Annotated in this window: 60 protein-coding genes (2 of these 60 running past the window's edge); 29 read left to right on the top strand and 31 right to left on the bottom strand. The window is 73.6% G+C overall.

All coding sequences use genetic code 11. From position 1 onward, the window contains the following. The 9 genes in view from WCD74_RS18950 to WCD74_RS18990 are tightly spaced (at most 30 nt apart) and all read right to left on the bottom strand, a layout consistent with a single transcriptional unit that may run on beyond the window. A protein-coding gene (locus tag WCD74_RS18950; RefSeq protein ID WP_337696431.1) for an MmgE/PrpD family protein crosses the window boundary here: on the bottom strand, positions 1-240 show its beginning. The gene continues 1032 nt to the left of window position 1, outside the view; 240 of the gene's 1272 nt are visible here — the first part of the coding sequence; the start codon lies at positions 238-240; its stop codon lies beyond the left edge, outside the window. Then, entirely contained in the window at positions 237-1241 is a 1005-nt protein-coding gene (locus tag WCD74_RS18955) for an LLM class flavin-dependent oxidoreductase (RefSeq protein ID WP_337696432.1), read from the bottom strand. Before WCD74_RS18955 ends, WCD74_RS18950 begins: the two co-directional genes overlap by 4 nt. Further along, on the bottom strand, positions 1238-2080 hold the full coding sequence (locus WCD74_RS18960; RefSeq protein WP_337696433.1) for an alpha/beta fold hydrolase: 843 nt from the start codon (positions 2078-2080) through the stop codon (positions 1238-1240). The genes WCD74_RS18955 and WCD74_RS18960 overlap by 4 nt, the downstream gene beginning before the upstream one ends. Continuing rightward, a complete protein-coding gene (locus tag WCD74_RS18965) occupies positions 2077-3060 on the bottom strand; it encodes a DODA-type extradiol aromatic ring-opening family dioxygenase (protein WP_337696434.1) in 984 nt (327 codons plus the stop codon). The genes WCD74_RS18960 and WCD74_RS18965 overlap by 4 nt, the downstream gene beginning before the upstream one ends. After that, complete coding sequence (locus WCD74_RS18970; protein WP_337696435.1) at positions 3057-4391, bottom strand: hypothetical protein; 1335 nt, start codon at positions 4389-4391, stop codon at positions 3057-3059. The genes WCD74_RS18965 and WCD74_RS18970 overlap by 4 nt, the downstream gene beginning before the upstream one ends. Further along, a complete protein-coding gene (locus WCD74_RS18975) occupies positions 4388-4531 on the bottom strand; it encodes a hypothetical protein (protein WP_337696436.1) in 144 nt (47 codons plus the stop codon). Before WCD74_RS18975 ends, WCD74_RS18970 begins: the two co-directional genes overlap by 4 nt. Positions 4532-4534: 3 nt before the next feature. After that, positions 4535-5326, bottom strand: coding sequence for an alpha/beta fold hydrolase (locus WCD74_RS18980; protein ID WP_337696437.1), 792 nt, complete (start codon positions 5324-5326; stop codon positions 4535-4537). Further along, a complete protein-coding gene (locus WCD74_RS18985; protein ID WP_337696438.1) occupies positions 5316-6539 on the bottom strand; it encodes a Rieske 2Fe-2S domain-containing protein in 1224 nt (407 codons plus the stop codon). The genes WCD74_RS18980 and WCD74_RS18985 overlap by 11 nt, the downstream gene beginning before the upstream one ends. A 30-nt stretch (positions 6540-6569) precedes the next feature. Further along, positions 6570-7514 (bottom strand): PDR/VanB family oxidoreductase, encoded by a 945-nt coding sequence (locus tag WCD74_RS18990; protein ID WP_337696439.1) that lies wholly within the window; start codon positions 7512-7514, stop codon positions 6570-6572. A gap of 269 nt (positions 7515-7783) precedes the next feature. Here WCD74_RS18990 and WCD74_RS18995 point away from each other — a divergent pair, with 269 nt between their 5' ends. Further along, positions 7784-9115 (top strand): MFS transporter, encoded by a 1332-nt coding sequence (locus WCD74_RS18995; protein ID WP_337696440.1) that lies wholly within the window; start codon positions 7784-7786, stop codon positions 9113-9115. A 120-nt stretch (positions 9116-9235) separates the two neighbouring features. On the opposite strand, the gene WCD74_RS19000 is transcribed toward WCD74_RS18995, so the two are convergent. The 6 genes from WCD74_RS19000 to WCD74_RS19025 all read right to left on the bottom strand — a co-directional run bounded on the left by WCD74_RS19000 (position 9236) and on the right by WCD74_RS19025 (position 13766). Continuing rightward, a complete protein-coding gene (locus WCD74_RS19000) occupies positions 9236-9874 on the bottom strand; it encodes a TetR/AcrR family transcriptional regulator (protein ID WP_337696441.1) in 639 nt (212 codons plus the stop codon). Positions 9875-10007: 133 nt separating this feature from the next. Further along, on the bottom strand, positions 10008-10988 hold the full coding sequence (locus tag WCD74_RS19005; protein ID WP_337696442.1) for a DODA-type extradiol aromatic ring-opening family dioxygenase: 981 nt from the start codon (positions 10986-10988) through the stop codon (positions 10008-10010). After that, the gene (locus tag WCD74_RS19010) at positions 10985-11875 is read right to left on the bottom strand and encodes an alpha/beta fold hydrolase (protein WP_337696443.1); all 891 of its coding nucleotides are present in this window, start codon (positions 11873-11875) and stop codon (positions 10985-10987) included. Before WCD74_RS19010 ends, WCD74_RS19005 begins: the two co-directional genes overlap by 4 nt. Further along, complete coding sequence (locus WCD74_RS19015; RefSeq protein ID WP_337696444.1) at positions 11872-12363, bottom strand: cupin domain-containing protein; 492 nt, start codon at positions 12361-12363, stop codon at positions 11872-11874. Before WCD74_RS19015 ends, WCD74_RS19010 begins: the two co-directional genes overlap by 4 nt. Position 12364: 1 nt before the next feature. After that, a complete protein-coding gene (locus WCD74_RS19020; RefSeq protein WP_337696445.1) occupies positions 12365-13141 on the bottom strand; it encodes an SDR family oxidoreductase in 777 nt (258 codons plus the stop codon). Between the two features lie 61 nt (positions 13142-13202). Next, complete coding sequence (locus WCD74_RS19025; protein ID WP_337696446.1) at positions 13203-13766, bottom strand: TetR/AcrR family transcriptional regulator; 564 nt, start codon at positions 13764-13766, stop codon at positions 13203-13205. Between the two features lie 90 nt (positions 13767-13856). Here WCD74_RS19025 and WCD74_RS19030 point away from each other — a divergent pair, with 90 nt between their 5' ends. After that, positions 13857-15302, top strand: coding sequence for an FAD-dependent oxidoreductase (locus tag WCD74_RS19030; protein ID WP_337696447.1), 1446 nt, complete (start codon positions 13857-13859; stop codon positions 15300-15302). A 2-nt stretch (positions 15303-15304) separates the two neighbouring features. Here WCD74_RS19030 and WCD74_RS19035 read toward each other — a convergent pair whose 3' ends face one another. Next, the gene (locus WCD74_RS19035; RefSeq protein ID WP_337696448.1) at positions 15305-15610 is read right to left on the bottom strand and encodes a putative quinol monooxygenase; all 306 of its coding nucleotides are present in this window, start codon (positions 15608-15610) and stop codon (positions 15305-15307) included. A gap of 90 nt (positions 15611-15700) precedes the next feature. Here WCD74_RS19035 and WCD74_RS19040 point away from each other — a divergent pair, with 90 nt between their 5' ends. The 22 genes from WCD74_RS19040 (at position 15701) to WCD74_RS19145 (ending at position 38647) form a co-directional block, all read left to right on the top strand. After that, on the top strand, positions 15701-16462 hold the full coding sequence (locus WCD74_RS19040) for an IclR family transcriptional regulator (protein WP_337696449.1): 762 nt from the start codon (positions 15701-15703) through the stop codon (positions 16460-16462). A 118-nt stretch (positions 16463-16580) separates the two neighbouring features. Continuing rightward, positions 16581-17045, top strand: coding sequence for a cupin domain-containing protein (locus WCD74_RS19045; RefSeq protein ID WP_337696450.1), 465 nt, complete (start codon positions 16581-16583; stop codon positions 17043-17045). 10 nt (positions 17046-17055) lie between these two features. Continuing rightward, a complete protein-coding gene (locus tag WCD74_RS19050) occupies positions 17056-18543 on the top strand; it encodes a flavin-containing monooxygenase (RefSeq protein WP_337696451.1) in 1488 nt (495 codons plus the stop codon). Between the two features lie 9 nt (positions 18544-18552). Beyond that, a complete protein-coding gene (locus WCD74_RS19055; RefSeq protein WP_337696452.1) occupies positions 18553-19296 on the top strand; it encodes an IclR family transcriptional regulator in 744 nt (247 codons plus the stop codon). Between the two features lie 63 nt (positions 19297-19359). Beyond that, positions 19360-20151, top strand: a complete 792-nt coding sequence (locus tag WCD74_RS19060; protein ID WP_337696453.1) for a 2-keto-4-pentenoate hydratase — start codon at positions 19360-19362, stop codon at positions 20149-20151. Continuing rightward, positions 20148-21092, top strand: a complete 945-nt coding sequence (locus WCD74_RS19065; protein WP_337696454.1) for an acetaldehyde dehydrogenase (acetylating) — start codon at positions 20148-20150, stop codon at positions 21090-21092. Before WCD74_RS19060 ends, WCD74_RS19065 begins: the two co-directional genes overlap by 4 nt. Beyond that, positions 21089-22090: a 4-hydroxy-2-oxovalerate aldolase gene (dmpG, locus tag WCD74_RS19070; RefSeq protein ID WP_337696455.1), complete on the top strand. Its 1002-nt coding sequence runs from the start codon at positions 21089-21091 to the stop codon at positions 22088-22090. The genes WCD74_RS19065 and dmpG overlap by 4 nt, the downstream gene beginning before the upstream one ends. A gap of 21 nt (positions 22091-22111) precedes the next feature. Next, on the top strand, positions 22112-23368 hold the full coding sequence (gene dinB, locus WCD74_RS19075; RefSeq protein ID WP_337696456.1) for a DNA polymerase IV: 1257 nt from the start codon (positions 22112-22114) through the stop codon (positions 23366-23368). A gap of 479 nt (positions 23369-23847) precedes the next feature. Beyond that, positions 23848-24753, top strand: a complete 906-nt coding sequence (locus tag WCD74_RS19080; protein WP_337696457.1) for an IclR family transcriptional regulator — start codon at positions 23848-23850, stop codon at positions 24751-24753. Positions 24754-24814: 61 nt separating this feature from the next. Further along, positions 24815-26467: a ferritin family protein gene (locus WCD74_RS19085; protein ID WP_286051296.1), complete on the top strand. Its 1653-nt coding sequence runs from the start codon at positions 24815-24817 to the stop codon at positions 26465-26467. Positions 26468-26629: 162 nt separating this feature from the next. Then, positions 26630-27676, top strand: a complete 1047-nt coding sequence (locus WCD74_RS19090) for an NADH:ubiquinone reductase (Na(+)-transporting) subunit F (RefSeq protein ID WP_337696458.1) — start codon at positions 26630-26632, stop codon at positions 27674-27676. A gap of 8 nt (positions 27677-27684) precedes the next feature. After that, positions 27685-28872: a ferritin family protein gene (locus tag WCD74_RS19095; protein ID WP_337696459.1), complete on the top strand. Its 1188-nt coding sequence runs from the start codon at positions 27685-27687 to the stop codon at positions 28870-28872. Positions 28873-28940: 68 nt separating this feature from the next. Continuing rightward, the gene (locus tag WCD74_RS19100; RefSeq protein WP_286052045.1) at positions 28941-29261 is read left to right on the top strand and encodes an MmoB/DmpM family protein; all 321 of its coding nucleotides are present in this window, start codon (positions 28941-28943) and stop codon (positions 29259-29261) included. A gap of 130 nt (positions 29262-29391) precedes the next feature. Then, on the top strand, positions 29392-31080 hold the full coding sequence (gene groL / locus WCD74_RS19105) for a chaperonin GroEL (protein ID WP_337696460.1): 1689 nt from the start codon (positions 29392-29394) through the stop codon (positions 31078-31080). Positions 31081-31118: 38 nt separating this feature from the next. After that, on the top strand, positions 31119-32147 hold the full coding sequence (locus tag WCD74_RS19110; protein WP_337696461.1) for an NAD(P)-dependent alcohol dehydrogenase: 1029 nt from the start codon (positions 31119-31121) through the stop codon (positions 32145-32147). Positions 32148-32191: 44 nt separating this feature from the next. Further along, positions 32192-33247, top strand: coding sequence for an amidohydrolase family protein (locus WCD74_RS19115; RefSeq protein WP_337696462.1), 1056 nt, complete (start codon positions 32192-32194; stop codon positions 33245-33247). Beyond that, positions 33244-33972: a metal-sulfur cluster assembly factor gene (locus tag WCD74_RS19120; protein ID WP_337696463.1), complete on the top strand. Its 729-nt coding sequence runs from the start codon at positions 33244-33246 to the stop codon at positions 33970-33972. Before WCD74_RS19115 ends, WCD74_RS19120 begins: the two co-directional genes overlap by 4 nt. 113 nt (positions 33973-34085) lie before the next feature. Continuing rightward, the gene (locus WCD74_RS19125; RefSeq protein ID WP_337696464.1) at positions 34086-34727 is read left to right on the top strand and encodes a hypothetical protein; all 642 of its coding nucleotides are present in this window, start codon (positions 34086-34088) and stop codon (positions 34725-34727) included. Further along, positions 34724-34972: a hypothetical protein gene (locus WCD74_RS19130; protein ID WP_337696465.1), complete on the top strand. Its 249-nt coding sequence runs from the start codon at positions 34724-34726 to the stop codon at positions 34970-34972. Before WCD74_RS19125 ends, WCD74_RS19130 begins: the two co-directional genes overlap by 4 nt. A 2-nt stretch (positions 34973-34974) precedes the next feature. Beyond that, positions 34975-35478, top strand: coding sequence for a bifunctional nuclease family protein (locus WCD74_RS19135; RefSeq protein WP_337696466.1), 504 nt, complete (start codon positions 34975-34977; stop codon positions 35476-35478). Next, the gene (locus tag WCD74_RS19140; RefSeq protein WP_337696467.1) at positions 35478-36689 is read left to right on the top strand and encodes an Nramp family divalent metal transporter; all 1212 of its coding nucleotides are present in this window, start codon (positions 35478-35480) and stop codon (positions 36687-36689) included. Before WCD74_RS19135 ends, WCD74_RS19140 begins: the two co-directional genes overlap by 1 nt. 152 nt (positions 36690-36841) lie before the next feature. Next, positions 36842-38647, top strand: coding sequence for a sigma-54-dependent Fis family transcriptional regulator (locus WCD74_RS19145; RefSeq protein ID WP_337696468.1), 1806 nt, complete (start codon positions 36842-36844; stop codon positions 38645-38647). On the opposite strand, the gene WCD74_RS19150 is transcribed toward WCD74_RS19145, so the two are convergent. After that, positions 38628-39638, bottom strand: coding sequence for an IclR family transcriptional regulator (locus WCD74_RS19150; protein ID WP_337696469.1), 1011 nt, complete (start codon positions 39636-39638; stop codon positions 38628-38630). The two genes, WCD74_RS19145 and WCD74_RS19150, sit on opposite strands and share 20 nt — an antisense overlap. A 165-nt stretch (positions 39639-39803) precedes the next feature. On the opposite strand from WCD74_RS19150, the gene WCD74_RS19155 reads away from it, so the two are divergent. From WCD74_RS19155 to WCD74_RS19165, 3 genes are all read left to right on the top strand, one after another. Next, entirely contained in the window at positions 39804-39983 is a 180-nt protein-coding gene (locus WCD74_RS19155; RefSeq protein ID WP_337696470.1) for a PspC domain-containing protein, read from the top strand. 112 nt (positions 39984-40095) lie between these two features. Next, positions 40096-40491, top strand: a complete 396-nt coding sequence (locus WCD74_RS19160) for a hypothetical protein (protein WP_337696471.1) — start codon at positions 40096-40098, stop codon at positions 40489-40491. Between the two features lie 59 nt (positions 40492-40550). Further along, on the top strand, positions 40551-41441 hold the full coding sequence (locus WCD74_RS19165; RefSeq protein ID WP_337696472.1) for a slipin family protein: 891 nt from the start codon (positions 40551-40553) through the stop codon (positions 41439-41441). Here the strand turns inward: WCD74_RS19165 and WCD74_RS19170 are convergent. The 3 genes from WCD74_RS19170 to WCD74_RS19180 all read right to left on the bottom strand — a co-directional run bounded on the left by WCD74_RS19170 (position 41429) and on the right by WCD74_RS19180 (position 43321). Then, positions 41429-41614 carry a DUF1707 SHOCT-like domain-containing protein gene (locus WCD74_RS19170; RefSeq protein WP_337696473.1) on the bottom strand — a complete coding sequence of 62 codons (186 nt, stop codon included), beginning with the start codon at positions 41612-41614 and terminating at the stop codon, positions 41429-41431. The two genes, WCD74_RS19165 and WCD74_RS19170, sit on opposite strands and share 13 nt — an antisense overlap. Positions 41615-41714: 100 nt before the next feature. Further along, on the bottom strand, positions 41715-42962 hold the full coding sequence (locus WCD74_RS19175; RefSeq protein ID WP_337696474.1) for an RNA polymerase sigma factor: 1248 nt from the start codon (positions 42960-42962) through the stop codon (positions 41715-41717). Next, on the bottom strand, positions 42959-43321 hold the full coding sequence (locus tag WCD74_RS19180) for a YciI family protein (protein WP_337696499.1): 363 nt from the start codon (positions 43319-43321) through the stop codon (positions 42959-42961). Before WCD74_RS19180 ends, WCD74_RS19175 begins: the two co-directional genes overlap by 4 nt. A gap of 86 nt (positions 43322-43407) precedes the next feature. Here WCD74_RS19180 and WCD74_RS19185 point away from each other — a divergent pair, with 86 nt between their 5' ends. Next, entirely contained in the window at positions 43408-43842 is a 435-nt protein-coding gene (locus WCD74_RS19185; protein WP_337696475.1) for a YybH family protein, read from the top strand. Here the strand turns inward: WCD74_RS19185 and glsA are convergent. The 3 genes from glsA to WCD74_RS19200 all read right to left on the bottom strand — a co-directional run bounded on the left by glsA (position 43830) and on the right by WCD74_RS19200 (position 49588). Further along, a complete protein-coding gene (gene glsA / locus WCD74_RS19190) occupies positions 43830-44819 on the bottom strand; it encodes a glutaminase A (protein WP_337696476.1) in 990 nt (329 codons plus the stop codon). The two genes, WCD74_RS19185 and glsA, sit on opposite strands and share 13 nt — an antisense overlap. Positions 44820-44845: 26 nt before the next feature. After that, positions 44846-48856: an ATP-dependent RNA helicase HrpA gene (hrpA, locus tag WCD74_RS19195; protein ID WP_337696477.1), complete on the bottom strand. Its 4011-nt coding sequence runs from the start codon at positions 48854-48856 to the stop codon at positions 44846-44848. A 231-nt stretch (positions 48857-49087) separates the two neighbouring features. Continuing rightward, the gene (locus WCD74_RS19200; RefSeq protein WP_337696478.1) at positions 49088-49588 is read right to left on the bottom strand and encodes a GNAT family N-acetyltransferase; all 501 of its coding nucleotides are present in this window, start codon (positions 49586-49588) and stop codon (positions 49088-49090) included. 73 nt (positions 49589-49661) lie between these two features. Here WCD74_RS19200 and WCD74_RS19205 point away from each other — a divergent pair, with 73 nt between their 5' ends. Beyond that, positions 49662-50081, top strand: a complete 420-nt coding sequence (locus WCD74_RS19205) for a hypothetical protein (protein ID WP_337696479.1) — start codon at positions 49662-49664, stop codon at positions 50079-50081. Here WCD74_RS19205 and WCD74_RS19210 read toward each other — a convergent pair. The 8 genes from WCD74_RS19210 to WCD74_RS19245 all read right to left on the bottom strand — a co-directional run. Next, complete coding sequence (locus WCD74_RS19210; RefSeq protein WP_337696480.1) at positions 50053-50532, bottom strand: CoA-binding protein; 480 nt, start codon at positions 50530-50532, stop codon at positions 50053-50055. The genes WCD74_RS19205 and WCD74_RS19210 overlap by 29 nt on opposite strands. Beyond that, positions 50532-51830 (bottom strand): O-acetylhomoserine aminocarboxypropyltransferase/cysteine synthase family protein, encoded by a 1299-nt coding sequence (locus WCD74_RS19215; protein ID WP_337696481.1) that lies wholly within the window; start codon positions 51828-51830, stop codon positions 50532-50534. Before WCD74_RS19215 ends, WCD74_RS19210 begins: the two co-directional genes overlap by 1 nt. Before the next feature lie 18 nt (positions 51831-51848). Further along, positions 51849-52112, bottom strand: a complete 264-nt coding sequence (locus WCD74_RS19220; protein WP_337696482.1) for a hypothetical protein — start codon at positions 52110-52112, stop codon at positions 51849-51851. Between the two features lie 102 nt (positions 52113-52214). Further along, positions 52215-52451, bottom strand: a complete 237-nt coding sequence (locus WCD74_RS19225; protein WP_337696483.1) for a hypothetical protein — start codon at positions 52449-52451, stop codon at positions 52215-52217. Between the two features lie 164 nt (positions 52452-52615). Continuing rightward, complete coding sequence (locus WCD74_RS19230; RefSeq protein WP_337696484.1) at positions 52616-53773, bottom strand: acyl-CoA dehydrogenase family protein; 1158 nt, start codon at positions 53771-53773, stop codon at positions 52616-52618. 73 nt (positions 53774-53846) lie between these two features. Then, entirely contained in the window at positions 53847-54209 is a 363-nt protein-coding gene (locus WCD74_RS19235; RefSeq protein WP_337696485.1) for a hypothetical protein, read from the bottom strand. A gap of 125 nt (positions 54210-54334) precedes the next feature. Beyond that, positions 54335-54994: a response regulator gene (locus WCD74_RS19240; RefSeq protein ID WP_337696486.1), complete on the bottom strand. Its 660-nt coding sequence runs from the start codon at positions 54992-54994 to the stop codon at positions 54335-54337. Between the two features lie 4 nt (positions 54995-54998). Then, positions 54999-55924, bottom strand: partial view of a sensor histidine kinase gene (locus WCD74_RS19245; RefSeq protein WP_337696487.1) — the 3' portion only. It continues 334 nt past the right edge of the window; only the last 926 of its 1260 coding nucleotides appear in the window; the start codon falls outside the window, past its right edge; it ends in the stop codon at positions 54999-55001.

Raw genomic sequence — 55924 nt, forward strand, 5'->3', positions numbered from 1 at the left:
CACGCCGCCCACCTCGACGGCGTCCTCGGGACGGCGCCGCCCGGGCACCCCGGGCAGCGCCACCCCGTCCGGGTCCTCGCCGACCAGCGGCAGCCAGGCCCGCGCCAGCGGGTGCGAGGCCCCCGACGCGAGGCAGCCGAGTACGTCGAGGACCTGGCGGCCCGCCTCCCGGCGCGTCGCGGCGTCCGCGTCGTCCGCCGCGGCGCGCGCCCGGGAGGCGAGCTCGTCCAGCGTGGTCACGACCGGAGCCGCCCCAGCAGGTCGTCGGACAGGTCGCCGAGCAGCCGGTGCGGGAGGTCGTAGGAGCCGACGTGCTGCAGGAACACACCGTCGACGCCGGCCGCGGCGAGCTCGGCCACCCGCACCTCGATCTCCTTCGCGCTCCCGACCAGGCAGAACTCCCGGGCGAAGCGGACCACCGACGCGTCGTCGACGTACGGGTCGCAGAACCGGACGGCCGCGTCCCAGTCCTCGGCGTGCACGAGGTCGGGGTAGACGCCCTCCACCGTGGCCGGTGCCGTGACCTCGATCCCGGCGGCCGCGAGGGCCGCACCGCCGCCGTTGCGGGCGATCTCCACGCACACCGGCTTGAGCTCGCGGGCGTCGCGCTCGACGTCGTCGGTGACCCGGCAGAACGCCGACACCGTGATCGGCACCGGGCTCCGCCCGGCTGCCTCCGCGCCCTCGGCGACCCGCGCGGTGGCGAAGGCCAGCGGCCCGGGGGCGACCCCGGAGAGCAGGATCGCACCGTCCGCGACCTCGCCGGCCAGGCGCAGGTTGCGGGGCCCGCTCGCGGCCAGGTGCAGCGGGACGTCGATCGGGTCACGCAGGCGCGACGTCACTGGACCGAACCCCACTTCGTCGCCCGAGAGCAACGCCCGCACCGTCGCCAGGCCCTCGCGCAGCGCCCGGCCCGTCGACGGGGCCATCCCGACCGGCCCGACGGAGCTGTTGCCGACCCCGACGCCGAGGGTGAAGCGGCCGTCGGCGACCTCGGCCACGGTCCGCGCCGCGGAGGCGACGATTGACGGGTGCCGCGTCGCGACGTTGGTGACCGCCGTACCGAGCCCGACCCGCTCCGTCGCCCCGGCCACGGCGGAGCAGACGGTGAACACGTCGCGCCAGAGCAGCTGGGAGTCCGGGAACCAGAGCTGGTCGAGCCCGGCCGCCTCGGCCTCGCGGGCGAAGGCGACGAGGTCGGGCACGGGCGCGCACGGCGGGATGCGCAGGCCGACCTTCACGAGAGGAAGGTCAGCGCGAGGTCGTTGAACCGGGCGGCGTGCTCGTGCTGGGGCCAGTGCCCGCACTCGCCGAGGGTCTCCAGCTTCGCGCCGGGGATCGACTCCTGCATGCGGTGGGCCTCGGGGACGTCGCCGAACGGGTTCTGCGCGCCCCAGACGATCAGGGTGGGCGCCTCGATCCGGGCCATCTGCTCCGGCGTGAGCAGGTCCTGCGTGCGGTTCTCCATCTCCTGCAGGCACAGCAGGTGGTCGATGCCCGCGACGAAGGCCGGGCGGTGGTAGATGCGGTGGCGGACGTCGACCAGCTCGTCGGTGACGTTCGCCGGGTCGAACATCAGCAGCTCGAGGCGGCTGCGGGTCAGCGCCCGGTCGTCGGTCTCGACGGCGCGCCGGGTGCTGGTGCGGATGCGCTCCATTACCTCGGGGTTCGCGACGGTTCCGCCCGGCGCGACCAGCACGAGACGGCCGACGCGCTCCGGGTGGTCCGCGGCGAGCCGGCCCGCGACCCAGCCGCCGAGCGACTCGCCCAGGATGTGCGCGCGCTCGATGCCACGGGAGTCCAGGTACGCCAGCACGTGCTCGACGTAGCGCGGGATGCGCAGGTCGCCGCCCGGGTTCTCGGTGTAGCCGTGGCCGAGCATGTCCAGCGCGTGGACGGAGAAGCGCTCCGCGAACGCGGGCACGTTGCGCACGAAGGCCTCGAGGTGGCCGCTCGTGCCGTGCAGCATGACGACGTGCTCGGGGCCGTGGCCGGCCCGCAGGACGCGGGTGGTCGCGCCGCCGACGGGCTCGTGGGTGATCGAGTAGGAGACCTCGGCGAGGTCGGTCCAGAGGGTCATCGTGCGGCCTCCAGGGTGGTGGTGGGGAGGGGGAGGTGGGCGGGGGTCATGACGGAGACGCCCATGCCGGTGAGCCACGGCCCGACGGCGGCGTAGGCGGCCGTCGTCGTGCGCGGGGGGCCGTCGGGGCCGTGCAGGGCGGCCTGGACGGCGATCCACGAGCGGATCTCGTGGGCGCCGTTGCCGGCCTCGGCCTCGAGTTCGGCGTCGGACATCCCGAGGACCTCCGAGAGGTCGCCCGCCTCGAGCGCGGCGAGGAAGCGGGCGTCGAAGTCCGCGTTGATGTCGGGCTCTGCGGCCCGGATGATCTGGCGGCGCCGGACCTCGTACTGCGCCCACGAGTCCCGGCCGTTCAGCCACGCCTCGACCAGGAAGCGGTCGTCGTCGGAGAGGGTCTCGAACCACTTCGGCCACGGCAGGCGGTGCGAGAGCCCGCCCGAGGCGATCAGTGCCACCCGGCGGTCGACGCCGTCGGCGCGCAGCACCCGGCCGATCGTCGCCCCGAGGGCCGCGCACCGGCGCAGTGGCGGCAGCGGCGGCGCGAACATGTTCACGACGACGGGAACGACCGGCACGTCCAGCGCGGGCACCAGGTGCTGCAGGGAGTGCGTGATGCCGTGGTCGACGGTCAGGCGCAGCGAGAACGCCGGGTCGAAGCCGTCGTCGACCATCCCGTCGACCAGGGTCCGGGCGAGGTCGGGGTCGACCGGCAGCGGCCCGCCGGGGGTCCCCGCCTCGCCGGCACCGAGGACCTCGCCGACGCCCACGGTGATTGCGGGCATCAGGTCGAGGAACATGCCGCGGAAGTGGTTGGACCCCACGACGACGACGGCGTCCGGTGCGGCCGCGGCGAGCGCGTCGCGGGCGACGCCGAGCCCGTCGCGGAAGCGGTGGGCCTCCGGCAGGTGGTCGACCTCGTCCCAGTGGGTGTTCATCAGCGTGCTGTGCGAGGCCCCCAGGCCGAGCACGATCTCGCTCACGACGGTGTCCTCTCTCGGGTGCACAGCGACACGGCGGTGTGCACGAGGTGCCGGGCCAGGCGCAGCGCCTCCCGGATGTCGACGACGTTCATCCCGGCCGGGAAGTCCAGCGGGATCGGTGCGTCGGGGCCGATGCGGTCCATCCCGATGCGGGCCGTGGGAAGGCCGCGGCCCCGCAGGATGTTCGCGTCGGTCGCGCCGCTGTTGGCGACGATCGGCGCGTGCTCCCGGCCCTCGAGGTCCTCCCACGCGGCGACCGCGGCGGCGACGACCGGGGCGTCCGGCGGGGTGTGGGTGCCGGGGATCGCGAGCGTCATCTCCCAGTCGACGTCCAGTTCGGGGTGCTCGGCGACGATGGTCGCGATCGCGGCCGCGAACTCGCGGCGCACGTCGGCCGGGGTGGAGCGCGGGCTGGTGCGCAGGTCGACGGTGATCCGGGCGAGCGCCGAGGTGGCCGACGCGAGCCGGGGCCAGCCGCCCTCGACGCTGGCGACGATGCCCTGCGGTGCGACCAGCCCGTCGGTGTGCGCCGCCGCGTACCGCGGGAACCACTCCTCCAGCGCGGTGATCACCGTGGCCGCGTGGGCGACGGCGTTGCGGTAGGGCATCCGGTGGCGGGAGCCGACGTAGGAGAAGGCCCCGCGGACCCGCACCTCGAACCAGCACAGGCCCACCTCCTCCCACGCGACCGCCCAGCCGGGCTTGGCGATCACGGCGTGGTCGGCCCAGACGCCCTGCTCGAGCAGGTAGGAGCAGCCGACGCCCTGGCCGGTGTTGCGGCGGGTGAGCCCGCGCGCGTCGCGGCCGTTGGTGGGCATGCCGCCGGCGCCGAGCCCGACGAGCAGGTCACCGCGCAGCGGGATGCCCGCCGCGGCGATCGCCTCGGCCGCTGCGACGACGGCGGCGCCGTGTCCCTTCGGGTTGCTCGCACCGAGCCCGAGGACGTGGTCGCCGTGGACCTGCGCCCGCGGCTGCATGTCCGCGCGCAGCTCGGGGCCGATCCAGGGCACGTCCTCGGCCGCGTCGCCGACCGTGAAGGTGTCGATCGGCGCGTAGAGCAGGAGGCTCTCGCCCGTGCCGTCGCCGGCGAGGCGGCCGTGGGCGTTGGCCTGCCGGTCGTCGAGGGGCTGGACGCGTCCGGCGAGGCCGGCGGCGTCGAGCTGCTCCGCGAGCCACGCGGCCAGCGGTCCTTCCTCGCCGGTGGGGCTGGGGATGTCGACCATCCCGACGACGAGTTCGCTCAGCCGGGTCGCGGACAGCTGCGAGCAGGCGTCGTCGACCCAGCGTCGTTGCTGCTCGGAGAGGGTGTCGGCCCGTGGTGGGGCGCTCATCGGACGGGCCGGACGGTGCGGACGGTGGTGCGGCGGCCGAGCTTCGCGAGGAGCCCGGTGCGGGCGGCGACGGCGGTGGCGGCAGCGATGGCAGTGGCACCGAGCAGGGTGGCCGCGGCGGTGGTGGTGGTGCGGGACATCGGTCAGCTCCCCAGATGGGCGTCGACGAGGGCGGCGACGGCGTCGGGCCGCTCGGACTGCGGGTGGTGGGCGGTGGCGGCGAGGACGGTGAGGTCGGCGCGGGGCAGGGCCGCGGCGAGCGCGTCGGCGTAGGCCGGGCCGGCGAACGGGTCGTGGCGTCCCCAGACGAGGTGCACCGGGGCGCTGACCGCACCGAGTCGGTCACCGAGGTCCTCCGGGACACCGACGGCCCCGTGCGCCGCGCGATCGGTGTGGAATCGGGCCGCGACGAGCGCGTCCGGCACCGCCCCGCCGTCGTGCCACTCGGCGGTCGCGATCAGCCGGCGCATCCGGGCGGGGTCGGGCCGGCCGTCGCCGGCGTAGTCCGCGCGCAGCCGCGCCCCGAGCCCGGCGTCGACGGGCAGGCCGGTGACCCCGCCGGGCGCCGGGGTCGGGACGCTGCCGAGCAGCACCATCCGCCCGATGCGCTCCGGGGTGTCCGCCGCGAGGTGCAGCGCCACCAGGCCGCCGTAGGACTGGGCGAGCACGTCCACCCGGTCGAGCCCGAGTCCGTCGAGCAGACCGCGCAGTGCCCCGGCCGCCGTCGCGAGCCGGGGCCCCTCGCCCGCCGTCGGGGAGGCGCCGTAGCCGGGCAGGTCGACGAGCAGCCAGTTCCGGTCCGGTCGGGCGGCGAGCACGGCCGCGAAGTCGCCCGCGGCGTGGCAGCCGGGCCCGCCGCCGTGCAGCACGACCGTGACGGGCCCCGTCCTCGTCCCGACCCGCTCGTGGGCGGGAGCAGCGGTCTCAGTGACCACGGCCGGCCACCGTCTGCACCACCACGTCGGCGTCCTCGATGTGCTTGCGCCAGGCGGTGAGGGACAGGTCCGGGCGGTAGAGGCGCTCCGGCGGCGAGTCCATGACGTCGACCATCCAGGCGTCCTGCGCGGTGAACTGGCCGTGGAAGAGCCAGCGGATCGCCGTCAGGTACTTGGCCTTGAACGCCGCGGCCTTCCAGCCGGACTCGAAGCGGACCATCAGCTGCACGTAGCGCACGTGGTCGGCGTCGACGGGGACGTACCACTCGTAGTGGATGAACTGCGGGTAGGCGACGCGCAGGATGCCCGGCAGCCGGATGCTGACGAAGCCGGGCAGGTCCAGCGCGGCGATCACCGGGTTCGCGTCGCCGTTCTTGCCGGGACGGTCCGGCAGCGGCATCCGCTTCCACCAGCGCTTGTTGCTGAAGCGCCCGACGCCCGGGAACTCGGCCTCCCAGTGCACCTCGTCCTGGACGCGGATGAGCCACCCGTCGCGCTCCACGATCCGGGTCTTGTTCCAGGTCGGCATGACCTTGAACAGCCGCCACAGCGCGGTGTTGTGCAGGTACTTGGCGTGCCCCTCGTCGAAGCCGTTCTCGGCCGCGAAGCGCCAGTTGCCGTCCCGGATCTCGTTGCGGCCGCCGAGCACGAGGGTGTTGCCGGTCAGCTCGTCGGGGATGTCGTCCTCCACCGGCGGCGGCGTGCCGTCCTCCCGCAGCTCGCCGATGTAGACGAACACCAGGCCGAGGCGCTCCTCGACGGGGTACGTCGCGACGGAGACCTTGCCGCAGATCGGGGAGTCGGGACCGTCGGTGATGACGGCGGCGAGGCGCCCGTTCTCCAGGTCGTAGGTCCAGCCGTGGTACGGGCAGGAGATGGTGCCGGAGAACTGGCGGCGGCCCAGCGAGAGCGGCACGCCGCGGTGGGGGCAACGGTCGTGCAGGCCCTTGATCGCGCCGGTCCGGTCGTCGCGCACCAGCACGACCTTCTCGCCGGCGATCGTCACCGGCACCGGCTTGCGGCCCACCTCGTGGGCCCAGACCGCGGGGTACCAGTGGTTGCGGAACCCCAGCTCGGCCCGGTCGTAGGTGCTCCAGGTCGACCAGTCGGAGCCGGCCTGGACCGGTGGGCCGGGCTCGGCCACGGGGGCGCGCCGAGGGCGGCGGGCGCGGCGGGGGACGGTCTCGTCGGGTGCAGTGGCCTCGGTGGTCACAGTGGTTCTCCTGCGTGGTGGTGGGAGCGTCTAGAGGTCGAGCACGAGCTCCGCGCCGCGGGCGCGGGACACGCAGGGCGCGAGGACGTCGGTGCGGTCGGGCTCGGTGAGGGCGTCGCGGTGCCACGGCTCGCCGGCGACGACGCGGACCAGGCAGCTGCCGCACACGCCGTCGCGGCAGGCGTTCGGCAGCGTCAGGCCGGCCTCGTCGAGCACCTCGAGCGCGGAGCGGTCCACCGGCACGGTGATCCGCGTGCCGGTGCTCGCGACGACGACGTCGAAGGGCGTCAGGTCCTCCTCGTCGTCGCGGGCGGCGGCGGCGAAGCGCTCGGAGCGCGGGGCGGGCAGCCCATGGGCGCGGCAGTGCGCCTCGACCGCCGCGATCAGCCCGGCCGGTCCGCACACCGACACCGCGGTCGCGGCGTCGAGACCGGCGAGCAGGGCGTCGAGGTCCGGGGCACCGTCGACGTCGTCGGCGTGCACCGTCAGCCGGCCCGACCCGCCGTCGAGCACGGCCAGGTCGTCCAGGAAGGCCATGCCGCGCCGGGAACGGCCCAGGTAGACCAGGCGCCAGTCCGCGCCGCGGGCGGCGAGGCCGGCGGCCATCGTCATCACCGGGGTGATCCCGATGCCGCCGGCGACGAGCAGGTGGCGCGGGGCCCCGGGCAACGCGAAGTGGTTGCGGGGCCCGCCGACCTCGACCTCGTCGCCGGGGCGCAGCCGCTCGTGGACGTGCGCGGAGCCGCCGCGGGACGCGGGCTCGCGCAGCACCGCCACGCGGTAGCGCCGGCGCTGGGCGGGGTCGCCGCACAGCGAGTACTGCCGGACGTGCCCGCCGACGGCGAGGTCGACGTGCGCCCCGGGCTCCCAGGGCGGCAGCACGCGGTCGGCGTGGTCGCGCAGCTCGACCGAGAGGACGCCGTCGGCCTCCCGACGAAGTCCCACGACCTCGAGGTCCATCACGTCGTCGTCCATCGGAGCCTCCTGCTCGTACTAAGTACGGTACGGAAGATGACACACCGCCGGGCCGTTGTCACGAGCCGTTCTGTTTCCGTTGCGTGACGACCGAGCGCGACCGCGAACTCGGTTCTTGACGGCCGTGCGTCGCACCATACAAAGTACGAACACCCGGTCGGACGGTGTCAGCGCCAGTGAGGTTGCACGCTCCGCGATCACGGCCGGATCATCCCGACGCGCTCGGCGCACCGTCCGGCGACGTCCCCGCCCCTCCCCCCGGAGTCCGCATGTCCGTCACCACCGGACCTCGCCGTAGCCCGGCGAAGGCCGTGATCGCCAGCTGGATCGGCACGACCATCGAGTACTACGACTTCGCGATCTACGGGCTGGCGTCCTCGCTGGTCTTCGCGAAGCTGTTCTTCCCGACCTTCGACCCGCTCGCCGGCACCCTCATCGCGCTGTCGACGTTCGGCGTCGGCTACGTCGCCCGCCCCCTGGGTGCGCTCGTCTTCGGGCACTTCGGCGACCGCGTCGGCCGGCGCACCGTCCTCGTCATCACCCTGTTGCTGATGGGCGGGTCGACGTTCCTGATCGGCCTCCTGCCGAGCTACGCCAGCATCGGCATCTGGGCGCCGATCCTGCTCGTGGCGCTGCGCGTGCTGCAGGGCGTCTCGGTCGGCGGGGAGTACAGCGGGGCCGTCCTGATGACGGTCGAGCACTCCGAGCAGTCCCGACGGGGCGTCCGGGGCGCCCTGGTCAACACCGGGACCTCGACCGGCATGATCCTCTCCAACCTCGTGTTCCTGGCCGTGCTGACCCTGCCGGAGCCGGCGCTGCTCTCGTGGGGCTGGCGCATCCCGTTCCTGGCGAGCGGCGTCCTGGTCGTCGTCGGCCTCGTCGTGCGCTGGACGCTCGAGGAGAGCCCGGACTTCGTCGAGGCGAAGCAGGCCGGTGCCGTCCGCCGGCTCCCGCTGGTCGAGGTGCTGCGCGGCAGCGGTCGGGCCGTCGTCCTGGTCGCCCTGGCCACCATCTCGGCCGGCATGGTCTTCACGCTGACGACCGTCTTCTCCATCTCCTACGGCCGGACCGCCCTCGGCCTGCCGAGCTCGACGATGCTCTCGGTGCTGCTGCCGGCCGCCGTCGTGCTGCTCATCGCGATCCCGGTCGCGGGGCGCCTGGCCGACCGGCTCGGGGCCCGCGCGGTGTTCCTCACCGGTGCGGTCGGCCTGATCGTCACTCCGTTCATCTGGTTCGCACTGCTCGACACCCGCAACTACGGGCTGATGCTGCTCGGCTTCGTGATCGTGTTCCTCGCCTACTCGGCGAACTACGCCGTCTTCCCGGTGTACTTCTCCGGCGTCTTCCCGCCCGCCCTGCGCTTCAGCGGCATGGGCATCGGCTTCACGATCGGCACGATCCTCGGCAACGGCTTCGCTCCCGCGATCGCCGCGTCGCTGCAGGGGTCCACGGGTTCGTGGTGGGCCATCGCGGTCTACATGGCCGTCGGCGCCGTCGTCTCCCTGCTGGCCGGGTTGGCGCTGCGGTTCCCCGCCGACCACACCGACGCCCCGGTGACCCCGGCGGCCGCCGGGCCGGCGGTCCCCGCGGCGGGCAGCTGACGGGTTGAGCGAAGGGCCCCCTCGGTCGATCTACTCGACCGAGGGGGCCCTTCGCTCGTGCGGTGCCGGATGGGCGATGGGCGCCCACGGCCCGTCTATCCGACCGATGGAGCCCTTCGCTCAACCACGGCGGGACGGCACCCGCGTGACGACGCCCGCGATCCACGCGTCCAGACCGTCCGCGAACTGCTCGTCGGTGGGCAGTGCCGGGAGTTCCGCCGCGAGGTCCACGGTGTGCGGGAAGCGGTCGCGGTCGAGCCCGGCGTAGAAGTGCGACCGGCGGCGCCGGGCCTCGGCGGCGTCCCCGGCGTCCCCGGCCCGGCCCCAGGTCCGCGGCGTCTCGTAGGCGGAGAAGCCCAGCGCGTAGGTGATGAGGAACCCGTAGCACCGTACGGCGAGCGGCCCCGTGATCCCGGCCGCGGCGAGCCGGTGCAGGACCCCCTCCATCGCACCGACCAGCGCGGCCGGGCTGTCGGTCACCCGGGTCGCGAGCAGGCGCACGACGCTGGGGTGCTCGCGCATCATGGCCAGGAACGCGAGGCCGAGCGTGCGCAGGGCGGCCGCCGGCTCGGTGTCCACCTCGTCGGGGAAAGCCATCGAGCCGAGGATCCGGTCGCCCATCGCGTCGAGGATCTCGTCCTTGTTGCGGAAGTAGCCGTAGAGGGTCATCACGCCGACGTCGAGGTCGGCGGCCAGCCGCCGGACCGTCAGGCGGTCGAGGTCGGCCTCGGAGTCCGCGATGGCCAGGGCCGCGTCCACGATCCGGTCCGCGGTCAGTCCCGAGGGGTCGTTGCCTCGGCGCCGGCGTGGCGGCACGGATCCTCCAGGACTCGGGCGGGGCGTTCGACCGGACAGCGTACGGTGCGCCGCCCCGACCCGAGGCCGACCTCCGTCACCCGGCTCCGCCCGCGGCCACCGCGTCCCGGTCGCGCGCCGGCTCGTCCGCGACCGGGAAGCTGGTCGCGATCCCCATCCCGGTGATCCACTCCGGCACCGGCTCGTAGCTCGACCAGACCGTCGGCCGCCCGACGGCCGCGTGCGCGAGGAGCCACGTCCGGATCTCCTGGCCGCCGCTGCCGGCCGCCGCCTCGATGCCCTCGTGCCCGAGCGCGGCGACCGCCTCCGGGTCGTCCGACGCCAGGCGCTCCAGGAACCACCGGTCCCACCCGGCGTTGACCGGCGAGTCCGGGTTGCCGGCCATCGCGCGGACCCGCGGCTCGCGGGCGGCGGCGAAGGCGACCGGGTCCTGACGCCCGTGGATCAGCGAGGCCCGGCGTTCGCCGACGACGGCGGGGTCCCGCGGGTCGTTCGAGGGCAGCCAGTGCGACAGCCCGCCCGAGGCGACGACGAGGACCCGCCCGGTCGGGGCCGTCCGCAGCGCCGCACCCAGGGCCCTCCCGACGACGAGGCAGCGCTGCGGGGTGGGCAGCGGCGGCGCGGCCGTGTTCAGCACGAGCGGCACGAGCGGCACACCGGTCCCGCCGAGCAGCATCTCGTAGCCCTGCACGATGCCGTGGTCGACGGTCAGCGAGTACGAGATCGCGACGTCGACGCCGTCCGCGGTCAGCCCGTCGCGCACGGCCCACGCGAGCTCGGTCGCCACCGGGAGGGGGCCGGCGCGGCTGCCGAAGTCGCCGAACCCGACGACCTCCTCCACGCCCAGCACGAACGGCGGCATGACGTCGTAGAAGTTGCCGTGGAAGTGGTCGGGGCCGACGACCACGACGGCGTCCGGGGCCAGGTCCGCCACCGCCGCCCGGACGCGCTCGGCGTCGGCCAGGAAGCCCGCCCCGGGAGCGCCGGGAGCCGGCGGGTCGAGCAGCGTCGCGAAGGGGGAGTGCGACATCCCGACGACGCCGACGATCTCGCTCACGACGCCCCGCCCAGCAGGAACCGCTCGTGCTCGGCGACGAACTCCGCGGGCCGCTCCCACTGCGGCCAGTGGCCGGCGCCGTGGATCACGTGCAGCTCCGAACCCGGCAGCCACGACCGCAGCATCTCGGCCTCGTCGAGCCCACCGGTCGGGTCGTGGTCGGTCCAGAGCAGCAGCGTCGGCGCGGTGATCCGGCCGACCCACGACGGGTCCCAGCTGAACCGGGCCCGCGTCACGGGGTCCTGCAGCACGAGCGTGTTCCCGATGGCGGCGACGAAGCCCTCCCGCGAGTACACCGAGCGCCGCAGGTTCACCAGCTCGTCGGTGACCATCGAGGTGTCGTGGAACAGCCACGCGACCCGCCGGCGGACGTTCTCGTCGCTGGGATCGGTCACCGCCGTCGTCGTGGACGCCCGCAGCCGGGCCATCACCTCGGGCTTGTTCGCGATGTTGCCCGGGGTGTTCAGGACGAGGCGTCCGACCCGCTCCGGGTGGTGCGCGGCGGTCCACGCGGCGACCCATCCGCCGAGGGACTCCCCGGAGAGGTGTGCCCGGGCGATCCCGAGGACGTCCAGCAGGCCGACGAGGTGGTCGGAGAGGACGTCCACGGTGTACGGCACGTCCGGCAGGTCGGACCAGCCGTGGCCGACCATGTCGTAGAGCGTGACCCGGAAGTGGGCGGCGAGCCCGGCCACGTCGCGCGCGTAGGCCTCGAGGTGCCCGCCGGTGCCGTGGATCAGCACCAGGTCCGGCCCGGAGCCGGCGCGCAGCACGCGGGTGCGCACGCCGCCGACGTCCACGTGGCGCAGCTCGTGGTCGACGTCGGCGAGCTCGCCCCAGATGCTGACGTGGTCCGGGATCGGCGGGGCGGCGGTGGGTGCGGTCATGGGCGATCTCCTCCGAATCTCGACCGGGCGGTGTCCATGTCGACGACGCCCGCGCTCTGGCGGCGGCCGACGCCGAGCAGGCCGAGCAGCCGCGAGTTCTCGATCGTCAGGAACTCGACGGGCCGGTCCGGGGCGTCGTTGTGGTGGCGGTGCCAGGTCCACGGCGGGGTGTAGACGAACGAGCCGGTGGTCCAGGTGACCGTCTCGTCCTCGATCTCCGAGTGGCCGTCGCCGGAGAGGACGTAGTGGACCGTCTCGTGGTGGTGGCGCTGCATGTCCGAGCTGCCGCCCGGCGGGAACACCTGCTTGAACAGCTCGAACGTCAGCGTCGGCAGGTCGCCGGCGACCCGCAGCGTCGTCGGGTTGTGCACCTGGTCGGCCGGCAGCGGCTGCAGGTCGGCGTCGTGCACCACGAGCGGTCGTCCGGGGCCGGGCGGGACCTCGTCGCGCAGGCCGCCCAGGAACGCCGCCATGTCGAAGGTGCTCACGTCAGATCGTCTCCGTCCGTCCGCCGTCCACGGTCAGGACGGTCCCGGTCACGTAACTCGCGGCGTCCGACGCCAGGAACCCCACGGCCGCCGCGACCTCCTCCGGCGTGCCCGGCCGGCCCGCGGGGACCAGGGCGCTGTCGGCCCGGTCGAGCTCCGCGCGGTCGGTCCCGGTCGCGTGGGCACGGCGGTCGAGGATCTCGGCACGGCGGGCGGTGGCGGTGGCGCCGGGGGCGACGCAGTTGACCGTGACGCCGTCCGCGGCGACCTCGGCGGCCAGCAGCTTCGCGGCGGCCGTCATCGCGGCGCGCAGCACCACCGAGACCGCGAGGTCGGGCTGGGGCTGGCGCACCGCGGTCGAGGTCAGGACGACGAGGCGCCCGTGGCCGCGCGCCCGCATCCCGGGCAGCACGGCCCGCGCGAGGGCCAGCGGGCCGCGCAGCAGCAGGTCGGCGCCGGCGGCCCACCCGGCGTCGTCGACGTCCAGGACGCGCCCGGGCGGCGGTCCGCCGGCGTTCAGGACGACGACGTCGAGCGGCCCGTGCGCCGCCTCGGCGGCCGCCGCGAGCTCGGGAACGGCCACCGGGTCCGCGAGGTCGGCGACCAGGGTGGCCACGGCCCGCCCGGTCGGTGCCGCGATCTCGTCCGCGGCCTCGCGCAGGGTCGCCGCGGTGCGCCCGACCAGCACGAGGTCCCGGCCGTCGGCCGCCAGCCGTCGGGCGACGGCGCGCCCGATGCCACTGCCCGCGCCCCCGACGAGGGCAGGTCCACCGTCCATGCCCCGGAGCGTCGCCCCGGATGCGACGAACCCCGAGACGCGGTCCCACTGAGTAGGACGATCAGACCGGGGCGGGCCCCGTCAGATAGCCGACGAGCGTCGGTCCGAGCCAGCCCCGCAGCCGGTCGCGGTCCATCGCGGCGATCGCGGGCACGACGAGGACGTGGCGGGCGAAGGCCAGCCCGACCACCTGCGAACCGACCAGGGCGGCCCGCTCCTCCGGGTGGTCCGGGGCGACCGCCGCGAGGGCCGGGCCGGCCTGGTCGAGCAGGGCCTCGGTGAGGGCCCCGGCGGCCTCCGGGCTGGTGGCGGCGGTGCGCAGGAGCGCGAGGAGGTGGTCACCGGAGTCGAACAGCGCCACGAAGCGGTCGACCAGCGCGTCCGCCATCGCCTCCGGGTCCAGTCCGCGCAGGTCGGGCAGGTCGATCTCCAGGCGCGCGGCCTCCGAGAAGAGCGCGGCCTTGCCGCCGAAGTAGCGCACCACCAGCGCCGGGTCGACGCCGACCACGTCCCCCACCGCCCGCAGCGTCACGCGGTCGTACCCGTCGCGGGCGAACAGGGTGCGGGCGGCGGTGAGCAGGTCCGCGCGGGTGCGGGCGGCGTCCCGGCCACGGGGTGGAGGCACCGCCGGAGCCTAAGTCACCGACCGTTGACCGGTCGTCGGAGGCCGGTCTACCGTCCAAGTCACCGAGCATTGACTTCGCGGGAGGCGGACATGGACGAGTTCGACGTCGTCGTGGTGGGGGCCGGTCCGACCGGGTCGACGGTCGCGGGGGACCTGGCCCGCCGGGGCCGCCGGGTCGCCGTCGTCGAGCGTTGGCCGTCCCGGCACCCGGGCAGCCGCGCCTTCGCGGTCATGCCCAGGACCCTCGAACTGTTGGACCACCGTCGGGTCGGCGGGCGCGGGATCACGGAGACGCTGCTCGGGATCGGAACGCCGGTCCCCCGGGTCCGCCTCTGGCACGGCGCCGCGATCCGCCTCGACCGGCTCGACACCGCGCACGCGCACGGCCTCGTCGTCGCGCAGACCCACGTCGACCGCCTGCTCGAGGACCGGGCGTGCGAGGCCGGCGCGACGGTGCTGCGCGGGCACGAGGTGGTGGGTCTGGCACAGGACGACCAGAAGGTCGAGCTGCGGACCGCTCCCCACGACGGCGGGCCGGTGCGCTCGTTGCGTGCCCGGTACGTGGTGGCCGCCGACGGCTCCCGCTCGACGGTGCGCGACCTGCTCGGCGTGGCGTTCCCGGGCCGGTCGGTGCTCTCGTCGGTGGTGCTCGCGGACGTCCGGCTCGCGGCACCGCCCGCGGGCGAGGGCCTGACCCTCGGCGGCACCCGCGAGGAGTTCGGGTTCCTCGCGCCCTACGGCGACGACCGGTACCGCTCGATGACCTGGTCACGGTCGCGGCAGCTCCCCGACGACGCCCCGGTGGACGACGACGAGATCGGCCCGGTCCTGACCCGCGCGCTCGGTCGCGACGTCGGCGTGACCGGGATCGACTGGCGCTCCCGGTTCCACTGCGACGAGCGCCAGGTGGCCCGCTACCGGCACGGCCGGGTGCTGCTCGCGGGGGACGCGGCGCACGTGCACTCGCCGATGGGCGGGCAGGGCATGAACACCGGCATCGGGGACGCGGTCAACCTCGGGTGGAAGCTGGACGCGGTCCTCGGCGGGGCGGACGACGCGGTGCTCGACACCTACCACGACGAGCGGCACCCGATCGGCCGCCGCGTGCTGCTCCAGAGCGGGCTGATGATGCGGGCGATCACGCTCCACCCCCGCCCGGCCCGCGCCGTCCGCGACGTGGTGAGCACGCGGCTGCTCGCCTCCCGCGCCGGCAACGCCGCGATCGCGGGCAGCTTCGCCGGGACCGGCCTGCGCTACCGGTCCGGTCCCGGCGAGCACCACCTCGTCGGCACCCGGGCGAGCCGCGTGGCCCTCGAGCAGGGCACCGTCGGCGACCGCGACGACCTCGGCTTCCTGCTGGTCCGCGCCGAGGGGACCCGTCCGGCGCCGGGCGTGCCCGCCCAGGCGGAGCGGCGCGGCCCCGGCCCGTCGTTGCTGGTCCGGCCGGACGGCCACGTCGCCTGGGCCGGTCACGACGACGGGTGGCGCGCGGCCCTCGCGCGCTGGAGCGGCGCGCGTGCGGTGGCCGCGCGTTGAGCTCACCCGGTGGCGGCCCGCTCGACCAGCGTCGCCGTCGTGATGACCGGCGGGGCGGCGAAGACCGACCCGACCAGGGAGTTCACGTGGTCGCGCCCGGAGTCGCCCTCGATGTGCGCCTCCAGGGCGGCCCGGTCGGCGAAGGTGTCGAAGATGCCGTAGGTCGTGTCGTCGATGCGCACCACGAAGAAGCTCGTGGTGCCGGGCTCGGCCTCCAGCACCCGGCGCGACCGGGCGAAGACCTCCTCGGCCTCGGCCTGCCGCCCCGGCAGCACGTCGATGGTGGCCCAGACCGCCAGCTCGCTCATCGGTCCCTCCGATCCGTCGGGCCCCCGCACTACGCTGGCGGGGGAGCTCCCGGGTCGGAGCGTGCCCGCCGCGTCCAGAGCGAGGTGAGGATGAGTCCCACCGAGCGGGATGCCGGGCCGGCCGCCGCCCTCGACCGGGCCGCGGCGATCCTCGACGCGTTCGACGCCGAGCACCGCGAGCTCACCCTCGCCGCGCTCGTCGTCCGCTGCGGGCTCCCGCGCTCCACCACGCACCGCACGGCCGACCGGATGCTGCGCCTGGGCTGGCTGGACAAGCCGGGCGACCGCTACCGCATCGGGGAGCGCCTGTTCGAGATCTCCGGCCTGGCGCCGGTGCGCCACGAGCTGCGCGAGGCCGTCCTGCCGTTCCTGCAGGACCTCTACGCCGCGACGAAGGTCGCGGTGCAGCTGGGCGTCCTGCGCGGGCCGGAGATCCTCGTCGTCGAGAAGATCACCGGGCACCGGCCGCTGCCGATGCTCTCCCAGGTCGGCGGGACCATCCCCACGTACTGCTCCGGGCTCGGGCGCGCGATCCTCGCGCACTCGCCGCCGGAGGTCGTGGACGAGGTCGTCGCCGCGGGCATGCCCGCCCGCACGCCACGCACGCTGACGAGCCCGACGGCGCTGCGCCGCGAGCTCGCGACGATCCCTCCGCGCGGGTGGGCGGCCGACCGCGAGGAGGGCAACGTCGGCATCTCCTGCGTCGCCGCCCCGGTCTTCGGGCCGCTGGGCGAGGTCGTCGCGGCGATCTCGGTGACCGGCCCGACCGGGGCCGTGCGGGCGGAGCGGGCCGGGCCCGCCGTTCAGATGGCCGCCGCGGCCGCCTCGCGGGCCTACTCGGCCCGGCGGTAGGGCTCGCGTCCCACTCACCGGGACGCCCCGTTGGAGGGTGGGCGGTGCGCCACGCACTGTGACCCGCAGCACGCCGACGCGGCTCCGCGCCGGCTCCGCACGGACGAAGGAGCACGTCATGTCACTGGGCGGCGGCTACATGCTGTCCTCGCGCGAGGGGCGTCAGATCCCGGCGATCGGCATCGGCATCACGGCGAAGGCGACCGGGGAGTCCACCCGTGAGGCGTACTCGCTGTTCGAGTACGCCGTCCCGGGCGGCGTGAACGGTCCGCCGCCGCACGTGCACACCCGCGAGGACGAGTCGTTCATCTGCCTCGCCGGGCAGCTCGAGGTCATGCTCGGCGGCGAGACGTTCGTGCTCTCGCACGGCGACTACCTGCTGCTCCCGCGGGACGTGGTGCACACCTTCCGCAACCCGTTCGACGACGAGGCCCGCGTCATCTCCGTCGTCTCCCCGGCCGGGCTCGAGGCGTACTACCAGGCGCTCGCGGACCTCCCGCCCGGGCCGAAGGACATCTCGGTGATGGAGTCGGTGATGAGCCGCTTCGGCATCGAGCTGCGCCTCCCGGCGACGCAGGGCTGAGGGCCGCGCCGTGCGGATCGCCGTCGTCGGCGCCGGGGTCGCCGGGCTGTGCACCGCCAAGGTGCTCGCCGCGGCCGGCCACGACGTCGTCGTGATCGACCGGACGCCCGACGTGGGCGGGGTCTGGAGCGCCACCCGCCGCTACCCGGGCCTGTGTACGCAGAGCGCGAAGGACACCTACGCGTTCTCCGACCACCCGATGCCCGCCGAGTTCCCGGAGTGGCCGGACGGCGAGCAGGTGCAGGCCTATCTCGCCTCCTACGCCGAGCGCTTCGGTGTCGACCGGCTGCTGCGACTCGGGACGGAGGTCGTCCGCGCCGAGCAGCTCGACGCGGGCTGGCGCATCACGACGCGCCCGGTCGACGGCGGGCCGGAGCTCACCGAGACGGTCGACCACCTCGTCGTCGCGAACGGGGTCTTCTCCGAACCCGCGCTGCCGGCCTTCGCCGGCCTGGAGGACTTCACGACGGCGGGTGGGCGCGTGGCGAGCTCGAGCGGCTTCGCGGACGCCGGGTCGCTCGACGGCGCGCACGTCGTGGTCGTCGGCTACGGCAAGTCCGCGTGCGACGTCGCCGTGGCGGTCGCCGACTCCGCCGCGAGCACGGACGTGATCGCCCGGCAGCTGCTGTGGAAGGTGCCGCGCCACATCGGCGGCGTGCTCAACTTCAAGCACCTGCTGCTGACGCGGATGGGCGAGGCGCTGTTCCGCTACATCCGGCTGCAGGGCTTCGAGAAGGTCATCCACGGTCCCGGTCGCCACGTGCGGGCCCGGATGATGGCCTCGGTCGGCGCGATCGCCGCCCGGCAGGACCGGCTGCGCGAGCTCGACCTGCTCCCGCGCGGCCGCTTCGAGGACATCGTGCGCGGCGCCATCGGCCTGACGACGGAGGGCTTCTTCGAGCGCGTCCGCTCCGGGGCGATCCGCGTGCGTCGCGACCGCGTCGTCGTCCGGCTGCTGGAGAAGGAGGGGGCGCCGCACGTCGAGCTCGACGACGGCACCGTCCTGCGCGCGGACCTGCTGCTGTGCGCGACCGGGTTCCGGCAGGGCGTCGGCTTCCTCGACCCCGATCTGCACGCGCGGCTGCTCGACGAGCGGGGCAACTACCGGCTCTACCGCCAGATCCTCCCGGTCGACGTGGAGGACCTGTCGTTCGCGGGCTACAACTCGTCGTTCTTCAGCCCGCTCAACGCCGAGATGGCGGCGGTCTGGATCGCGGCACGGCTGGCGGGCCGGCTCGCGCTGCCGGAGAAGGAGGCGATGCGGGCGCACGTCGACGCGCAGGTGGCGTTCATGGACGACGCGACCGACGGCCACCACTGCCGCGGCACGAAGATCATCCCGTTCTCGCTGCACAACGTCGACGAGGTGCTCGGCGACCTGGACCTGCAGATCCCCGCCCGGGTCCGTGCGGCGCAGTGGCTGAACCCGGTCGACCCCGCGGCCTACCGCGACGTCACCCCGCGGCTGCTCGCCCGGCTCGGGACGTCGCCGGTCTAGCCTGGGGCGATGGTGCCCGCGACGGTGCTGGGCAAGGCGCTGGCCGTGCTGCAGGCCTTCACCGTCGAGGACACCGAGCTCGGGTTCGCGGAGCTGGGCCGGCGCACCGGTCTCGCGAAGGCCACGCTGCACCGCACGCTGGCCGAGCTGGTGGAGCACCGGCTCCTGGAGCGGCCGGACGGCCGGTACCGCCTCTCCGGGCTCGTGTTCGAGCTCGGGATGCGGGCCGCCGTCGAGCGGAGCCTGCTCGAGGTGGCGGCGCCCTACCTCGAGGACCTCTACGAGCGCACCCACGAGACCGTGCACCTCGGGGTCCGCGAGGGCACCGAGGTGGTCTACGTGGCGAAGACGGGCGGTCACCGCCAGGTCGACGCCCCGAGCCGGGTGGGCGGACGGATGCCGCTGCACGCGACCGCGATCGGCAAGGTCCTGCTCGCCCACGCCGGCGAGGAGGTGCGCGAGCAGGTCCTGGGCTCCCCGCTGCCACGGCGGACGCCGCGCACCATCGCCAACACCGACGTCCTGCGCCGCCAGCTCGACCGCGCGCTCGCCGACGGCGTGGCGCTCGAGCACGAGGAGTCCGCGGTGGGGGTCACCTGCGTCGCGGCGATCGTGGCCGGGCCCGGCGGTGCGCACGCGGCCGTCAGCGTGACGGGGCCGGTGCACCGGTTCGAGCCGCGCCGGCACGTCGAGGCCGTCCGCGCCGCGGGGGCGGGGATCGCGGCGATGCTGGCCCGCCGCCGGTCCTCCTGAGAGTTCCGTCCGGCGGAACTCGGCGCTCGGTCCCCGCGGGGGTGGTCCCCGAGGGTGTCTCCCATGAGCCCCCCGACCCCCTCCGCGGTCGCCGACGCGGCCGACCGGCTGCTGCGCGCCGCCCGGACCGGCGAGGCGTGCGCCCCGGTCCGCGACCTGATCGGCGCGGCCGACCTCGACGCCGCCTACGCCGTCGCCCGGCGCGTGGTCGCCGGGCTCGGCGGCCGCCCCGTCGGCCGCAAGATCGGCCTCACCTCGCCCGCCGTCCAGGCCCAGCTCGGGGTGGACCAGCCCGACCTGGGGGTGCTGCTCGAGGGCATGGCGGTGCCGCACGGCGGCACCCTGCCGCTCGACCGGCTCCTCGCGCCGCGGGTGGAGGCGGAGATCGCCTTCGTGCTCGGCGCGGACCTCGACGACGGCCCCCTGGGTCCCGACGACGTCCGGGGCGCGGTCGCGCACCAGGTCGCGGCCCTCGAGATCGTCGACAGCCGCATCGCCGGCTGGGACATCACCGTCGCCGACACGGTCGCCGACAACGGCTCGAGCGCGGCCTACGTGCTCGGGCCGTGGACCGTCACCCTGGCCGAGGTCGAACCGGTCGACGTCACGATGACGCTGACCCGCAACGGCGAGGAGGTCTCCTCGGGGACCGGCGCCGCCTGCCTCGGCGACCCGCTCGCCGCCCTGTCCTGGCTCGCGCGCACCGCCCGCGCGTTCGGCGACCCCCTGCGCGCCGGGCAGGTCGTGCTCTCCGGCGCCCTCGGCCCGATGGTCGCCGCGACGCCGGGCGACGTCTTCACCGCCCACCTCGACGGCCTCGGCGAGGCCACCGTCACCCTCGGAGGACGCCCGTGACCACCCGCGTCGCCGTGATCGGCTCCGGCAACATCGGCACCGACCTGATGATCAAGATTCTGCGCCTGTCGTCGTCGCTCGAGATGGGCGCGATGGTCGGCATCGACCCTGGCTCCGACGGGCTGGCCCGCGCCGCCCGCCTCGGGGTCCCGACCACCGCCGAGGGCGTCGAGGGGCTCGTCGCGCTGCCCGGCTTCGAGGAGGTCCGGGTCGTCCTCGACGCCACCTCGGCCGGCGCGCATCGGCACAACGCCGCGGTGCTCGCGCCGCACGACGTCCGGATGATCGACCTGACGCCCGCGGCGATCGGGCCCATGGTCGTGCCGGCGGTGAACCTCGCCGACCACCTCGACGCCCCCGACGTCAACATGGTGACCTGCGGTGGCCAGGCGACCGTGCCGATCGTCGCCGCGATCTCGGCGGTCGCGCCGGTGCCCTACGCCGAGATCGTCGCGTCGATCGCCTCCCGCTCGGCCGGTCCGGGCACGCGGGCGAACATCGACGAGTTCACCGAGACCACGGCCCGCGCGATCGAGACGGTCGGCGGCGCCGGCCGCGGCAAGGCGATCATCGTGCTCAACCCGGCCGAGCCGCCCGTGATCATGCGCGACACCGTGCTGGCGCTGGTCGACGCACCGTCGCCGGAGGCGCACGAGGCGATCCGCGCGTCCGTCGCGAGGATGGTCGACGCGGTCGCCGCGTACGTTCCGGGCTACCGGCTGGTGCAGCGGGTGCAGATCGACCCGCTGCCCGCCGACCTGCCGGTGCACACCCTCACCGCTGCGCCCGCCACCCACCGGGTGTCGGTGTTCCTGCAGGTCGAGGGCGCCGCGCACTACCTCCCGGCCTACGCCGGGAACCTCGACATCATGACCAGCGCCGCCCTGCGGGTGGCCGAGGCGCTCGCGGCCGGGCAGGTCCGACGGGAGGTCGTCGCATGAGGCTGTTCGTCCAGGACGTCACGCTGCGGGACGGCATGCACGCCATCCGGCACCGTCTCGCGCCGGAGCGGGTGGCCGCGATCGCCGCGGCGCTGGAGGCGGCCGGGGTCGACGCCGTCGAGGTCGCGCACGGCGACGGGCTGGCGGGTGGCTCGCTGACCTACGGGCCGGGCAGCCACGCCGACGGCGAGTGGATCACCGCCGCGGCCGGGGTGCTCGACCGCGCCCGGCTCACGACGCTGCTCCTGCCCGGCATCGGCACGGTGTCCGACCTGCGGCGGGCGCACGCGCTCGGGGTCCGGTCGGTGCGCGTGGCGACGCACTGCACCGAGGCCGACGTCGCGGCCCAGCACGTTGCGGCCGCCCGGGACCTGGGCATGGACGTGTCCGGCTTCCTGATGATGAGCCACATGGCGCCCGCTGCCGAGCTGGCCCGGCAGGCGGCGCTCATGGAGTCCTACGGCGCGCACTGCGTCTACGTCACCGACTCCGGCGGGCGGCTGCTGCCCGAGGGCGTGCGGGAGCGGGTGCGGGCCTATCGCGACGTCCTCGACGCCGGCACCGAGATCGGCATCCACGCACACGAGAACCTGTCGTTGTCGGTGGCGAACTCGGTCGCCGCGGTGCAGGAGGGCGCGGTCCGCGTCGACGCCTCGCTCGCGGGCCAGGGCGCCGGCGCGGGCAACACCCCGCTCGAGGCCTTCGTGGCGGTCGCCGACCTGTACGGCTGGGAGCACGGCTGCGACCTGTTCGCCCTGCAGGACGCGGCGGAGGACCTGGTCCGGCCGTTGCAGGACCGCCCGGTGCGGGTGGACCGGGAGACGCTGACCCTCGGGTACGCCGGGGTTTACGGGTCGTTCCTGCGCCACGCGGAGAGCGCTGCGGCGACGCACGGCGTCGACGTGCGCGAGCTGCTCGTCGCCGCGGGGGACCGCCGGCTCGTGGGCGGCCAGGAGGACATGATCGTCGACATCGCGCTGGAACTGGCGGGGCGCTGAGCCGGTCGGCCGTGGGAACATGTGTTCGTGCAGGGGGGTCGTGAGGGGGGCGCGACGATCCTGCACGCCGATCTCGACGCGTTCTACGCCTCGGTCGAGCAGCGGGACGACCCCGCGCTGCGGGGGCGCCCGGTGCTCGTCGGCGGCGGCGTGGTGCTCGCGTGCAGCTACGAGGCGAAGCGCGCGGGCGTCCGCACGGCCATGAACGGGCGGCAGGCGCGGACGCTGTGCCCCGACGCGGTCGTCGTCCCGGCGCGGATGGAGGCCTACTCGGCGGCCTCCAAGGACGTGTTCGCGATCTTCCGCGACACGACGCCGCTGGTGGAGGGCATCTCCATCGACGAGGCGTTCCTCGAGGTCGGGGGGCTCGCGAGGCTCGTGGGCACGCCCCGGGACATCGCGGCGCGCCTGCGGGGCCGCGTGCTGGCCGAGGTCGGGCTGCCGATCACGGTCGGCGTCGCCCGGACGAAGTTCCTCGCGAAGGTGGCGAGCGGGGTCGCGAAGCCGGACGGGCTGCTCGTGGTCGACCCTGACCGCGAGCGGGAGTTCCTGCACCCGCTCCGCGTGGAGCGGCTGTGGGGCGTCGGCGCGGTGACGGCCGCGAAGCTGCACGGGATGGGGATCCACACCGTCGCGGACGTCGCGGACCTCGGCGAGCCGGCGCTGGTGTCGCTGCTCGGGCCGGCCGCCGGCCACCAACTGCACGCGCTCGCGACCTTCTCCGACCCGCGGCGGGTCACCCCCGGCGTGCGTCGCCGGTCGATCGGCTCGCAGCGCGCGCTCGGCAACCGCCGGCGCAGCCCCGAGGAGCTCGACACGATCCTCGCCGGGATCGTCGACCGGCTGGCCCGGCGGCTGCGCGACGGCGGGCGGACGTGCCGGACGGTCGTGCTGCGGCTGCGCTTCGGCGACTTCACGCGCGTCACCCGCTCCCACACGCTGCGGACCGCCACCGACCGCACCGCCCCGATCGACGCCGCCGCCCGCGAGCTGCTCACCGAGGCGATGTCGATGATCCTCGACCGCGGGATCACGCTGATCGGCCTGTCGCTGGCCAACCTCGACCGGGACGGCCGCGAGCAGCTCGAACTCCCCCTCGACTCCCGCGACGAGCCGACGACCGCGCTGGCCGGCGCCGAGGTCGAGCGGAGCCCGGCCGCCCTGGACCAGGCCCTGGACGCGATCCACTCCCGCTTCGGCTCCGCCGCCGTCGGCCGGGCGACCCAGCTCGGCCGCGACCCGGGCATCTCGGTCCCGGTCCTGCCCGAGCACGAGTAGCCCCGCGGCGAGTGCGACACCTGGCAGGTCCCGTGGCCGCGGAACCTGCGCCACGTCGCACTCGCGGGGGAGGGGCGGTGCCGACGCTCGCCGAGCGCGACACCCGGCAGGTCCCGTGGCCGCCGGACCTGCGTCACGTCGCACTCGGTGGCGCCGTGGGAACCCGCTCCGGAACAGCCCGAAACCTGTCTCATGGTGTCTCCGTCTGAGACAGCGAACCGGTCGCCTACCCGCTGAACTGTCGTCCATACCGTCCTGACCAGCGGCGAACGGTCGTTCGGTGGAGTTCAGCGGCGATGTGCAGCATCTGCACATCGAAACGGTGATGTTGACCACAAGCCTCCGGAGCGCGTTCAGTGACCCACGTCTCGCCGACGAGCACGGCTCTCGCGAGGCCGGGGCCACACCACCACTCAGGCCCCCTCGCACGGGTCCGTTCGGACCTGGGCGTGCACGCGACCGGCGGGAGGAGGCGAAGCATGGCGGACCGTTCGCAGGCCGGGGGCCGGTCGCTCAAGACCGCCGCCGAGGCCCTCGCCGCGCTCCGCCTGCTCGCCGACGCCCCCGACGGTCTGACCGCCGACGGGCTCGGGACCGCCATCGGCAAGAGCTCCGCCACCGCGCGCTACCTGCTCAACACCCTCTGCCAGGAGGGCTACGCCCGCCGCGACGGCCGCACCGGGGTCTACCGCCTGGGCGACGCCCCGCCGTGGGGCGGCGCCTGGGGTGTCGCGCCCGACGAGGAGCCGGAGGAGGACCCGGCAGGGGTCGAGGACGCCCTGCGCCCGCTGCGCCGCGAGGACGACCCGGTCTCGCGCTACGAGCTCCCCGAGAGCCTCGCCGACGCGGTGACCGAGCTGTACTGGCGCACCCGGCAGCGCTCCTACCTCGCCCGGTGGGACGGCGACGCGACGGTCATCGTCGACGCCCGCGGCCACCAGGGCCTCGCGCGGATCCCCGACCTGCGCGAGCGCATCCCGGTCGCCCAGGCCCACGCCCTCGCCGTCACGAAGGCCCTGGTCGCGACCTCCTCGGAGATCGAGGAGCTGCTGCTCGCCCAGCCGTCGCGCACGGCGTTCACCGCCACGACCATCACCACCACCCCCGGGCTGGAGCAGGAGCTCGCCCGAGTGCGGCGCGACGGGATCGCCGTCGACCGCGAGGAGTTCGCGGAGGGGTTCTGCTGCGTCGGGGCGCCCATCGTCGCCCCCGACGGCCGGGTGGCCGCGAGCATCGCGGTCTCCAGCCCGGCGCGGCGCTTCGCGGAGGACTCCGCCGCCCTGACCAGCGCGGTCCGGGAGGTCGCCGCCACCGCCATGCGCGAGTGGCGGGCCCGGGTCGCGTCGACCCGCGATCCGACCGCCGAGGAGGTGAGGCCCGCCTAGTCACCGGCACGACCAGCACGACCACCAGAACACACAGCAGACACTTTCCGAGGAGGAAAGCATGAGCCGTCAGAGCTTGGCGAAGGCTCACCAGAAAATCCAGGAACTCTCCTGGGAGCCGCAGTACCACGAGCCGTACATGAAATACGGCACGGACTACACCTTCCGCAAGGCCGCGAAGAAGGACCCGCTGAAGCAGGTCCTCCGGTCCTACTTCCCCATGCAGGAGGAGAAGGACAACCGCGTCTACGGCGCGTCCGACGGCGCGATCCGCGGCAACATGTTCCGCCAGGTGCAGGAGCGCTGGCTGGAGTGGCAGAAGCTCTTCCTGTCGATCATCCCGTTGCCGGAGATCTCGGCGGCGCGCTCGATGCCGATGCTGTTCCAGGCGGTCCCGAACCCGGAGCTGCACAACGGCCAGGCGATCCAGATGATCGACGAGGTCAGGCACTCGACGATCCAGCAGAACCTCAAGCGCCTGTACATGAACAACTACATCGACCCGGCGGGGTTCAACAACACCCTCCGGAACTTCCACTCGGACTACTGCGGCACCATCGGCCGGCAGTTCGCCGAGGGGTTCATCACCGGTGACGCGATCACCGCGGCCAGCATCTACCTGACGATCGTCGCCGAGACGGCCTTCACGAACACCCTGTTCGTGGCCATGCCCGGTGAGGCGGCCGCCAACGGTGACTACCTGCTGCCGACGGTGTTCCACTCGGTCCAGTCCGACGAGTCGCGCCACATCTCGAACGGCTACGCCACGCTGCTCATGGCGCTGTCGGACGAGGACAACCGCCAGCTGCTCGAGCGCGACCTGCGCTACGCGTGGTGGAACAACCACCGCGTCGTGGACGCCGCGATCGGGACGTTCATCGAGTACGGCACGAAGGACCGCCGCAAGGACCGCGAGTCCTACGCGGAGATGTGGCGTCGGTGGATCTACGACGACTACTACCGCGCCTACCTCCTGCCGCTCGAGAAGTACGGCCTGGTGATCCCCCACGACCTCATCGAGGAGTCGTGGAACCAGATCTGGAACAAGGGCTACGTCCACGAGGTCGCGCAGTTCTTCGCCACCGGTTGGCTCGCCAACTACTGGCGCATCGACGGCATGACCGACGAGGACTTCGAGTGGTTCGAGTATAAGTACCCGGGCTGGTACGACCGGTACGGCAAGTGGTGGGAGAACTACAACCGGCTCTCGCGGCCGAACGGCCACCACGCGATCGTCGCCGAGGACGTCGACTACGTGTACCCGCACCGCTGCTGGACCTGCATGGTCCCGTGCCTGGTGCGTGAGGACATGGTCGTCGACAAGGTGGACGGCCAGTGGCGCACCTACTGCCACGAGGCCTGCCGCTGGACCGACGCCGTGGCGTTCCGGCCCACCTACGAGGGTCGCGACACGCCCAACATGGGCAAGCTCGTCGGCCACCGCGAGTGGGAGACGCTGTACCACGGCTGGAACTGGGCTGACGTCATCCAGGACATGGGCTTCGTGCGCGACGACGGCAAGACGCTCACGGCGCAGCCGCACCTGGACCTCGACCCGAAGAAGATGTGGACCCTCGACCACATGCGGCGCATGCCGCACGTGGCCAGCCCGAACGTCATCCTCAACGAGATGAGCGACTCGGAGCGCGAGGCGTTCGTGGCAGACTACAACGCCCAGGGCCCGGCCGGCCGGCCGGCCGGCGCGACGTCCTGATCTCCTAGGACGAGTCAGACCCGCGGGGGGCCGGCGATCCCGGCCCCCCGCGGTGCCCGCCGCCGGTCGAATTCATTCCCGGCGGCATTCTCCCGCTTTCCAGCAATTCCGGTCACGGCCGTGCTGTGTCCTGAATCCCCTCCTACGAGGAGTTCTGAGTCGATGGGTGACAAGCACCTCGTCCGTTTCGAACCGGTGGGCATCGAGATCGAGGTCGACGAGGACCAGACGATCCTGCGCGCCGCGTTCGAGCAGGGTGTCCAACTCATGCACGGGTGCAAGGAAGGCCAGTGTGCCGCCTGCAAGTCCTTCGTCCTCGAGGGCGACATGGACGAGATCGAGCTCGACCGCTACTCGACCTTCGCCCTGCCCGACATGGAGCGCGAGGAGGGGCAGACGCTCCTCTGCCGCGCCCACGCCTACACCGACCTCACGATCGAGCTCCTGAACTACGACGAGGAGGTCCTGCGCTCCGGCCTGCCCGTGCGCAAGGGCACCGTCGAGGTCATCTCGAACGAGGCCGTCACGCACGACATGCGCCACCTCGTGGTGCAGCAGGTGGCCGGCGAGGACATCAAGTTCTTCCCCGGCCAGTACATGGACTTCATCCTGCCCGAGTCCGGGGAGAGCCGGTCGTTCTCGATGGCGAACACCCCGAACCGGGAGGGGCGGTTCGAGTTCGTCATCAAGATTTACCCGGACGGGCTGTTCTCGCAGTTCCTGAAGAACGACGTGCAGGCCGGCGACAAGCTGGAGGTCGAGGCGCCCTTCGGCACCTGCACCCTCCGGGAGAACCGCACCTCGGAGATCGTCTTCATCGGCGGCGGGGCCGGCATGGCGCCGCTGCTCGGCCTGCTGCGGGCGCTCCAGGAGAAGGAGACCGGCCGGAAGGCGACGCTCTACTACGGCGCGCGCACCAAGGACGACCTGTGCTTCGAGGACGAGTTGCGCGAGCTCGAGACGACGCTGCCGGGCTTCCGCTACATCCCCGTGCTCTCCGACCACGAGGGCGACGGGTGGGACGGCCTGACCGGTCTGGTCACCGAGGCCGTCCGGGGCCAGGAACCCGATCTGAAGGGAAGGGATGCCTATGTGTGCGGGCCGCCGCCGATGGTGGACGCGGCCATCGCACTGCTAGCCCAACGCGGGGTCGACGAACGCAACATCTTCTTTGACAAGTTCACCACGACCGGAGAGCCGGAGGAGTAGGGCGACACATGACCACCACCGAGAACACCGCGAGAAGCGTACCTAAGCCGACATTCACCGATGCGGAAGCCGGGGCGAAAGAGTTCCCCGACTCCGGCCCGTCGGCGCGGCGCTACAACTACTTCAAGCCGGCGAAGCGCAAGCAGACCCACTACGAGGACGTCACCGTCGAGGTCCAGCCCGACCCGCGGCACTACCTGACCCAGGGGTGGATCTACGGCTTCGCCGACGGCTCGCGGGGTTACCCGCTGAACTGGACCAAGCTCAAGGCGTGGGGCGTCGACGACCCCGAGCCCGAGCGCGGCCCGGGTTCCGGCGGGAAGCCGGTCCAGGACTGGCCCGCCCACGGCTGGCACGAGTTCCGCGATCCCAATGAGGAATGGGAACTCACGATGTTCCGCTACAACGCGAACGTCGAGCGCCAGATCGGTCAGAACGTCGAGAACGCCCGCAACAACAAGGCCTTCGCGCAGTGGACCCAGAACTGGGTGCGCTTCGTCGAGCGCCACGTCGGCGCGTGGATGCACATCGAGCACATCTTCGGGCTCTACATCTTCGCGGCCTGCAACCGCTCCGGCCCGACGAACATGCACAACACCGCCATGGCGGTGAACAGCGAGCACAAGATCCGGTTCGCCCAGGACCTCGCGCTCTACAACCTCACCCTGACCGAGGAGATCGACGGCTTCGACGGCGCCGCGCACCTCGACGCGTGGAACAACGACGCCGAGTGGCAGGGCGTCCGCAAGGTCGCCGAGGCGCTCACGGCCGTCGACGACGACTGGGGCGAGATGATCTTCGGCACGAACATCGTGTTCGAGCCCCTGCTCGGCGAGCTGTTCCGGTCGAACCTCGTGCAGCAGTCCGCGCCCGGGAACGGCGACTACGTCACCCCGACCGTCATGGGTGCCGGCGAGTACGACTTCGCCCAGCGCGACCTCCGCTGGACGCAGGCCTGCATGGGCCTGCTGACCCAGGACCGGGAGTTCGCCGACCACAACAAGCAGATCATGCAGGGCTGGCTCTCGCACTGGGTGCCGCAGTGCCTCGAGGCCGCCCGCCAGCTGCAGCCGCTGTGGTCGCAGCCCGACGCCAAGCCGCCCCGCTTCGAGGACTCCCTCGACCGCGCCAAGAACCGTTTCGCCGGGATTCTCACCGACCTCGGCCTCGACGCACCGAAGGAGCTCTCCCAGTGACCCAGTCCACCACGCGACCCAGTTTCGGCGGCGAAAGCCCTTTCAAGGTCGACAGCACCGAGTCCGGTATGGCCGGCGTGACCCTGATGAACAACCAGATCGGCGTGGTCGTCGCCGAGGTGATGGACCGTCAGGAGAACGTGACGGTCACGCACCTGCCCGCGATGATCCGCGTGGACTGCAAGGGCCGGATGGACTTCGTCTACGACGAGATCTCCGAGGCGCTCGGCGAGGAGGAGGGTTTCTACGACGCCGCCGAGTTCGAGGAGAACATGTCCACGCACTACGGGAAGATGGTGCACATGGACGACCGGACGGTCATGTTCGGAAACATGGAGGAGGCGGCCGAGTTCATCGGCGACATGCTCCCGCCCGTGGTGAACAAGTAGTCCTCACCGCGCACCAGATCGTCGGACCGCCGCCCGCGGACTTTGTCGCGGGAGTTCCGTGGGCGGCGGTTCCGGCACTCGTCACGACCATCCCGCGCGCCCGACCCCACCTCGGAGGAGAAGAGAGGCCATGGCCAAGGAACTGCGATTCGGAGCCGACGCCCGTCAGGCCCTGCAGGCGGGAGTCGACCAGCTCGCCGAAGCCGTCAAGTCGACGCTGGGTCCCAAAGGTCGCAACGTCATCCTCGAGAAGATCACCGGTACTCCCGAGGTGACCAACGACGGCGTCACGATCGCCCGGGAGATCTTCCTCCGCGACCAGTTCGAGAACATGGGTGCGCAGGTCCTCAAGGAAGCCGCGGTCAAGACCAACGACGTCGTCGGCGACGGCACCACGACCGCGACCGTCATCGCCCAGGCGATCGTCCGCGAGGGCCTCAAGGCCATCGGCCAGGGCGGCAACCCCGTGCTCGTCAAGCGCGGCATCGACCTCGCGGTCGGCAAGATCGTGGCCCACCTCGCCTCCGTCGCCCACCCGGTGGACGACGTCGAGTCGCTGTCGCGGGTCGCCTCGATCTCCGCCAACGACGACGAGTCGATCGGCCGCGTCGTGGCCCAGACCCTGCACACGGTCGGCGACGACGGCGTCATCACCGTCGACGACGGCCCCGTGCACGGTCTCGCCGTCGACTTCGTCGAGGACTTCGAGTTCGAGAACGGCTACGTCTCGCCCTACCTCGTCACCGACCCGGGCTCCATGCTCGCGGTCCTCGACGACCCGTACCTGCTGTTCAGTGCCGAGAAGATCTCCGACGTCCGGTCGATCATGCCGGTGCTCGAGCGCATCATGCGCGACCCCCGCCCGCTGGTGATCGTGGCCGAGAAGGTCGAGGGCTCCGCCCTGCAGATGCTCGTGCACAACCACGTCAACGGGCACCTCAAGGTCACCTGCATCCAGGCGCCCGGCTTCGGGGAGAAGCGCATCCACCTGCTCGAGGACATGGCCTCGCTGTGCGGGGGCAAGGTGCACTCGAAGGCCTCGGCGTTCGCGCTGGAGCAGATGGGGCCCGAGCACCTCGGCCGCGCCACCCAGGTCCGTGCGACGAGCGACCAGACCGCGATCATCGGCGGCCTCGGCGACCAGGCCGCCCGCGAGATCCGGGTGCAGCAGCTGACCGCCGAGCGCGACCGCAGCACCATCGGCACCGACGAGGACTTCTTCAACGAGCGCATCGCCCGCCTCTCCGGCAAGGCCGCGATCCTCCAGGTGGGCGCGCCGACCAACGCGGAGCTCAAGGAGATCCGCCACCGCGTCGACGACTCGCTGCAGGCGACGCGGGCCGCGATGGCCGAGGGGATCGTGGCCGGCGGTGGCGCCGCGCTGCTGCACTCCGAGGGTGCCCTCGGCGACCTGGGTGAGCTCAAGGGCGACTACCGCACCGGGGCCGAGATCGTCCGCGCCTCGCTCTCCGAGCCGGCCTACCTGATCGCCGCCAACGCCGGCTACGACGGCCACGACGTGGTGAAGCAGGCCCGCGACATGGCCGTCGACGAAGGCTTCGACGCCCTCGAGGGGCGCTTCGGGAACATGGTCGAGATGGGCATCATCGACCCGCTGCGGGTCGTGCGCTCCGCCCTCCAGAACGGCGCCTCGGTCGCCGGCCTCATCCTCACCACCAACTCGCTGGTGGCCGAGGAGCAGACGCCCTGGAACAAGGCGCTCATGACCGAGTACGGCCCCCTCGACGAAGGCATCCCGCAGCCCTCGCCGGACTCCAGCACGCCCCAGTCGTTGGGCCTCGGCCCGTCGATGGGCTGACCGAACAGTCCCCGAAGCGTCGTCGAAGGAGCAGATCCGTGAAGGCCGTCCGCGTCCACCAGTACCAGCAGGACCCGTCACTCGACGACATCGCCGAGCCCAAGCTGCAGGGCCCGCTCGACGTCATCGTCAAGATCGGTGGGGCCGGGGTGTGCCGTACCGACCTGCACATCGTCAACGGGGACTGGAAGGACATCCAGAACCCCGACCTGCCCTACGTGATCGGGCACGAGAACGCCGGCTGGGTCCACGAGATCGGGGACGCGGTCACCAACGTCAAGGTCGGCGACACGGTGATCCTGCACCCGCAGCCCTCGTGCGGGCTGTGCCTGGCGTGCCGGGCCGGGCGGGACATGCAGTGCACCGGCGACGCGTTCTTCCCGGGGTTGTCGAACAACGACGGCGGGATGGCCGAGTACCTGCGCACCACCGCGCGGGCGTGCGTGAAGCTCAACCCGGACACCAACCCGGCCGACGTGGCCGCGCTCGCCGACGCCGGCATCACCGCCTACCACGCGGTGCGCAAGTCGGTGCCCTACCTGTACCCGGGGACGACGGCGGTGGTGCAGGGCGTCGGCGGGCTGGGCCACATCGCGGTGCAGGCCCTGGCCGCGCTGACCGCGACGAAGATCATCGCGGTGGACCGGAACCCGGCCGCGCTGGAGCTGGCGAAGAAGATCGGCGCCGAGGAGACCGTGGTCGCCGACGGCAACCACGTGCAGGCGGTGCAGGACCTCACCGGCGGCGGCGCCACGGTCGTCTTCGACTTCGTCGCCGAGCAGGGCGCCGAGATCGACGCCTGGGCCATGACCGGCCCGGCCGGCTACTGCTTCGTCCTGGGCTACGGCGGCGAGTTCCGGGCGCCCACGCTCGATTTCGTGGCCGGCGAGAAGAACGTCATCGGCAACATCGTCGGGACCTACAACGACCTCGCGGAACTGATGGTCCTGGCCCAGGCCGGGAAGGTCACGCTCCACACCGTCCAGTACCGCCTCGACCAGGCCCTGGACGCCCTGCACGACCTCGACGCGGGCAAGGTCCGCGGCCGAGCCATTCTCGTGCCCTGAAGACAGCCGCAAGAAAACCACCACGAACTGCGGAGGGACCACACATGTACGAGAAGGACGGGGAGAAGTACTTCGTCGTCGACTCCCACATGCACTACTGGGACGCGTCGCCGGAGAACTGGGTCCAGGGCGCGGAGCAGTACGCCAAGGGCTGGATCGAGTGCTTCCACGCCTACCAGGGCCTCGGCCCCGCCGACACGCACCAGCCGATCGAGGAGTTCCAGAAGGTCTCCGAGGAACAGCTGATGCGCGAGGAGTTCGAGGAGGGCCACGTCGACGTCGCGATCTTCCAGTCGACCTACCTGCGCGAGTGGTACAAGAACGGCTTCAACACCACCGAGCGCAACGGCTCGCTGTTCGAGAAGCACCCGGACAAGTTCATCGTCAACACCCGCTTCGACCCGCGCGACGGCGACGCCGGCATGCGCGAGTTCGAGGAGAACCAGAAGCGCTTCGGCTCGATCGGCGCGAAGCTCTACACCGCGGAGTGGAACGGCGACTCCCGCGGCTACAAGCTCTCCGACCCGGAGTGCTACCGGTTCCTCGAGCGCGCCCAGGAACTCGGCATCAAGAACATCCACGTCCACAAGGGCCCGACGATCTGGCCGCTGGACAAGGACGCCTTCGACGTCTCCGACGTCGACCACGCGGCCACGGACTTCCAGGGCCTGAACTTCATCGTCGAGCACGTCGGCCTGCCGCGCATCGAGGACTTCTGCTTCATGGCGACGCAGGAGCCCAACGTCTACGCGGGCCTCTCGGTGGTCGTCGGCGGCCTGATGCACGCCCGCCCGCGGTTCTTCGCCAAGGTGATGGGCGAGCTGCTGTTCTGGGTCGGCGAGGACAAGATGACCTTCGGCTCGGACTACAACATCTGGACGCCGAAGTGGCAGGTCGAGGGCCTCGTCGACTGGAGCATGCCCGAGGGCGAGGAGTTCGCCGACTACCCGCGTCTCGGCACCGAGGGCAAGAAGAAGATCCTCGGCCTCAACGCCGCCAAGCTCTACGGCATCGAGGTGCCGGCGGAGTGCCAGGTCTCCGGCACCCCGGCCGCGCAGGACGACGCGGAGCTGGTCGAGCGCGAGGTGGCCCAGGCATGAGCATCTCCTTCCTCACCCGTCCGACGGCCGAGGAGGTCGTCGGGCGGGTGTGGGAGGCGCTGCGCACGGTGCGCGACCCCGAGCTCGACACCGACATCGTCTCGCTGGACTTCGTCGGGTCGGTCGAGATCGACAGCGATGACGACCGGGGCCGGGTCGCCCGTGTCTCCCTGCGCCTGCCCACCTACTTCTGCGCGCCCAACTTCGCGTTCCTCATGGTCGCGGACGCCTGGGACGCCGTGTCCGGCGTCGACGGCCTCACCGACGTCGAGGTGACGCTCGTCGACCACTTCGCCTCGGACGCGATCAACGCCGGGGTCGCCGCCCGCGCCGGGTTCGTGCACTCGATGGCCGGGACCGACGTCGGGGAGGCCGTGGCGGAGCTCCACGAGCTGCGCCGCACCTTCACCGAACGCGCCCTCATGGCCGGCACCGACCTCGTCGTCCGGCCGCTCGTGCGCGAGGGCGCGACGCCCGAGCAGGTCGCCGCCATGACCCTCGGCGACGCCCCGGCGACCGACGACCTGCGCCGCCTGCGGGCCCGCCGTCGGGAACTGGGGATCCCGGCCGGCGACGCCGACCCGCTGGTGGTCGACCCGAGCGGGCGCACCGTCGGGGTCGAGGCCCTGCCGCTGCACCTGCGCAAGGCCCGCTCCTACCAGGTCGGCGTGGACGCGAACACCAGCATCTGCCGCGGCCAGCTCGCGGTCCGCTACGGCCTGTAGGTCGCCCGCGCCGCCAGCCCCGGCGGAACGAACGACCCGTTCGTGCAGGAAGAGGCCACGAACGGGTCGTTCGTCCCGTGGGCCCACCATCACCACCCGGGAGGGAACGCGCCATGACCGACGTGGCACCACCACGCACCGTGCGACGAATCGGGTCCCCCGCCGCCGCCGCCCTCGCCGACCTGGCCGCCATCTTCGACGACCTGCAGACCGTCCTGCTCTGCTGCGAGCGGCTGATCCCAGCGGTGCGGCCCGGTGTCGGGAAACAGTTCGACGAGGTCGTGGTCGAGTCGCTGTGGACCACCGCCCTCATCTCGTACTCGCGCTGCTTCGCGGGCGGCGAGCGGGGCATGGGGCTGACCGAGGACGACGTCGAGGGCCTCGAGCTCAAGGGCGAGAAGCTCGCCTGGCACCGGATGCTGCGGCGGATCAAGAAGCACTACGCGGACCCGGCCGCCAACCCGCGGGAGACGTTCACCGTCGGGATCGCCGTCACCGACGGGGTGCCGGCCGGGGTCGCGATCACCTCGGCGCACCAGGACCCGGTGGACGAGCAGACCGTCCGGCAGACCGGCGCGCTGGCGTTCGCGCTGTCCAAGCTGGTCGACTCCCGGATCGCCGAGCACCAGGCCACCGTGCTGGAGGGGGCCCAGGCCCTCACCGCGAAGGAGCTCGAGACCCTCGACGAGATCGAGGTGACCGGCGACGGTGCCCCGCCGCCGCGGCCGGAGGACGACGCGGAGGGGACGTCGTGAGCGGGGAGGAGAAGTTCAACCCCTGGACGGTGGTGAACCTCGTCTTCGACCACCTCTCCGGGCAGGGCCTGCACCCGGTGCTCGGGGAGGCGGGGGATCCGTCCGCGGCGGCGGCGGAGCTGCTGCGCGCGCTCGGGATCACCCCGGGTGACCCGTCGTGGGCGCGGGGCCAGGACGCGGAGCAGATCCAGGACCAGCTCGCGGAGATCCGGGCCCTGTTCGACCCTGTCCAGGGGGAGCGCTAGCCGTGGAGGAGCTCCACCTGGTCACCCTGGTGGTCCACCGGGTGACGCGGGAACCGCTCGCCGTGCTGGCCGACGCCGACGAGGACCGGTGCCTCGTCGTCGCGGTCCGCCGGCCACAGGCCGAGGTGATGGCCACCGGCCCGCACCCGACCCGGGACGACGACGCCCGGCTGACCCAGGACCTCGTCGCCGACGTGGCGGCGGCCCTGGGCCGGTTCCTCACCGGCGCGGAGATCACCGACCTCGTCGACGAGCGCTTCCGCGCCGTGCTGCGGCTCGACGACGGCACCACGGTGCCGGTGCGGCCCAGCGACGCGCTCGCGGTCGCGGTCCGGGATGCGCTGCCGATCTCCGTCGCCGATCATGTGATGGCCGAGGCCGGGCAGTCCTGGCGGGAGCTGCAGGGCGAACAGCCGCACCCGCAGAGCGTGGAGGTCGACGAGATGCGGGCGTTCCTGGACCAGGTGACACCGGACGACTTCCGCCCCGAGAGCGGCGAGGGTTGATGTTCCGACGTTCCCCGGTGGTCCTGGCGGGCCCCGCCTTCGTGGCGTCGGTCGCCTACGTCGACCCGGGCAACGTCGCCACCAACTCGGTCGCCGGCGCGACGTCCGGCTACGCCCTGGCCTGGGTGGTCGTGGGGGCCGGGCTGATGGCGATGCCGGTGCAGTACGTGGCGGCCAAGGTCGGCATCGCCACCGGCCGTAGCGTCCCGCGGTCGGCCAAGCAGGTGATGAACAAGCCGACCCGGGTGTTCATGTGGCTGCAGGCCGAGGTCGTGGCGATGGCCACCGACGTCGCCGAGTTCCTCGGGGCCGCGGTCGGGCTGCAGCTGCTGTTCGGGCTCGGGCTGCTCGAGTCCGGGCTGATCACGGCCGCGGTGTCCTTCGGGGTGCTCGCGCTGCAACGGCGCGGCCACCGGCCCTTCGAGGTCGGCATCGTCGCCTTCCTGGCGTTCATCGTCGTCGGGGTCGCCTTCCAGCTGTTCTCCGTCGGCATCGACCCCGGGGCCGCGGCGGCGGGCCTGGTCCCCGGGATCGGCGACTCCACCCAGCTCGTGCTCGCCGTCGGGATCGTCGGGGCGACCGTGATGCCGCACGCGATCTACGCGCACTCGGCCCTGACGGCGGGCCGCGCCCGCGGCGTCGGCCGGGCGGGCCGGACCCGGCTGCTCGGCTTCCAGCGCACCGAGGTGATCGTGGCGCTGTCGATCGCGGGCCTGGTGAACCTGTCGATGCTGCTGGTCGCGGCCGGCGTGTTCAGCGGGTCGCCGATCGCGGAGGGGGTCGACGGGCTCGAGGCCGCCCACGCCGGGCTGGGGCAGCTCGCCGGCGGGGCCGTCGCGCTCGCGTTCGCCGCGACGCTGCTGGCCAGCGGCCTGTCGTCCGCGGCGGTCGGGACCTACTCCGGGCAGGTCGTCATGGAGGGCTTCGTCGACGTCCGGCTGCCGCTGCTGGTGCGCCGGACGGTGACGATGCTGCCCGCGCTGGTGCTGCTCGCGCTCGGGACCAGCCCGACGGCCGCCCTGGTCGGCAGCCAGGTCGTGCTCTGCTTCGGCATCCCGTTCGCGCTCTACGCGCTGATGCGGGTGGCCCGCGACGAATCGCTGCTCGGTGCCGAGGCGATCGGGCGCCCGATGACGGTCCTGCTGGGGGTGATCAGCGCGATCGTGATCTCCCTGAACGTCGTCCTGATCGTGGACACGTTCGCCGGCTGACCGGCCGGTGTCTCGGATCGAGACGCCGGATGTCGCGCGAGCGCTCCGCGACGCTTCTCCGTGGCGCGGATCACCTCTACCATCGCCGGTTGCGCATCCCACGACCTCGGCCGGGCGCGGTCGCGGCGATGAGCGCGATGGCGAGGTGGCCGATGGACGAACACGCGGGTGTCCGTCTCGATCGTGCGCGGGAGCGGTTCCTCGGCGGTTCGGGCCTCGACACCGGAGTCCGGCCGGAGATCGTGCAGTCCTGGGAGCGGTCGCTGCGCGCCGGCGTGGACGCCGACGAGCTGTCCCTGCCCTACGACCCGGACCTCGACTTCGACGGCAGCCTCGTGCACTGCGCGCGGCCGGTCCTCGACGATCTCTCCGAACGGCTCTCGGGCATGTCGGTGGCGGTCGTGCTCTCCGACGCCGACGGCCACGTGCTCGACCGGCGGGTGGGCGCGGGGGAGCTGCAGCGCCGACTGGACGCGATCTCGCTGGCCCCCGGCTTCAGCTACGCCGAGGAGTTCGCGGGGACGAACGGCGTCGGCACCGCCCTCGAGGGCAACAGCCCCGCGATGGTCATCGGCGCCGAGCACTACACCGACCGGCTCCGCCCGTTCGCCTGCGCGGGCGCCCCCGTGCACCGTCCCGGCGGAGACCTCGCCGGCATCCTGGACGTCACGTGCCTGGCCGCCGAGGCGAACGACCTCATGCGGTTCCTGGCGCGCCAGGCCGCCCGCGACATCGAGGAGGTGCTGCGCGAGCGCGGCAGCGTCGGGTCGCGCGCGGTCATGGCCGCCTTCCGGGCCGCCTGTGCCCGCGTGCGCGGCCCCGTGCTCGCCCTCGCCGACGACTTCGTCATCGCCAACCGCGCCGCGGACGACACGCTGACCGAGGCCGACCGCGAGCTCATCGCCCGGTACGCCGCCGAGCTCCGCCGCCGCGGCCCGAGCGAGGAGCGGGCACTGCTCGACGACGGGCCGGTGCGGCTGCTGATCACCCCCGCGCCGGCCGAGCGGCCCGCCGGGGTCGTCGTCGAGGTCGTCCGCAGTACCAGCACCCTGCGCCTCGCCGGCGGGGCCGCCGCGACGCTGACCCGGACGGTGACGGCGAGCCCGTCCCCGGCGCCCGCGACCACGCGCGAGCGGCCGCTCGCCGGCCTGGCGGGGACGACGCGGTCCTGGCGCTCGACGAGCGCGGCGCTGCGCACCGCCGCCACCGCGGTCCGCAGCACGCTCGTGCTCGGCGAGACCGGGGTGGGCAAGCTGGCCGCCGTCCGGGCGGCGCACCGCGAGATCCGGCCCGCGGCGCGCCTCGTCGTCGTCGACGGCGACGGGGCGGACGCCGTCGAGGACCTGCTCGCCGTGGCCGACGACCTCGCGGACCCGGCCACCGTCGTCGTCCGGCGGCTGGAGTCGCTCGACGACGCCGGCGCGGAGGCCCTCGCGGAGCTGCTCGCCGACACCCCGGCGGAGGTGTGGATCGTCGGCCTCGTCACCGGCGACGCGGTCCCGGTGGGGCGGCCGGTGCACGACGTGCTGGGCGGCTTCGCCGGCTCGCTCGTCGTCGAGCCGCTGCGGCGCCGCCCGGAGGACGTCGCCCCGCTGGTCGACGCCCTGCTCGCGCGCCTCGCGCCCGGCCGCCGGGTCCGGTGCACCCCGGAGGCGCTCGCGCTGCTCGGCGGCGCACGGTGGCCCGGCAACGTCGCGCAGCTCTCCGACGTGCTGCGGCGCGCCCTGGCGGTCCGGCCGGCGGGCGACATCGAGGCCGGTGACCTCCCCGCCGAGGTCGCCGTGCACGGCACCCGCCGCCGGCTCACCCCGCTGGAGACCGCCGAGCGGGACCTCATCGTGTCCGCGCTCATCGAGGCACGCGGCAACCGGGTGCAGGCGGCCGCCGCCCTCGGGATGGGACGCGCGACGCTCTACCGCCGGCTGCGGGCCTTCGGCATCACCGACGTCGGGCGCTGACCCCCCGGCCGGCGCGGCGCCGGTGGGTCGCGCGCCCGACCGGGCGCCTCGGCTCGACGGCGGGTTTCCCGGCCGGCCCGGTCTCGATGTCGGCGCCGACGTCGCCGAGCCCGCAGTCCGGACACGTGCACCGTGCCGCGTCGTGGCCCGCCCCGGCCCACTCGCGCGCCGCGTCCCGGGCGACGGCCAGGACGTGGGCCACCAGGTCGTCGCCGTGCGCGGCGAACCGCCGCGAGGAGCAGGAGAGCCCGACCGCTACCGTGGAGGTGCCCGAGGGCGAGGGGATCGGGGCCGCGAGGGTGGCGAACCCGCCCGCGAACTCCTCCTCGTCGCTCGCCCACCCACGCCGTGCGACGGCGTCGAGCTCGGCGCCGAAGCGGACGGGGCAGGTCACGGTGCGCGGGGTGAGTGCCGCGAGCGGTTCCGCCGTGACGGCGTCGCGGTAGGTGGGCGACGCGGCCAGGAGCACCTTGGTGAACGCGAGGCCGTGCGCCCGCTCCGGCGGCACGTGGGTGTCCAGCCCGGGGAGCCGCGCGAGACCCTGGTGCCCGCGGACGTCGCACACGCTGGCGACGAGGGTGCCGGTGCGCCGCACCAGGTAGGCCCGCTGCCGGGTGCGCCGGTAGAGCTCGGTGACCGCCTCGGCCAGCACCGCGCCGGGCGCCGGGTCCTCCGGGCCGAGCGCGAGCGGTCCGACCGGGTCATCGCCTACGGGGGTCGACCCGTCGTCGGGACCCGTGGTCGTGGCCGGGGCCCAGGCACCCCAGGGCGGAGCAGCCCCGAGCCGGCAGCGCCCGGCGTCGTCCCGGCGGGCGTAGCCGCCCTCGCAGAGGGTGTTGACGACGTAGCGCGCGGTCGCGGCGCTCTTGCCCAGCCGGTCCGCGATCTCGGACGGGGACAGTCCTTCGGGATGGTCCCCGAGCAGCCGCAGCGCCCGCAGGACCATCGCCGCCGTCTTCAGTGACCGCGCGCCGGAGGTGTCCTCGCTCACAGCACCCGACGATAGGGAGGGACGGGGCGGGCGCCTGTCTCAGTTCGGGACACGGCGGGTGTCTCGGGGGTGACCCCGAGTGGATCCCAGGGTCGGGCACGGAGGCCGGGCCCCGCACGTTGGACGAGTGTGGTGGCACCACGACATCGACCGAGAGGAACCGCCATGGCTGCTCTGACCCGTCCCCGCGACGGCGCGATGATCGGCGGGGTGTGTGCCGGACTCGGCCAGCGCTTCGGCCTGTCCGCGAACGTCGTCCGCCTGATCTTCGTGCTGTCCTGCCTGCTCCCGGGCCCGCAGTTCATCATCTACATCGCCCTGTGGGTGATCATGCCGCGTCGCTGATCCCCGCTCCCCGGGTCGGGATTCTCAGCCGATCATCAGGCTGCGGCCAGCTTCCGTGCCGGTTTCGTCCGGATCGTCGGAGAGGACGCCGTCCGACCCGGGGAGGTCTTCCGTGAGCACCGCACCGACACCCGAGCCGACCGACCTGACCGCGTCGCAACGGCAGGTGCTCGACGACCTGGCGGCCCACGAGAACGCGTCCGACCCCGGCTACGTGCTGCGGATGAACGCCCCGGTGGGGCGGGAGGACGCACCGGCCGGCGACTCCGCGCCGGGCGTGGTCGAGGGCGCCGTCGCCCGCGGCCGTCGTCGGGACCGGATGGTGCAGGGTGCGGTGTTCGGCGTGGTCGTCGCGCTCCTGCTGCCGGTCGCGTGGACCGTGGCGCTGGTGCTGACCCTCGCGCTGGTGGTCGGCCCCACCTACCTCGTGGTGAAGGCCCTGCGCGACGGCGGGCTGCAGGGCCCGTCGTCGCGACCCGACCCGCCCGCGGACCCCGACCGCGCGTAGCGACCGATGACGTTCGCCGTCGGGTGTCCACCGGCGGCACGGGGAGAGGAGAGACGCCCATGGAGATCCTGGTCGTCCTGTTGGTGGTGGTGGCACTGGTCGTGCTGACGACCGGTGGTGCCGCCGTGCACTCCGTCCAGCAGTACCAACGCGGGGTCGTGCTGCGGTTCGGTCGGTTGCTGCCGACCGTGCGCCAGCCCGGGCTGCGGCTGATCGTCCCGTTCGTCGACCGCATGACGAAGGTGCCGGTCCAGACCACGGTGCTCGACGTCCCGTCGCAGAACGCGATCACCCGCGACAACGTGACCATCGGCGTCGACGCGGTCGTCTACTTCAAGGTGACCGACCCGGTGCGCGCGGTGGTCAACGTCGACGACTACCTGCGGGCCACCTCGCAGGTCGCCCAGACCTCGATGCGCTCGGTCATCGGCCGCGCGGATCTCGACACCCTGCTCGCCGACCGCGAGCAGATCAACGCCGAACTCCGCGCCGTGATCGACACGCCCACCGAGGACTGGGGCGTGAGCATCGACCGGGTCGAGATCAAGGACATCGCCCTGCCGGAGGGCATGCGGCGGTCGATGTCGCGGCAGGCCGAGGCCGAGCGGGACCGCCGCGCCCGCGTCATCAGCGCCGAGGGCGAACTCGAGGCCTCGGAGAAGCTGACCCAGGCCTCCGAGCGGATGAGCTCGGCGCCGGGGGCGCTGCAGCTCCGGCTGCTGCAGACCGTCACCGACGTGGCGTCGGACAAGAACTCGACGCTCGTCATGCCGCTGCCGGTCGAACTGCTGCGCTTCCTCGAGCGCGGGAGCACCGACGCCGCGGGGACCACCACGGCACCCGCCACCCCGGCACCCGCCACCCCGACGACCGACGGGCCGACCGGGACCGAGCTCGAGGAGCTCCCCCGGGCGGCGCTGACGCCGCCGGAGGCGAATCACCAGAGGTGACCGGGCAGGTCCTTCGTGAGATCGGCGAGCTCACCACGGGTCGTCGCGGCGTAGGCCGCGGCGACCCGTTCGTCGTACTCGACGGCCGACAGCCGACCGTGCTCCATCGCCCGGCCGAGCCGCTCGACGACCAGGCCCCGCTCGGCGTCGGACGCGCGCACCCCGTCGGTCATCCCCCCATTCTGCCGGGTGTCCGCGGAGAGACGTCCGGCACGATCACCGGTCCCTCACGGGGCTCGCGGACCCGGTCCGGGCCCGATGAGGGACCGGTGATCACGTGACGGGACCGGCGGTGCGCAACCGGGAGGCCCGGTCCAGCAGGTAGGCCCGTTCCGGGTCGGACAGGGCTCGGCGCGCCGCCTCCCGGTAGGCCGCGACCGCCTCGTCGCTCCGGCCGGCGGCCTCCGCGAGGTGCCCGCGGACGGCGGGCACCCGGTGGTGGTCGCGCAGTCCGGGCTCGTCGAGCGCGTCCAGGGCGGCCAGCGCGGCCTCCGGGCCCCGGACCTCCCCGAGGGCCACCAGGCGCCCGAGCCGGGCCATCGGGTCCGGCCAGAACCCGACGAGGGTGTCGTAGAGCGCGAGGACCTGCGGCCAGTCCGTGTCCTGCGCCCGGCCGGCCTCCGCGTGCACCGCCGCGATGGCCGCCTGCACCGTGTACGGCCCCGGCACGCCCTCGCGGAGCACCTCGGTGACCAGCGCCGTGCCCTCGGCGAGGCGGGTGGCGTCCCAGCGGGTGCGGTCCTGCTCGGCGAGCGGGACGAGCCGGCCGTCGGGGCCGGTCCGGGCGGCGCGGCGGGCGTCGGTGAGCAGCATGAGGGCCAGCAGGCCGAGTGCCTCGCCGCGTTCGGGCGCGTCGGCAAGGGCGTCGGCGAGCCGGCGGGTGAGCCGGATGGCCTCCTCGGTGAGGTCGGTCCGGGCCAGCACGTCGCCCGCGCTCGCCGTGTGGCCCTCGGTGAAGACCAGCGACAGGACGGCGAGGACGGCCGGGAGCCGGGCGCGGCGCTCGTCGTCGTCCGGGTCGGCGAACGTCCGCCCGACCTCGGTGAGCTTCGCCTTGGCCCGGCTGATCCGCTGCGCGACCGTGGCCTCCGGCAGCAGCAGCCCGCGGGCGATCTCCGCCGTCGTCAGGCCGCCGACGGCCCGCAGCGTGAGGGCCACCTGGCTCGGCGTGCGCAGCGCGGGGTGGCAGCAGAGCAGCAGCAGCGCGACGGTGTCGTCGCCCGGCGCCACCTCGGCCGGCGGCGGCTCGCGGCGCGCGTCCAGTTCCTCCCGACGACGGCGGGCGGTGTCGCGCCGGAGGCCCTCCACCAGGCGCCGGGTCGCCGTCGTCACCAGCCACCCGGTCGGGTTGGTCGGCAACCCGTCGGCCGCCCAGGTCTGCGAGGCCGCCACCAGGGCCTCCTGGAGGGCGTCCTCGCAGGCACCGAAGTCGCGGTGCCGGCGCGCCAGGGTCCCGAGCGCGGCCGGTGCGGCCGCGCGGAGTGCCTCGACGACCGCCGGGCCCGCGCCCGCCCCGCTCACATGTCCCAGCCGCTCATGTCGAGCACCGGCCGCACCTCGACCAGTCCCCAGACCGCGTCCGGCACGCGGGCCGCGATCTCCTCGGCGCGCTCCGCGTCGGCCACGTCCACCAGGTAGAAGCCCGCGAGGTGCTCCTTGGTCTCGGCGAACGGACCGTCCGCGACCACGGGGCTGCCCTCGGCGGTCGACACCCAGCGCGCGAGCGACGGGTCGGCGAGCCCCTCGGACGCGACGAGCTCGCCCGACCCCGCCAGCTCGCGCGTCAGGGCCAGGTGGTCGGCGCCGAACCCCGTGCGCTGCTCGGGCGTCAGCGCCTCCCAGCGCTGCGCGAAGTGGGCGTTCGAGTGCAGCAGGATCATGAACTTCACGACGACGGGTCCCTCCGGGCGGCAATTTTCTTCTGGCCGGGTGTCGAGACCGTGCCCACCGGCCTCGACACCCGGGCATGAGTACCTCGGAGATTCTCGCCGTCCTGACCGAACAGCACGACGCCATCGCGGCGGGCGACGCGGAGCGCGCGATCGCCACGTACGCGCCGGAACCCGTCGTCTACAACCTCGCACCCCCGCTGGTGCAGACCGTCACCGACGACGACGCGTCCGGCCTCGCGGAGTGGATCGCGTCGTTCACCGCGCCGCCGAAGCTCGCCCACCACGACCCGGTCGTCCACGTCGACGGCGACCTCGCGTTCGTGCACACCCTGACCTCGATGTCGGGCGACAAGGGTGGCGAGTTCACGCTGTGGTTCCGGTCGACGATCGGGCTGCGCCGCGTCGACGGGCACTGGCGGGTCGTCCACCAGCACGAGTCGGTGCCGTTCCACATGGACGGGTCGTTCCGCGCCGCCGTCGAGCTGGAGCCGGGTGGTCAGGTCCGCTGATCGGGCTGGGCGACCCGCCCGAACGTCGACTCCCCGGGGTCGGCGAACACGTGCAGCCCGAAGGTCTCGGAGAGCTCGCGGCAGAGCGCGACCCCCCGGACCGAGTTGCCGTGGACGTCGAGCCCGGGGGAGAAGGTCCCGAGCCCGAAGTACTCGGGCAGGACGCAGACGATGCCGCCGGACACCCCGCTCTTGGCCGGGATGCCGACCTCGGTGGCCCACGTCCCGGCGGCGTCGTACATGCCGCACGACATCATCACGCTGACCACGTCGCGGACGTGGCTGCGCTCCACGGCGCGCTCGCCGGTCAGCGGGTTGACGCCGCCGTTGGCCAGGGTCGCCCCCATGACCGAGAGCTCGGCCGCGGTGACCGTGATCGAGCAGGCCGACAGGTACACCTCGACGGTGCGGTCGATGTCGCCGTGCAGCATCCCGAGGGAGCGCATCAGGTAGCAGAGCCCGATGTTGCGGTCGTTGTTCGCGAGCTGCTCGTCGAGGACGGCGCGGTCGACGTCGAGGTCGGGGTTGCCGGTGTAGCGCCGGTAGCGCTCCACGATGCGGCCGACCTGGTCGCGGGTGTCGAACCCGTCGACGAGGCTCGCCGCCACCAGGGCGCCGGCGTTGATCATCGGGTTGTAGGGCCGGTTGTTGGCCTCGTCGAAGGTGATCGAGTTGAAGGGGTCGCCGGAGGGCTCGACGCCGACGTTGCGCATCACCTCGGCCCGCCCGTGGTCCTCGAGGGCCAGCGCGTAGGTGAACACCTTGGACACCGAGTGCAGGGGGAACCGGACGCTGCAGTCGCCGATCGACCAGCAGGTGCCGTCGACGTTCGTGCCCGCGACGCCGAACAGGTCGCGGTCGGCCTCGGCCTCGGGCGGGTAGTAGCTGACCACGTCGTCGAAGGGGCTGCTCCCGTGCCGGGCGTGCAACTCCTCGAGCTGGTCCTGGACGATCTGGCGTTCGGTCGGGTCCACCATGACCCGGAGTGTGTCGTACCTCCGGGTCAGGCGAGTGCGGCCAGCGCCTTCGCGATCCGCTGCTCGGAGATCGAGCCGGCGGTGCCCACCTCCTGGGCGAACCGGCTGACCCGCAGTTCCTGGAGCATCACGCCCACCGCGTCCCAGGCGTCGCGGTCGAAGGTCCGCGGCTCCTGCTCCGCGGCCCGACGGCGGGCGCGGTGGTCGGTCTCGACCGCGTGGACGCCGTCCATGAGCTCGGCGTCGCGCCGCGGGGCCTCGGCCAGCTTGTCGAGCCGCCTGGCCGCCGCCCGCAGCCACCGGGCCACGTCCGGCAGGCGCGCGACCCCCCACCGCGTCACGAACCGGCCCCCGACCAGCGTCGACAGCTGCGCCCGCACGTCCTCCAGTGCCGGGTCGAGCAGGCCGCTGCCCGGCCGGGCGCGGAGCCGGTCCAGCGTCCCGCGCACGGTGCCCGCCTCGGCGAGGACCGCCTCGGCGCGCGTGAGCACCTCGGCGGCTCCCGCGGGCAGCCGCGCCGCGACGTCGCCGCGGAGCTTCTCGAACGCCTGCGCGGTCCACACCGGGCCCTTCAGCGCGACCACGAGCCCGTCGACCGCCGCCGCCACACAGTCGTCGGCCAGGTCGGCGACGTCCCGGTAGTCCGACTCCGCCATCGCACTCTTCAGCCGCAGCGTCGCCCGGTTGTCCAGCGAGCGCACCAGCGACCGCGCGGGCGACGGGATCGAGCGCAGCAGCAGCCGCCGCGTGCCGGCCCGCATCGCGTCGCGCGCCTCCAGCGCGGAGTCGAACACCCCGACCCCGACCGTCGACCCCTCGTCGACCAGGGCCAGGTGTGCCGTGACCGTGCCGCCCGCCCGGGACTGCTCGCGCGTGCGCGGCAGCTCCCCGACCTCGGCGAACGACGTCAGCCCGCGCCGCTCGAGCCCGTCGGCCACCTTGGCGACGGCGGCCTTCGTCTCCCGGGCGTAGCGGCGGCGCAGGGCGTTCAGGTCGCCGCCGTCGGCGACGGTCGCCCCGTCGTCGTCGGTGACCCGGAACGTCAGCCGCAGGTGCGACGGCAGGCCGGCGACGTTCCAGGCGTCGACGGGGACGTCGACCCCGGAGATCCGCTTCACGGCCTCGCTGAGCGCGCGCAGCAGCGACTCGCCCTCGGCGGGGCGTCGGTCGGCGGCCAGCCGGGCGAGCAGCGCGCGGGCCGTGTCCGGCGCCGGCACCAGCGAGCGGCGCAGCGGCTTGGGCAGCGACCGGACCAGCGAGGTCAGCATCTCCTCGCGCAGGCCCGGCACCTGCCAGGCGAGGTCCTCGGCGCGCACCTGACCCAGCACCGCGAGCGGCACGGTGACCGTGACCCCGTCGGTGTCGGTCCCGGGGTCGAAGGCGTACGAGAGCGGCAGTGTGAGACCGCCGGCCTGCCACGAGTCGGGATACGACCCGGCGTCGGGAGCCTCGTGCGCGAGCAGCGCTGCCGGGTCGAGGTCGAGCAGGCGCGGGTCCCGGCGGGACTCCTTCTGCCACCAGCGGTCGAAGTGCCGGACCGAGACGACGGAGGCGGGCACGCGCTCGTCGTAGAAGCGGAAGATCGTCTCCTCGTCGACGAGCAGCTCGCGGCGGGCACGGCGTTCCATCTCCGCGACCCGCTCCAGCTCGGCGGCGTTGCGGCGGACGAAGTCGTGCCGGCTCGTCCACTCGCCCTGCACCAGCGCGTGCCGGATGAACAGCTCGCGGGAGAGCTCCGGGTCGATCCGGCCGAAGTCGACGCTGCGGTCCATCGCGAGCGGGACGCCGAACAGCGTGACGCGCTCGGTCGCGACGGCGGAGCCGCGGCGCTTGGACCACCGCGGCTCGGAGTACGTCCGCGTGACGAGGTCGCCCGCCGCCTCCTCCGCCCAGCGCGGGTCGATCCCGGCGACGGTGCGGGCCCACAGGCGGGAGGTCTCGACGAGCTCCGCGGCCATGACGAACGTCGGGGGCCGCTTCGCCAGCGACGATCCGGGCCAGATCGCGAACCGCGCGCCCCGGCTGCCCTCGAACTCCGTGATCGGACGCCGCTTGGGCTTCGGCTGACCCTGCTTCGGCTTCGGCGGCTCCACCGCGAGCCCGAGCTGGGAGAGCAGGCCGGTGAGCAGGGCCTGGTGGACGCGGTCGGCGAGGTCCTTGGTGATCTCCTCGCTCGGCTGGTTGCGCGTGAGGCCGAGCTCGTCGCCGAGCTGGCGCAGCTGCGCCGCGAGGTCCTGCCACTCGCGGATGCGCAGGAAGTTCAGGTACTCCGCGGCGCACTGCCTGCGGAACCGGTTGCCGGTGAGCTCCCGGCGCTGCGTGCGGATGTGCTCCCACAGGTGCAGCCACGACAGGAAGTCCGAGCGCGGGTCGGCGAAGCGGGCGTGGGCGGCGTCGGCCTCCGCGGTCTTCTCCGTCGGGCGCTCGCGCGGGTCCTGGGCGGAGAGGCCGGCGGCGATGACGGTGACCTCGTGCAGGCAGCCGAGCTGGTCGGCGGCCAGGATCATGCGGGCGATGCGCGGGTCGACCGGGAGGCGCGCGAGATTCCGCCCGACGTCGGTCAGCCGCGTCGCGTCCCCGTCGACGATCGCGCCGAGCTCGGTGAGCAGCCGGACCCCGTCGCGGACCGCGCGGGTCTCGGGCGGGTCGACGAACGGGAACTCCTCGACCGGCCCGAGCTTGGCCCCGGCCATCTGCAGGATCACCGAGGCCAGGTTGGTGCGCTGGATCTCGGGGTCGGTGAACTCGGGGCGGGCGTCGAAGTCGTCCTCGGCGTAGAGCCGGATGCAGATGCCGTCCGCGACACGTCCGCAGCGGCCGGCGCGCTGCGTCGCCGACGCCTGCGAGATCTTCTCGATCGGCAGCCGCTGCACCTTGGTGCGCTGGCTGTAGCGCGAGATGCGGGCGTAGCCGGGGTCGATGACGTAGCGGATGCCCGGCACCGTCAGCGACGTCTCGGCGACATTCGTGGCGAGGACGATGCGCCGCTTGCCGCCCCGGCTCGGCTCGAAGACCCGGTGCTGCTCGGCGGCGGAGAGCCGGGCGAACAGCGGCAGGACGTCGAGCGGGTCGGTGGGGGAGTCCGGTAGCGCGTTCAGGGCGTCGGCGGTGTCGCGGATCTCGCGCTCGCCGGCGAGGAAGACGAGCACGTCGCCCGGGCCCTCGCGGCGCAGCTCCTCGACGGCGTCGAGGATGCCGTCGAGCTGGTCGCGCTCCTCGGCGCCGGGATCGTCGGGGTCGACCAGCGGCTCGTACCGGATCTCGACGGGGAACGTGCGCCCGGAGACCTCGATGATCGGGGCGTCGTCGAAGTGCGCGGAGAAGCGTTCCGGGTCGATCGTCGCCGAGGTGATGATCACCTTGAGGTCGGGACGGCGTGGCAGCAGCTGGGCGAGATAGCCCAGCAGGAAGTCGATGTTGAGGCTGCGCTCGTGGGCCTCGTCGATGATCAGGGTGTCGTAGCGGCGCAGCAGTCGGTCCTGCTGGATCTCGGCGAGCAGGATGCCGTCGGTCATCAGCTTCACCAGCGTGTCCTCGCTCGCGCGGCTGGTGAAACGGACCTGGTAACCGACGACGTCGGAGTCGGTGGTGCCCAACTCCTCGGCGACCCGCTCGGCCACGGTGCGGGCGGCGATCCGCCGCGGCTGGGTGTGGCCGATCGTGCCGGTGACGCCACGGCCGAGCTCGAGGGCGATCTTCGGCAGCTGCGTCGTCTTGCCCGAGCCGGTCTCGCCCGCGACCACCACGACCTGGTGGCTCTCGAGGGCCTCCTTGATGTCGTCGACGCGGGTCGAGATCGGCAGCTGCTCGGGGTAGGAGACGGCGGGGACGGAGGCGCGTCGTCGTTCCAGGCGCTGCTCGGCGCGCTCGACGTCGCCCGCGATCTTCCCGAGCGTCCCGGCCCGCTTCTCCTCGTCGCCGATCTTCCGCGCCCCGTCGAGGCGGCGGGCCAGTCGATGGGAGTCCGCGCCACCGAGCGCGCGCACGCGGCGCTGCAGCTCGGGGAGGTCGGCGGTGGCGGTGGTCGCTGTGGTCACTCCGGTCCCGGGGGTCGATCGGTAGTCCTGAGCATCAGCGTTGACGGCGGACCCGACATTCCATTGTCCCCTCTCGCGCGACCCGGTTCCGAGCGAAGGGCCCCTTCCGTCGGGTAGACGGGCGGTGGGCGCCCACGGCCGACGGGTGCCCGTCCCGGCAGTGGGCGCCCTTCGCCCGGTAGATCGAGCGATGGGCCCCTTCGCTCGAAAGTGGCCGGGCCCGGCAGCAGGTCACAGGGCGCGCTTGAAGCCCACGTGGCTCGCGGTGAAGCCGAGCCGCTCGTAGAACCGGTGCGCGTCGTGCCGCTCGACCGCGCTCGTGAGCTGCACGAGCCCGCACCCCCGTCGTCGGGACTCGTCGACCGCCCACCCGATCATCCACGCGCCGACCCCGCGACCGCGCTGCGACGCCGCGACGTGCACGGCCTCGATCTGCCCGCGCCACGCCCCGCGTCGGGCGAGGCCGGGCAGGAACGAGAGCTGCAGGGTCCCGACGACCGGTCCGCCGTCGCCCTCGGTCGCCACGACGAGCAGGTGGCGGGGATCGGCGTCGATCGCCGTGAACGCCACCTCGTAGTCGGCCAGGTCCCCGTCGCCGGAGTCGCCCCGCGCCGCGGACACCGGGTCGGCGCCGAAGAGGGCCGCGAGCGCGGGGACGTCGTCGGCGGCCGCGCGCCGCAGGCACAGGGAGTTCTCACCGGGTTCACACCGGGCCAGCACGTCCTGACGCATATTGTCCTTTCAAGTGTCGTGGTCCGGGGTCCCCGGGTACGCGCGACCATCCACCGACGAGGGGACTCTCCCGATGGCCCACACCACGGGCACCCTGTCCGCCCAGCGGACCTCCGACCCGATCCTCACCACGGTCCGGGTCTTCGCCGTCCTGACGGTCGTGACCCTGCTCTGGCAGTTCGTGACGGCCGGCGAGTTCATCGGCCCGGCGGGCGACGAGGCCTGGGAGGCCCCGCACGCGGCGGGCGCGATCGTGCTGCACGTCGTGTCCGGCCTCGCGATGATCGCCGCCTTCGCCCTGTGGCGGCTGCGCGGTGCCGCGCTGTGGCCGGCCGTGACCGCGCTCGTCGTGTTCGCCCTGAGCTTCGTCCAGGCGTACTTCGGCATGGGCTCGACGATGTGGATCCACGTGCCGGGCGCGTCGGTCCTGACGATCGGGGCCGTCGTCGTCGCCGTCTGGGCGTTCAGGCCCGGCCCCGCCGCCTCGCGCTGATCACGCCGGTGTTGAAGCCGGCGAGGTGGAGCCCGCCCGCGAACCGGGCGTGCTCCACCTTGAGGCACCGGTCCATCACCACGGTGAGCCCGGCCTGTTCGCCGCGGCGGGCGAGCTCCTCGTCGTAGAGCCCGAACTGCAGCCAGAACGTCGACGCCCCGGCCTCGATCGTCGCGTCGAGGACGGACGGCAGGTCCTCCGGGCGGCGGAAGACGTCCACGAGGTCGACCGCCACGGGGACGTCGGCCAGCGACGGGTAGACCGGCTTCCCCAGGATCTCGTCGGCGTTCGGGTTGACGAAGTAGACGTCGAAGTCGGTGCTCGAGAGCAGGTAGGTCGCGACGAAGTTCGACGCGCGGGCGGGGTTCGCCGACGCCCCGACCATCGCGACCGTCTTCGTGTCGCGGAGGATCTGCTGCCGGTCGAGCGCGGTGGGGCCGTCCCAGGCCATCAGGCCTCCTTCACAGCGGCGGTGAGGGCCTGGTCCAGGTCCCACAGGATGTCGTCGACGTCCTCGATGCCCACGCTGATGCGGATCAGGTCGGGTCGCACGCCGCCCTGCAGCAGCTGGTCCTCGGAGAGCTGCTGGTGGGTGGTCGACGCCGGGTGCAGGACGAGCGTGCGCGCGTCACCGATGTTGGCGAGGTGGCTGCACAGCTGCACGGACTCGATGAAGCGCTGCCCGGCCGCCCGGCCGCCGCGCACGCCGAAGGCGAACACCGCGCCGGGACCCTGGGGCAGGTAGCGCCGGGCGCGCTCGTGGTGCGGGTGGGAGGCCAGGCCGGAGTAGCGCACCCAGTCGACGCGGTCGTCCGCCTCCAACCACTCCGCGACCCGCTGCGCGTTGCCGACGTGGGCCGCCATCCGCTGCGGCAGCGTCTCCACGCCCTGCAGCAGCAGGAAGGCCGAGTGCGGCGACAACGACGCGCCGATGTCGCGCAGCTGCTCGGAGCGCAGCTTCGTCAGGAAGCCGTACTCCTGGAAGTTGCCCCACCAGCTCAGCCCGCCGTAGGACGGGATCGGCTCGGTCATCTGCGGGAAGTGGCCGTTGCCCCAGTCGAACCGGCCGGACTCGCACACGACGCCGCCGAGCGTGGTGCCGTGCCCGCCGAGGAACTTCGTCGCGGAGTGGATGACGATGTCCGCGCCGTGCTCCATGGGCCGGCACAGGTACGGCGTCGCCGTGGTCGCGTCGATGATCAGCGGGATGCCGGCGGAGTGCGCGACCTCGGCCAGCGCCTCGACGTCGGTGACCTCGCCGGACGGGTTCGTGACCAGCTCGGCGAAGACGAACCGGGTCTTCTCGGTGATCGCCGCGCGGAAGGCCTCCGCGTCGTCCCCGGCGACGAACGTCGTGTCGACCCCGAAGCGGCGCAGCGTCACGTCGAGCTGGGTGACGGTGCCGCCGTAGAGGCTCGCGGCGCTGACGACGTGGTCGCCCGCCCCGGCGAGGCAGGCGAACGTCAGGAACTCCGCGGCCTGGCCGGACGCCGTCGCCACCGCCCCGAGTGCGCCCTCGAGGCTCGCGATGCGCTCCTCGAAGGCCGCCACGGTCGGGTTGGCGATCCGCGAGTAGATGTTGCCGTACTTCTGCAGCGCGAAGAGGTTCGCGGCGTCGGCGGTGTCCTCGAAGACGAAGCTCGTCGACTGGTAGATCGGCACCGCCCGCGCGCCCACCGACGAGTCGGGCACCGCGCCGGCGTGGACCGCGCGCGTCGCGAAGCCCCAGGGACGTTCCGCCTTCTCCACGTCCGCCGTTCTACACGATCACCGGCGCGCCGCATGCGCGGCGAAGTACTCGTTCGACGGCCGCTGGAACAGGAACACGAGGTAGCCGATCAGCAGCAGCCCGGCGAGGACCTGCAGGATCGTGCCGACCCCGCCGGCCGCCACCGGCAGCGCGCTGACCAGCGAGGCCGCCCCGGTGCCGAGCGCGCCGAGGATCCCGAGCCCGGCCAGGATCGCCGTGGTGATCCGGGCCCACGTCGCACCCGCACGGACCTTGAGCCCGAACCAGGCGAACAGGGCCACGAAGACGAGCGTGACGACGAACCCGACGATCGAGGTGATCCCGGACGTCGACTCGACGGTCTGCAGGAGCTGCGGGTCGGCGGGCAGGCCGAGACTCGAGAATTACGCGGCGTAGTCCTCGGCGGTCGGCGGGAGGAGCACGGCGAGGAGCTGGCCGACGAGGTACAGCGCGAGGGCGGCGATCCAGAGTCCGAAGGCGGTGCGCACCGACGACGGCTCGGCGGGCGGCGGCCCGTAGCCGGGCGGCTGCTGGGGGTGCTGGGGGTACTGACAGTACTGGGGGTACTGCCGGCCGGGACCCGGCTGCTGCGGGTCGCCCGGTCCGTACGGTGCGGTCACACCGTGCAAGCTAGATCACTCGGCGGCTTCCTGGGTGGCCTTCTCGGCGGCGTCGGCCTGGTCGTCGAGGATCTCCTCGCGGGCCTGGGCGATGAGGCTGCGCACGGTGTCGTCCTGCGGCTCGGTCATGGGACCGGCATACCCGTTCCGGCGCGCCCCACCCGTCAGTCGAGCCCGAGCCGTGCGGCGATGACCTCGTCCATGATCTCGTTCGTCCCGCCGCCGATCCCGAGGATGCGCGCGTCGCGGTAGTGCCGCTCCACCTCGACCCCGTGCAGGTAGCCGGCGCCGCCGTGCAGCTGGACGGCCTGGTCGACCACCCGGTCGCAGGCCTCCACGGCCTGGTTCTTGGCCATGGCCAGCTCCGTGACGACGTCCTCGCCCGCCTCCCAGCGCACGAGCACGTCCCGCACGTAGCTGCGGGCCACCGTCGCCCGCCGCGCCATCTGGGCGATCCGATGTCGGACGACCTGCCGGGAGGCCAGCGGCGCCCCGAACGTCTCCCGCTGCCGGGCCCACGCGATCGTCAGGTCCACGCACCGCTGGGCGGTCGCGGCCGCCTGCACCGCCAGCGAGAGCCGCTCGGACCCGAAGCGCTCCATGATCTGCCGGAACCCGCTGCCCTCGGCGCCGACCAGGTTCGCGGCCGGCACCCGGACCTCGTCCAGCGAGATCGTCGCGGTGTCCGAGCAGTGCCAGCCCATCTTGCGCAGCGCCGTGCGGTGCACGCCGGGCCGGTCGGTCTCGATCACCAGCAGCGAGATGCCGCGGTGGCCGGGACCGCCGGTGCGGACGGCCGTCGTCACGAAGTCCGCACGGGTGCCGGAGGTGATGAACGTCTTCGCGCCGTCGACGACGAACGCGTCCCCGTCGCGGACCGCGCGTGTGGTGATGGCCGCGACGTCCGACCCGGTGCCCGGTTCGGTGATCCCCAGCGAGCCGATCAGCTCCCCGCGCAGGGTCGGCCGGACGAACCGGTCGACCAGCTCCGGTGAGCCGTGCAGCGCGATGTGCGGTGCGGCGATGCCGTGGGTGAACAGGCCCGCGACGACGCCGCTGGAGCCGCCGGCGAGGATCAGCTCCTCGGTGACGATCGCACTGTCGACGTGCCCGCCCTCGCCGCCGGCCGACTCCGGGAACCCCAGGGCCAGCAGCCCCAGCTCCCCGGCCCGACGGTGCAGCGACCGCGGCATCGCGCCCGCGTCCTCCCACGCGTCGAGCGACGGCACGATCTCCCGCTCGGTGAACCGGCGGACCAGGGCGCGCAGCTCCCGGCGCTCGTCGGTGTCCCACGGGCTGCTCGCTGCGGCCACCGCCGTCACCGGGTGCCTCCTCGTCGTCGGGGTCGGGCCCGGAGCACACGCTGCCCGCTCGCATGATCGGCACGCAAGGGTCTCACCGGCGGGCGGCGCGCAGCAGGTGGACGAACGCCCAGGGCAGGCCGACCAGGACGGCGACCACGCCGACGACGCCGCCGGCCAGCACGCCCGGCCCGAGGTCGCGGCCGGCGACGGCCGCGGTCGCGAGGCCCGCGGCGAGCGGCACCACCACCACGGCCGGCCAGACGAGGGTGCCCAGCCACTTGTCGGCGACGGTCCAGCGCGGACCGGCCCACAGCATCACCACGCCCGCGAACCAGCCGGCGACCGGCACCACGAACCCGCCGACGACGAGCAGCAGCACCGTCGCGACGGAGTAGCCCTCGCTCTGGGCGGGACGGCAGGGGGACGGGCCGGCGGCGTCGGTCGTCACGGTCATGCGGTGCTCCTCGGGTCTCGTCGTCTCGCTGGCACCGATCGACCCTGCTGGGCGCAGACGCTCCGGCCATCGGGCGGAAGCACGAGATCCGCCGTCGGACACCTGGCCGATCGGCCGAGCCGGCGTCAGCCGCGTCGGGCGAGACCGGTCTCCCACGCCCACACCGCGACCTCGGTGCGGTTGCGCGCACCGATCTTCCGCTGGGCCGCGGCCACGTGGACCTTCACCGTCGACAGGCTGATGACGAGCCGCTCCGCGATCTCGGGGTTGGTGTCCCCGGACGCCACGGCCCGGACCACCTCGGACTCCCGGTCCGTGAGCGGGTCGACGAGCCGGCCGCCCCCCGCGGACGGACCCGTCGTCGCGAAGTGCTCGAGCAGCCGGGTGGTCACCGACGGGGCGATCAGCGACCCGCCGTCGGCGGCGGCCCGGACGGCCTCGGTGAGCAGGCGCGGACCGGCGTTCTTGAGCAGGAAACCGCGCGCTCCGGCCCGCAGCGCCGCGTGGACGTTCTCGTCGAGGTCGAACGTCGTCAGGACGATCACCGGCAGCGGGTCGGCGGCGTCGGGCCCGGCCAGCAGCCGCGTGGCCCGGAGCCCGTCGACGCGCGGCATCCGGATGTCCATGAGCACGACGTCCGGCCGCAGCGCCCGGGCCAGCCGGACGGCCTCCTCGCCGTCGCCGGCCTCCCCGACGACCTCGTGCCCGTCGGCCTCGAGCATCATCCGCGCGCCGGAGCGGACCATGGGCTCGTCGTCGGCGAGCAGCACGCGCAGGCCGTCCACGTGATCACCCTAGTCCGGCGGTGCTCCTCCGCCCCGTGGTCGGACGGTGGGGGAGCTCCGCGCGCAGCCGCCAGCCCCCGTCGGCGCGCGGGCCGGCGTCGAGCGTCCCGCCGACCGCGGCCAGTCGTTCGCGCAGGCCGACGAGCCCGTATCCGGAGCCGCCGGGCCGCAGGTCGCCGTGCCCGTCGTCGACGATCTCCACCGCGAGGCGGCCCGGCTTCGGCACGTCCAGGGCGATCCGGACCGCCGTCGCACGCGGTGCGTGCCGCCGGACGTTCGTCAGCGCCTCCACCGTCACCCGGTGCACGGTGGCGACGAGGTCCGGGGCCAGGGCTCCGCCGTCCTCGACGGCGGGGTCGATGGCCACGGTCACGTGCGGGGTCGACGCGGCGGCCTCCTGCACGGCGCCCGCGAGCGTGGTCGCCGCGGGCGGCATCGCGTCCAGGTCGCCGACGCGGTCGTCGCTGCGCAGCGCGCCGACCATCCGGCGCATCGCGTCGAGCGCGTCGCCGCCGGTGGCCTCGATGGCGGCGAGCAGCTCCCGCGTCCGCTCCGGCGTCCCCGGATCGGCGGCGGCGACCTGCGCGTACATCGTCATGCCGGTGACGTGGTTGCCGATCACGTCGTGGAGCTCGCGGGCCACCTGCAGCCGTTCCTCGGCGCGCACGCGGGCGAGGTCGGCGGTGCGCCGCGCGGTGTCGAGGCTGCGCAGCACCACCCCGGTGGCGGCGGGGAGGAGCACGATGACGACGGCGGGGAGCAGGTCGAGGACCCCCAGCACCGGCTGCCCCGCGATCTCGGCCCGCGGGACGAAGGACCCGTGGACGACGGCGAAGGCGAGGATCGCCCCGGTCGCGAGCACCGCGACCGACGGGCGGGCCCGCCGGACGACGGCGCCGAGCAGCACCGGCCCGGGCCCCCACTCGAGCA

It is taken from the genome of Actinomycetospora aurantiaca, assembly GCF_037401875.1.
GTDB lineage: Bacteria > Actinomycetota > Actinomycetes > Mycobacteriales > Pseudonocardiaceae > Actinomycetospora > Actinomycetospora aurantiaca.

What these genes read in the sequence shown, in the direction of transcription:
- WCD74_RS19185 (WP_337696475.1), top strand. Translation starts at nt 43,408, where the DNA reads ATGAGTACCTCGGAGATTCTCGCCGTCCTGACCGAACAGCACGACGCC.
- WCD74_RS19115 (WP_337696462.1), top strand. Translation starts at nt 32,192, where the DNA reads ATGTACGAGAAGGACGGGGAGAAGTACTTCGTCGTCGACTCCCACATG.
- WCD74_RS19095 (WP_337696459.1), top strand. Translation starts at nt 27,685, where the DNA reads ATGACCACCACCGAGAACACCGCGAGAAGCGTACCTAAGCCGACATTC.
- glsA (WP_337696476.1), bottom strand. Translation starts at nt 44,819, where the DNA reads ATGGTGGACCCGACCGAACGCCAGATCGTCCAGGACCAGCTCGAGGAG.
- WCD74_RS18960 (WP_337696433.1), bottom strand. Translation starts at nt 2,080, where the DNA reads ATGACCCTCTGGACCGACCTCGCCGAGGTCTCCTACTCGATCACCCAC.
- WCD74_RS19020 (WP_337696445.1), bottom strand. Translation starts at nt 13,141, where the DNA reads ATGGACGGTGGACCTGCCCTCGTCGGGGGCGCGGGCAGTGGCATCGGG.
- WCD74_RS19165 (WP_337696472.1), top strand. Translation starts at nt 40,551, where the DNA reads ATGGAGATCCTGGTCGTCCTGTTGGTGGTGGTGGCACTGGTCGTGCTG.
- WCD74_RS18990 (WP_337696439.1), bottom strand. Translation starts at nt 7,514, where the DNA reads ATGGACGACGACGTGATGGACCTCGAGGTCGTGGGACTTCGTCGGGAG.
- WCD74_RS19145 (WP_337696468.1), top strand. Translation starts at nt 36,842, where the DNA reads ATGGACGAACACGCGGGTGTCCGTCTCGATCGTGCGCGGGAGCGGTTC.
- WCD74_RS19205 (WP_337696479.1), top strand. Translation starts at nt 49,662, where the DNA reads ATGGCCCACACCACGGGCACCCTGTCCGCCCAGCGGACCTCCGACCCG.
- WCD74_RS19210 (WP_337696480.1), bottom strand. Translation starts at nt 50,532, where the DNA reads ATGGCCTGGGACGGCCCCACCGCGCTCGACCGGCAGCAGATCCTCCGC.
- WCD74_RS19060 (WP_337696453.1), top strand. Translation starts at nt 19,360, where the DNA reads ATGAGCCCCCCGACCCCCTCCGCGGTCGCCGACGCGGCCGACCGGCTG.
- dmpG (WP_337696455.1), top strand. Translation starts at nt 21,089, where the DNA reads ATGAGGCTGTTCGTCCAGGACGTCACGCTGCGGGACGGCATGCACGCC.
- WCD74_RS19055 (WP_337696452.1), top strand. Translation starts at nt 18,553, where the DNA reads ATGGTGCCCGCGACGGTGCTGGGCAAGGCGCTGGCCGTGCTGCAGGCC.
- WCD74_RS18975 (WP_337696436.1), bottom strand. Translation starts at nt 4,531, where the DNA reads ATGTCCCGCACCACCACCACCGCCGCGGCCACCCTGCTCGGTGCCACT.
- WCD74_RS19140 (WP_337696467.1), top strand. Translation starts at nt 35,478, where the DNA reads ATGTTCCGACGTTCCCCGGTGGTCCTGGCGGGCCCCGCCTTCGTGGCG.
- WCD74_RS19035 (WP_337696448.1), bottom strand. Translation starts at nt 15,610, where the DNA reads ATGAGCGAGCTGGCGGTCTGGGCCACCATCGACGTGCTGCCGGGGCGG.
- WCD74_RS19180 (WP_337696499.1), bottom strand. Translation starts at nt 43,321, where the DNA reads ATGATCCTGCTGCACTCGAACGCCCACTTCGCGCAGCGCTGGGAGGCG.
- WCD74_RS19125 (WP_337696464.1), top strand. Translation starts at nt 34,086, where the DNA reads ATGACCGACGTGGCACCACCACGCACCGTGCGACGAATCGGGTCCCCC.
- WCD74_RS18970 (WP_337696435.1), bottom strand. Translation starts at nt 4,391, where the DNA reads ATGAGCGCCCCACCACGGGCCGACACCCTCTCCGAGCAGCAACGACGC.
- WCD74_RS19090 (WP_337696458.1), top strand. Translation starts at nt 26,630, where the DNA reads ATGGGTGACAAGCACCTCGTCCGTTTCGAACCGGTGGGCATCGAGATC.
- WCD74_RS19200 (WP_337696478.1), bottom strand. Translation starts at nt 49,588, where the DNA reads ATGCGTCAGGACGTGCTGGCCCGGTGTGAACCCGGTGAGAACTCCCTG.
- WCD74_RS19155 (WP_337696470.1), top strand. Translation starts at nt 39,804, where the DNA reads ATGGCTGCTCTGACCCGTCCCCGCGACGGCGCGATGATCGGCGGGGTG.
- groL (WP_337696460.1), top strand. Translation starts at nt 29,392, where the DNA reads ATGGCCAAGGAACTGCGATTCGGAGCCGACGCCCGTCAGGCCCTGCAG.
- WCD74_RS19030 (WP_337696447.1), top strand. Translation starts at nt 13,857, where the DNA reads ATGGACGAGTTCGACGTCGTCGTGGTGGGGGCCGGTCCGACCGGGTCG.
- WCD74_RS19170 (WP_337696473.1), bottom strand. Translation starts at nt 41,614, where the DNA reads ATGACCGACGGGGTGCGCGCGTCCGACGCCGAGCGGGGCCTGGTCGTC.
- WCD74_RS19235 (WP_337696485.1), bottom strand. Translation starts at nt 54,209, where the DNA reads ATGACCGTGACGACCGACGCCGCCGGCCCGTCCCCCTGCCGTCCCGCC.
- WCD74_RS19085 (WP_286051296.1), top strand. Translation starts at nt 24,815, where the DNA reads ATGAGCCGTCAGAGCTTGGCGAAGGCTCACCAGAAAATCCAGGAACTC.
- WCD74_RS19010 (WP_337696443.1), bottom strand. Translation starts at nt 11,875, where the DNA reads ATGACCGCACCCACCGCCGCCCCGCCGATCCCGGACCACGTCAGCATC.
- WCD74_RS19045 (WP_337696450.1), top strand. Translation starts at nt 16,581, where the DNA reads ATGTCACTGGGCGGCGGCTACATGCTGTCCTCGCGCGAGGGGCGTCAG.
- WCD74_RS18995 (WP_337696440.1), top strand. Translation starts at nt 7,784, where the DNA reads ATGTCCGTCACCACCGGACCTCGCCGTAGCCCGGCGAAGGCCGTGATC.
- WCD74_RS19040 (WP_337696449.1), top strand. Translation starts at nt 15,701, where the DNA reads ATGAGTCCCACCGAGCGGGATGCCGGGCCGGCCGCCGCCCTCGACCGG.
- WCD74_RS19100 (WP_286052045.1), top strand. Translation starts at nt 28,941, where the DNA reads ATGGCCGGCGTGACCCTGATGAACAACCAGATCGGCGTGGTCGTCGCC.
- WCD74_RS19080 (WP_337696457.1), top strand. Translation starts at nt 23,848, where the DNA reads ATGGCGGACCGTTCGCAGGCCGGGGGCCGGTCGCTCAAGACCGCCGCC.
- WCD74_RS19120 (WP_337696463.1), top strand. Translation starts at nt 33,244, where the DNA reads ATGAGCATCTCCTTCCTCACCCGTCCGACGGCCGAGGAGGTCGTCGGG.